We start from the raw sequence: 54,515 nt of genomic DNA, 5'->3' as shown, positions 1-54,515 counted from the left end.
GCGTGGTCTCCAAGATCGTCGCGTAATCTGCTAGACTCTGCGCCCCGATGTTGCCTGGGTAGGGCATCGGGGCGTACCAAAACGGGAAAAGAGGCGCAGGACGCACCTCGTGTTCCCCAGACCAGGAAGGGTCGCGCCATTCAGGCAGTGTCAACAGGACCCCTGTTGACCGCCGCCTTGCATGCGCGCTATACTTTTTGTCTGGGCAGATCGGGAGACCGGTCTGCCTCGATTTTTGAGGTCTATGGAAAGATCTTGTCGCCGCGCAGGAATGCGCGGCGTCCGCATTCAGGATATTCATGGGACAAGGCAACCCAGAGGCCTTGTCCGTCGCTCTTTTAACGAAGGAACCCACCGTCATGGCGGACCAAAAGATCCGGATTCGGTTGAAGGCGTTCGATCATCGTTTGATCGACCGTTCGGCCAGCGAGATCGTAGAAACGGCAAAGCGGACCGGCGCGCAAGTGCGTGGCCCGATCCCGCTGCCGACCAAGATCGAGCGTTACACCATTCTCGTTTCCCCGCACGTCGACAAGGACGCGCGTGACCAGTACGAGACCCGCACGCACAAGCGCGTGCTCGACATCGTCGACCCCAACGACAAGACCGTGGACGCGCTGATGAAGCTCGAACTGGCTGCCGGCGTCGACGTTCAGATCAAGCTGACCTGAGGACTACGACCATGACGAAGAAATATTCGTTGGGCTTCGTGGGCCGCAAGGCTGGCATGAGCCGCGTGTTCACCGAAGATGGCCGCGCCATCCCGGTGACCCTGATTGAAGCAACCCCGAACCGCATCGCGCAGATCAAGACCGTCGAAGCCGACGGCTACAGCGCCGTGCAGGTGACCGTCGGCGCGCGTCGCGCTGCCCTGGTCAACAAGCCGGAAGCCGGCCACTTCGCCAAGGCGAAGGTGGAAGCCGGTCGTGGCCTGTGGGAATTCCGCGTTGAAGACGCGCAGCTCGGCGATTTCGCCGTTGGCGGCGAAGTCAAGGCGGACATCTTCGAAGTTGGCCAGAAGGTCGACGTCCAGGGTGTCACCAAGGGTAAGGGCTTCCAGGGCACCATCAAGCGCTACAACTTCCGTATGGGCGATGCAACCCACGGTAACTCGCTGTCGCATCGCGCGCCGGGTTCGCTGGGTCAGCGCCAGACCCCGGGTCGCGTTTTCCCGGGCAAGAAGATGTCGGGCCACATGGGTGCCGTGCAGCAGAGCACGCAGAACCTGGAAGTGGTCAAGGTCGACGTCGAGCGCGGTCTGATCGCGATTCGTGGCGCCGTGCCTGGCGCTGCGGGTGGTGACGTGATCGTGCGTCCGGCTAGCAAGGCATAAGGAGAGATGACGATGGAACTCGTTATCACGGGTAGCAACAACAAGGTCTCGGTCTCCGATGCCGTGTTCGGTCGCGATTTCAGCGAAGATCTGGTCCACCAGGTCGTCGTCGCCTATCGCAACGCCGGTCGCGCCGGCACCAAGGCACAGAAGACTCGCTCTGAAGTGGCTGGTACCACCAAGAAGTCGAAGAAGCAGAAGGGCGGCGGTGCGCGTCATGGCGCGCTGACGGCTCCGATCTTCGTCGGCGGCGGTGTCACCTTCGCGGCCAAGCCGCGCAGCTTCGAGCAGAAGGTCAACCGCAAGCAGTACCGTGCCGCCATGTGCGCGATCCTGTCCGAGCTGAACCGTCAGGGCCGCCTGACCATCGTGGAGTCCTTCGACGTCGAAGCGACCAGCACGAAGGGTCTGATCGCCAAGCTGGCCGGCCTGGAAGTGGGCAAGCGCCCGCTGATCGTCACCGAGGAAGCCTCCGAGCACCTGTACCTGTCCGCACGCAACGTTCCCTACGTGGAAGTGCGTGACGTCCAGGGCCTGGACCCGGTGTCGCTGGTCGGTGCCGACACGGTCGTCATCACCGCTGATGCGGTCAAGAAGGTCGAGGAGTGGCTGGCATGAACAGCAACGAAAAAATCTTCAGCGTGCTGCGTGCCCCGCGTGTCTCCGAAAAGACCGCGCGCCTGCAGGAACATTCCAACCAGTATGTCTTCGAGATCTCGAACGAAGCCACCAAGGCCGATGTAAAGGCCGCGGTCGAGCAGCTGTTCGACGTCAAGGTCGAAGCGGTCAACGTGCTGAACGTGAAGGGCAAGAACAAGTCCTTCCGTAACCGCAACGGCCGTCGCGGCGATTGGCGCAAGGCATACGTGCGTCTCGCCGATGGCCAGTCCATCGATGTAACGGCCAAGGCCTGAGGTACATCCCATGCCATTGATGAAATTCAAGCCCACTTCCCCCGGCCGCCGTTCGGCCGTGCGCGTGGTTACGCCCGATCTGCACAAGGGCGCACCGCACGCAGCGTTGCTGGAGCCGAAGAGCAATTCCGGTGGTCGTAACCACCACGGTCGCATCACCACCCGTCACGTGGGCGGTGGTCACAAGCAGCACTACCGTCTGATCGACTTCAAGCGCAACAAGGAAGGCATTCCGGCGCGCGTGGAACGCATCGAATACGATCCGAACCGCACCGCCCATATCGCCCTGCTGTGCTACGTCGACGGCGAACGCCGCTACATCATCGCACCGAAGGGCCTGAAGGCCGGTGACCAGGTGATCGCGGGTTCGGATGCGCCGATCAAGGCCGGTAACACCCTGCCGCTGCGCAACATCCCGGTCGGTACCACTGTCCACGGCATCGAACTGAAGCCGGGCAAGGGTGCACAGATCGCGCGTGCCGCCGGCGCTGCCGTGCAGCTCGTCGCTCGTGAAGGCGTCTTCGCCACCCTGCGCCTGCGCTCGGGTGAAATGCGCAAGGTGCCGGTCGAGTGCCGCGCCACCATCGGTGAAGTCGGTAACGACGAACACAACCTGGAAAAGCTGGGCAAGGCTGGCGCGAAGCGCTGGCGCGGTGTCCGCCCGACCGTTCGTGGTGCTGCCATGAACCCGGTCGACCACCCGCACGGTGGTGGTGAGGCGAAGGCCGGCCAGGGTAACCCGCATCCGGTCACCCCGTGGGGTGTCCCGACCAAGGGCTACAAGACGCGCAAGAACAAGCGCACCCAGCAATTCATCGTCCGCGATCGTAGGGGCTAATCGACCATGGCACGTTCACTCAAGAAGGGCCCGTTCGTCGATCACCACCTCGTCAAGAAGGTGGAGTCCGCTGCGGGTAGCAAGAAGCCGATCAAGACCTGGTCGCGCCGTTCGATGATCCTGCCGGAAATGGTAGGCATCACCATCGCCGTTCATAACGGTAAGAACCACGTTCCGGTGCTCGTCAACGAGAACATGGTCGGCCACAAGCTCGGCGAATTTGCCATCACCCGGACCTTCAAGGGTCACGGTGGTGACAAGAAGTCGGGCAAGTAAGGAGAGATGACAATGGAAGCGAAAGCAATCCTGCGCTCCGCGCGCATCTCTGCGCAGAAAGCCCGCCTGGTCGCTGACCAGGTGCGCGGCCTGCCGGCCGAGCGTGCGGTCAACCTGCTGAAGTTCTCGGACAAGAAGGCTGCCCACCTGATCAAGAAGGTGGTGGAGTCGGCTATTGCCAATGCCGAGAACAACCAGGGCGCCGACGTCGACGAGCTGAAGGTTCAGACCATCATGGTTGATGAAGGTCCGACCCTGAAGCGTTTCATGGCGCGGGCGAAAGGCCGCGGCACCCGCATCCTCAAGCGCACCAGCCACATCACTGTGGTTGTGGGCGCCGGCAAGTAAGCGGAAAGGAAAACACCATGGGTCATAAAGTTCATCCGATTGGTATCCGCCTCGGCATTTCCAAGGACTGGAACTCCAAGTGGTACGCCAACAAGGCCGAGTTCGCTGGTTATCTGGCGGCCGACCTGAAGGTGCGGGACATGCTGCGCAAGAAGCTCGCGCAGGCCGGCATCAGCAAGATCCTCATCGAGCGTCCGGCGAAGACCGCCCGCGTGACGATCCACACCGCCCGTCCGGGCGTAGTGATCGGCAAGCGTGGCGAGGACATCGAAAAGCTGCGCAAGGAAGTGAGCGAAATGATGGGCGTCCCGGCGCACATCAACGTCACCGAAGTGCGCAAGCCCGAGCTGGACGCACAGCTGGTTGCCGAGTCGATCGCGCAGCAGCTGGAGCGTCGCATCATGTTCCGCCGCGCCATGAAGCGCTCGGTCGGCAACGCGATGCGCCTGGGTGCCCTGGGCATCAAGGTCAACGTCGGTGGCCGCTTGAACGGTGCTGAAATCGCCCGTTCGGAGTGGTACCGCGAAGGCCGCGTGCCGCTGCACACGCTGCGTGCCGACATCGACTATGGCTTCGCTGAAGCCAAGACGACCTACGGCATCATCGGCATCAAGGTCTGGATCTACAAGGGCGAGGTTTTCGATTTCTCCCAGGTTGGCCAGGAAAAGCAGGACGACACCCCGTCGCGCAACGATCGTAACGATCGCGGCGACCGCGGTGACCGTCAGCGCCCGGCCCGTGAAGCGAGGTAACGACAATGTTGCAACCCAAGCGAACCAAGTACCGCAAGGTACACAAGGGCCGTAACGATGGCCTGAGCTGGAGCGCCAACGCTGTCAGCTTCGGCGAGTACGGCCTGAAGGCAACCGCCCACGGTCAGCTGACCGCGCGCCAGATCGAAGCGGCCCGCCGCTCGATCAGCCGCTACGTCAAGCGCGGTGGCAAGATGTGGATCCGAGTGTTCCCGGACAAGCCGATCACCAAGAAGCCCATCGAAGTCCGAATGGGTTCTGGTAAGGGCAACGTGGAATACTGGGTAGCCCAGATCCAGCCCGGCCGCATGATCTATGAAATTGAAGGTGTTGCAGAAGACGTGGCACGCGAGGCGTTCCGCCTGGCCGCTGCCAAGCTCTCCGTGACCACCACCTTCGTGACCCGGACGGTGATGTAATGGATATCAAACAACTTCGCGAAAAGTCGGCTGACGACCTGAAGTCCCATTTGGTTGACCTGCGTAAGGAGCAGTTCGCACTGCGCATGCAGCAGGTCACCGGGCAGCTGCCGAAGACTCACGAAACCCGCCGGGTGCGCCGCGAGATTGCTCGCGTCAAGACCCTGCTCGGCAGCACCAAGTAAGGATGGCCGCGATGAGCGACAATACTGAAAACAAGGCGCTGCGCACGGTCGAAGGCCGTGTCGTCAGCAACAAGATGGACAAGACGGTCACCGTGCTGGTGGAACGCCTGGTCAAGCACGCCCTGTACGGCAAGTACATCAAGCGTTCGACCAAGCTGCACGCCCACGATGCCGACAACACCTGCAACGAAGGTGATGTCGTGCGCGTGACCGAGATTGCTCCGATGTCCAAGACCAAGAACTGGCGCGTGGTGGAAGTCATCACGCGTGCGGCTCAATAAGGAGATCTGAATCATGATCCAGATGCAGAGCTACCTTGACGTCGCGGACAACTCGGGTGCCAAGCAGGTGATGTGCTTCAAGGTGCTGGGTGGTTCCAAGCGCCGTTACGCCGGCATCGGCGACATCATCAAGGTCACCGTGAAGGATGCGATCCCGCGCGGCAAGGTCAAGAAGGGTGAAGTGTATGACGCCGTCGTGGTGCGTACCCGCAAGGGTGTGCGTCGCGCCGATGGCTCGCTGATCCGTTTCGACGGCAACGCCGCGGTCCTGCTCAACAACAAGCAAGAGCCGATCGGCACCCGCATCTTCGGGCCGGTGACCCGTGAACTTCGTTCGGAGAAGTTCATGAAGATCGTCTCGCTCGCTCCCGAAGTGCTGTGAGCGACAGGAGATAATCATGGCTAACCGTATCAAGAAGGGCGACCAGGTCGTCGTCAACACCGGCAAGGACAAGGGCAAGCAGGGCGAAGTCGTCCGCGTCGACGGCGATCGTGTGATCGTCGCCAACGTGAACATCGTCAAGCGCCACACCAAGCCGAACCCGCAGGCAGGCGTTGCCGGCGGCGTGGTCGAGCGTGAAGCGTCGATCCATATCTCCAACGTGAACGTGCTCAACCCGGCTTCGGGCAAGGGCGAACGCGTTGGCTTCAAGGTGCTGGAGGATGGACGCAAACTGCGTGTGTTCCGCTCCAGCGGTGAGGCGCTCGACGCCTGAGGAATGTGAAGATGAGTTCCCGTCTCGAAAAGTTCTACCAGGACGAAGTGGTGCCGGCGCTGATGAAGCAGTTCGGCTACTCCAATCCGATGCAGGTTCCGAAGCTGGTCAAGATCACCCTGAACATGGGTGTGGGCGAAGCCGCGACCAACAAGAAGATCCTGGAAAACGCCGTGGCCGACATGGCCAAGGTCTCCGGCCAGAAGCCGATCGTGACCAAGTCCCGCGTGTCGGTGGCTTCGTTCAAGATCCGCGATGGCTGGCCGATCGGCTGCAAGACCACGCTGCGTCGTGCCAAGATGTATGAGTTCCTGGACCGCCTGATCAACATCTCGCTGCCGCGCGTGCGCGACTTCCGTGGTGTCTCGGGTCGTTCCTTCGACGGTCGCGGCAACTTCAACATGGGTGTGAAGGAGCAGATCATCTTCCCGGAAATCGACTTCGACGCTGTCGACGCGATCCGCGGCATGGATATCGCCATCACCACCACCGCCAAGACCGACGCGGAAGCGAAGGCGCTGCTCGCAGCGTTCAAGTTCCCGTTCCGTAACTGATACGTCGAGGATACCGAAATGGCAAAGACCTCCATGGTCAACCGCGACCTGAAGCGTGCGAAGCTGGCCCAGAAGTATGCCGGCAAGCGTGAAGAGCTGAAGAAGATCATCTCCAGCACGACCGCGACGTACGAAGAGAAGGAACAGGCCGTGATCAAGTTGCAGAAGCTGCCGCGCGATTCGTCGCCGAGCCGCCACCGCAACCGTTGCGAACTGTCGGGCCGTCCGCGTGGCGTGTACAGCAAGTTCGGCCTCGGCCGCAACAAGCTGCGCGAAGCCACCATGCGCGGCGACGTGCCGGGCCTGCGCAAGGCAAGCTGGTAAGGGATCACTCCCTGGAAGAGGGTGAACCCGTTCAGGTTCATCCTCTCTCGAAAGAGCCCGACGCAAGTCGGGCTCTTTTTGTCGTATACTCCCGGTCTTGCCTCGTCAGGGGCAGGGGGTAGAGCGGGGCTCTGCCCCGCTGAAGCAGGGGGCTCCGCCCGCTGGTTCATGTTCCAAGGGTCCTGGCCCATCCCAGATTTTCAAAAACAGCTAGATTTTCGCGAAAGCGGATATCGGTGCACTCAAAGGTATCGACTATGAGCATGACTGATCCCATCGCCGACCTGCTGGTACGCATCAAGAATGCGGCCGCGGTGGGCAAGCAGACGGTGAAGGCGCCGTCCTCCAAGATCAAGGTTGCAATCGCAGAAGTGTTGAAGGCCGAAGGCTACATCACCGACCTGCGCGTGACCAAGACCGAGAACAACAAGGCCGAGCTTGAAATCGTCCTGAAGTATTTCGAGGGCAAGCCGGTCATCGAGACCCTGAAGCGCTTCTCGCGTTCGGGTCTGCGCCAGTACCGTGGCAAGTCCGAGCTGCCGAAGGTCCTGAACGGCCTGGGCATTTCCATCATTTCCACCTCCAAGGGCATCATGACTGATGCGCAGGCGCGCCAGTTGGGCGTCGGCGGCGAAGTCCTGTGCTTCGTGGCCTAAGGCGAGAAGGAGAAACATATGTCCCGCGTAGCCAAGAAGCCGGTCAACCTGCCCAAGGGCGTTGAACTGAACATCCAGCCGGAATCCGTCAGCGTGAAGGGCCCGAAGGGCACCCTGTCGCTGCCGAAGGTTGCTGGCGTTGAAATCACCGTGGAAGACGGCGTTGCCACCCTGGCCGCCAACGACGCGAACCTGGTCCCGCTGACCGGTACCGTGCGCGCCATCCTGGCCAACATGGTCAAGGGCGTCACCGAAGGTTTCGAGCGCAAGCTCGAGCTGGTCGGCGTGGGTTACCGTGCTGCCATGCAGGGCAAGGACCTGAGCCTGTCGCTCGGTTTCTCGCACCCGGTCGTGTACGTGGCGCCGGAAGGCATCACCATCACCACCCCGACCCAGACCGAGATCCTGGTCCAGGGCGCGGACAAGCAGCTGGTGGGCGAAGTTGCCGCCAAGATCCGTGCGTACCGCAAGCCGGAGCCGTACAAGGGCAAGGGCGTGAAGTACTCCGACGAAGTCATCATCCGTAAGGAAGCCAAGAAGGCGTAAGGGCGAGTCCCTCTCTTCGAGGGAAGCATCCTGTCTTCAGCTTTCAAGGAACATACACATGAACAAGAACATCGCTCGCCTGCGTCGCGCCAAGTCCACCCGCGCGCACATCCGCATCCTCGGCGTGCCGCGCCTGTCGGTGCTGCGCACCGGTCAGCACCTGTACGCACAGGTCTTCACCGCCGACGGCTCCAAGGTGCTGGCTGCTGCCAACACCACCCAGGCCGACGTCAAGGAAGGCCTGAAGAACGGCAAGAACAGCGACGCCGCCGCCAAGGTCGGCAAGCTGGTCGCCGAGCGCGCCAAGGCTGCGGGCATCGAGAAGGTCGCGTTCGACCGCTCGGGCTACCGCTACCACGGTCGCATCAAGGCACTGGCCGATGCAGCCCGCGAAGGCGGCCTGCAGTTCTAAGGGATAAGGAAGCGGGGCAGGTCCCCGCTTCCGCCTGCCTGCCGGCACGGGCTGTGCCGGGCGACGTCCTTCTTCTGCAGGGGCGCTCGATCCACCGCTTCAACTCACAGCTATAAGCGGCCTCGAGCCGTACATACCCAATCAATCAAGGAATCAACATGGCAGAAGAACGTCAGCAGCGGGGTCGCGATCGCGACCGTAACCGCGAAGAGAAAGTCGACGACGGCATGATCGAAAAGCTGGTCGCGGTCAACCGCGTCAGCAAGACCGTCAAGGGTGGCCGCCAGTTCACCTTCACCGCACTGACCGTGGTCGGTGACGGCGCAGGCAAGGTCGGTTTCGGTTATGGCAAGGCGCGCGAAGTGCCGGTCGCCATCCAGAAGTCGATGGAGCAGGCCCGCAAGAACCTGGCCGACGTCGACCTGAACAACGGCACCCTGTGGCACCCGGTGAAGTCCGGCCACGGCGCAGCCCGCGTGTTCATGATGCCGGCCTCGGAAGGTACCGGTGTGATCGCCGGTGGTGCCATGCGCGCCGTCCTGGAAGCCGTTGGCGTCAAGAACGTGCTGGCCAAGGCCGTCGGTTCGCGTAACCCGATCAACCTGGTCCGTGCCACGCTGAAGGGCCTGACTGAAATGCAGTCGCCGGCCCGCATCGCGGCCAAGCGCGGCAAGAAGGTGGAGGATCTCAACCATGGCTAATGACAAGACTGTCAAGGTCCGCCTGGTGCGTGGCCTGCGTGGCTCCCAGTCGCGTCACCGCCTGTCGGTGCGTGCCCTGGGCCTGAACAAGCTCAACGATGTGCGTGAACTGAAGGACAGCCCGCAGGTTCGCGGTCTGATCAACAAGGTCCACTACCTCGTCAAGGTTGAGGAATAATCCAATGACCATGCGTCTCAATGAACTGAGCCCGGCACCGGGCGCCCGCACCGAACGCACCCGCGTCGGCCGCGGTATCGGCTCTGGCCTGGGCAAGACTGCCGGCCGCGGTCACAAGGGCTCGTTCGCCCGTAAGGGTGGCGGCAAGATCAAGGCGGGCTTCGAAGGCGGCCAGACCCCGATGCAGCGTCGTCTGCCGAAGATCGGCTTCCGTTCCAAGATGGCCAAGGACACCGCTGAAGTGCTGTCCTACCAGCTGGATCGCCTGGAAGCCGGTGAGATCGATTTCGCCGCGCTGCGCGCTGCGAAGCTGGTCCCGAGCACGGCCAAGAAGGCCAAGATCGTCATGAAGGGCGGCCTGACCAAGGCCTTCACCCTGAAGGGCGTCGCAGCAACGGCCGGTGCCAAGGCCGCGATCGAAGCTGCCGGCGGCAGCGTACAGGAGTAAGACATGGCGCAAGCTGGCATTGGTAACCTGGGCGGCGGGCTCGGCAAGTTCACGGAACTTCGCCAGCGTCTGCTGTTCGTCGTCGGGGCTTTGATCGTCTACCGCATCGGCTGTTATGTGCCGGTGCCGGGCGTCAATCCCGATGCCATGCTTGCGCTCATGGAGGCGCAGGGCGGCGGTATCGTGGACATGTTCAACATGTTCTCGGGCGGCGCCCTGCACCGTTTCAGCATTTTTGCGCTGAACGTGATGCCGTACATTTCGGCGTCCATCGTGATGCAGCTGGCGGTCCACATCTTCCCGGCGCTCAAGGCGCTGCAGAAGGAAGGTGAATCCGGCCGTCGCAAGATCACCCAATATTCACGCATCGGCGCCGTGTTGCTGGCGGTGGTGCAGGGCGGCAGCATCGCGCTGGCGCTGCAGAACCAGCTGTCCCCGACCGGTGCGCCGGTGGTGTACGCGCCGGGCATGGGCTTCGTGCTCACCGCCGTGGTCGCGCTGACCGCAGGCACCATCTTCCTGATGTGGGTCGGCGAGCAGGTCACCGAGCGTGGCATCGGCAACGGCGTGTCGCTGATCATCTTCGCCGGCATCGTGGCCGGCCTGCCGGGCGCGGTCATCCACACCTTCGACGCGTTCCGCGAAGGCAACCTGCAGTTCATCCAGCTGCTGCTGATCGCGCTGGTGGTGCTGGCCTTCACCTTCTTCGTGGTGTTCGTCGAACGCGGCCAGCGCCGCATCACGGTGAACTACGCACGTCGCCAGGGCGGCCGCAACGCGTACATGAACCAGACCTCGTTCCTGCCGCTGAAGCTGAACATGGCGGGCGTGATCCCGGCCATCTTCGCTTCCAGCATCCTGGCGTTCCCGACCACCCTGGCCATGTGGTCCGGCCAGGCCAGCTCGGCCACCTGGCTGCAGAAGGTCGCCAACGCTCTGGGTCCGGGTGAACCGCTGCACATGATCGTGTTCGCGGCGCTGATCACCGGTTTCGCGTTCTTCTATACCGCGCTGGTGTTCAACTCGCAGGAAACCGCCGACAACCTGAAGAAGTCGGGCGCGCTGATTCCGGGCATCCGTCCGGGCAAGGCCACCGCCGACTACATCGATGGGGTGCTGACCCGCCTGACCGCGGCCGGCTCGGCCTACCTGGTGATCGTCTGCCTGCTGCCGGAAATCATGCGCACGCAGCTGAACGCCTCGTTCTACTTCGGCGGCACCTCGCTGCTGATCGTGGTGGTGGTGGTGATGGACTTCATTGCGCAGATCCAGGCGCACCTGATGTCGCACCAGTACGAGAGCCTTCTGAAGAAGGCCAACCTGAAGGGCGGCAACCGCGGCGGTTTTGCCCGCGGCTGACAAGCCTGTTACACTTTCGTCTTCCTGACGTGATGGTCCTCCGCTTCGCGGACCTGGCCACACAAACGAAGGGCGGCCCCCGCAGCGGTTCCGGGTGGGGGTGAGATCGGGTGGTTCCGCGCTGGAGTAGCGCGGGCGGCACCGGCGGAAGGGCTCGCAAGGGTCCTTCCATCGAGGTCAACCTGGTCCGGCGCCGGAGCCTGGGCACACTCCCTGGGCCGGGTCCATGAAACCTTTCAGGTTTCACGGGCTTCCAAGCACACCGGAACCTTGTTAGTATTGCTGGTTCAATTTTTGATCCATCCCGCCGGAACCGCGCGCCTCCAAGGTGCGCTGTCGGCCATCACTCAGCTGGAGAACCGCGTCATGGCGCGTATTGCAGGCGTCAACCTGCCAGCCCAGAAGCATGTCTGGGTCGGGTTGCAAAGCATTTACGGCATCGGCCGTACCCGTTCGAAGAAGGTCTGCGACGCTGCAGGCGTGACCTCGACCACCAAGATCCGCGATCTGTCGGAGCCGGAAATCGAGCGTCTGCGCTCGGAAGTGGCCAAGTACATCGTGGAAGGCGATCTGCGCCGTGAAATCGGTATCGCGATCAAGCGCCTGATGGACCTGGGCTGCTACCGCGGTCTGCGTCACCGTCGCGGCCTGCCGCTGCGTGGTCAGCGCACCCGTACCAACGCCCGCACCCGCAAGGGCCCGCGCAAGGCGATCAGGAAGTAAGGGACCTAAGAAATGGCTAAGCCCGTCGCTAAGACCAAGAAGAAGATCAAGCGCGTCGTCACTGACGGCGTTGCCCACGTCCACGCTTCGTTCAACAACACCATCGTGACCATCACCGACCGCCAGGGCAACGCTCTGTCGTGGGCGACGTCCGGTGGCGCTGGCTTCCGCGGTTCGCGTAAGTCCACCCCGTTCGCTGCCCAGGTGGCTGCCGAGAAGGCCGGCCGTGCCGCGCTCGACTACGGCGTCAAGTCCCTGGAAGTCCGCATCAAGGGCCCGGGTCCGGGTCGTGAGTCGGCCGTGCGCTCGCTGAACAACGTGGGCTACAAGATCACCAACATCATCGACGTGACGCCAATCCCGCACAACGGGTGCCGTCCGCCGAAGAAGCGTCGCGTCTAAAGGAGCGATAAGAAATGGCTCGTTATATCGGTCCTACCTGTAAGCTCGCCCGCCGCGAAGGCGCCGACCTTTCCCTCAAGAGCCCGGCCCGTGCGCTGGACTCCAAGTGCAAGCTGGAGCAGAAGCCCGGCCAGCACGGCGCGACCGCCCGCAAGGGCAAGCTGTCCGACTACGCCACCCAGCTGCGTGAAAAGCAGAAGGTCAAGCGTATCTACGGTCTGCTGGAGCGTCAGTTCCGCAACTACTACAAGAAGGCTTCGACCAAGAAGGGCAACACCGGCGAGAACCTCCTGCAGCTGCTGGAAACCCGCCTGGACAACGTTGTCTACCGCATGGGCTTCGCTGTGACCCGTCCGGCTGCCCGTCAGCTGGTCTCGCACCGCGGTGTCACCGTGAACGGCAAGTCGGTCAACCTGGCTTCGTACCAGGTCAAGGCTGGCGACGCTGTTGCCCTGTCCGAGAAGGCTGCCAAGCAGCTGCGCGTGCAGGAAGCCCTGACTGTGTCCAGCACGCATGACCTGCGTCCGTCGTGGATCGAAGTCGATGCAGGCAAGTTCGCCGGCATCTTCAAGGCCGTGCCGGATCGTTCGGACCTGCCTGCGGATATCAACGAAGCGCTGATCGTCGAGTTGTATTCGAAGTAATTCACATTGGAGAGCCCCCGGCGACGGCCGGGGGTTCACTAGGAGAACCCGCAACATGACGGTTACCGCCAACCAGGTTCTGCGTCCTCGCGGTCCGCAGATCGAACGCCTTACCGACACCCGCGCCAAGGTCGTTATCGAACCCTTGGAGCGTGGTTACGGGCATACGCTGGGCAACGCCCTGCGTCGCGTGCTGCTGTCGTCCATCCCGGGCTTCGCCATCACGGAAGTCGAGATCGACGGCGTCCTGCACGAGTACACCACCCTCGAAGGCCTGCAGGAGGACGTGCTTGAAGTCCTGCTCAACCTGAAGGACGTGGCGATCCGTATGCACACCGGCGACAGCGCTACTCTGTCGCTGTCCAAGCAGGGTCCGGGTGTCGTGACCGCTGCCGATATCAAGGTCGACCACAACGTCGAGATCCTCAACACGGATCATGTCATCTGCCACCTGACCAAGGACACGGCAGTCAACATGCGCCTGAAGATCGAGCGTGGTTTCGGCTACCAGCCGGCCGCCGCGCGTCGTCGTCCGGACGAAGAAACCCGTGCCATCGGTCGTCTGGTCCTGGACGCCTCGTTCTCGCCGGTCCGTCGCGTCGCCTATTCGGTGGAAGCGGCCCGCGTCGAACAGCGTACCGACCTGGACAAGCTGGTGCTGGACATCGAAACCAACGGCACGATCGATGCCGAGGAAGCCGTGCGCACCGCCGCCGACATCCTCAGCGATCAGCTGTCGGTGTTCGGTGACTTCACCCACCGCGACCGCGGTGCGGCCAAGCCGGCCAACAACGGCGTGGATCCGGTGCTGCTGCGCCCGATCGACGACCTGGAACTGACCGTGCGTTCGGCGAACTGCCTGAAGGCCGAGAGCATCTACTACATCGGCGATCTGATCCAGAAGACCGAAGTGGAGCTGCTCAAGACCCCGAACCTCGGCAAGAAGTCGCTGACCGAGATCAAGGAAGTCCTCGCGCAGCGTGGTCTTTCGCTCGGCATGAAGCTGGAGAACTGGCCGCCGGCCGGTGTCGCCCAGCACGGCATGCTCGGCTGATCGAGTGTCACACGTTTTACCCCGCACCTTCGGGTGCGGGGGCTTTACCCGCAGCATCTCGCACCGACAGGCACCAGCCTGCGGTGACGGTCGGCCAGGAGGGCCGGCACCGGACCATCCGCAGTCCAAGCAGCAACGCCGGGAAGGCGACAGCGAAACCCAACCGATCCAACATTCTTTGAAGGAATACCCGTCATGCGTCACATGAAATCCGGCCGCAAGTTCAGCCGTACCAGCGCCCACCGCGAAGCAATGTTCAAGAACATGGCCGCGTCGCTGTTCAAGCACGAGCTGATCAAGACCACCCTGCCGAAGGCCAAGGAACTGCGCCGCGTCGCCGAGCCGCTGATCACCCTGGCCAAGGTCGACTCCGTCGCCAACCGCCGTCTGGCCTTCGCCCGTCTGCGCGACAACGAAGCCGTGGGCAACCTGTTCACCACCCTGGGCCCGCGCTACGCGAACCGTCCGGGCGGCTACCTGCGCCTGCTGAAGTGCGGTTTCCGCGCCGGCGACAACGCGCCGATGGCCTACGTGGAACTGGTTGACCGCCCGGCCGTTGCCGAAGCCGTCGAAGAATAATCTTCGACTGGCGGTACCCCAAGAATTATCTAGAAACCCGGCCTTGTGCCGGGTTTTTTGTTGACTGCTGTTTGGTGCGTGCTGCTGATTGCTGCGTAGAGCCGGGCTCTGCCCGGCTCGCTGTTGGATCCGTGCGAACAGCTGCACACGGATGATTGCGTCGGTCCGGGCGCCGCCCGGTATGGGCCTGCGGGGTCGCCGCAAGTACGTCCATGTAGGCTGCGTCGCCGCATCCATGCGGCTCAGCCCCCCGCAAACCCACACCGGGCGGCGCCCCCACGGTGTGTCGGTGCGCATGGGGCCCATCGGCCGGGCGTGGGAGGTCGCGAACTCTCGGATGCCGGGCTGTGCCCGGCGCCTCTCCGCCAGGCTGCCGGGCAGGGCCCGGCTGCTCTTCCCCAACGAAGTAGGGCCGGGCGTGCCCGGCGTGCGTCAGGTCGCGACCTCCCACGCCCAGCCATTGGGCCCCATGCGCACCGACGCAACTACGGGGCCACGTCGGGGATGGGTTTGAGGGGGGCTGAGCGGCATGGATGCCGCGACGCAGCCTACACGGACGTACTTGCGGCGTCCCCCGCAAACCCATCCCCGGCGTGGCCGGGCAGTGGAGCCCGCAGACATGCAGCTGTTCGCCCAGATACAAACAGAACAGTGCAGTCGGCAAGTGAAGCCGACATACGGCGATACGCCACAGGCCAAGCCATTCACCACCCTGTTAATCTTGGCACCTGGACATTTCACGAGTGTTGGCAATGAATCCATTGCGCTGGAATTACCGCGCCCAGTTCCTGCTGGGGTTCCTGGTCTGCGCCGCCCTGCTGGGTTACGCGATCTGGCTGCAGTTGAAGATGGGCCTCGAGCCGTGCCCGCTCTGCATCTTCCAGCGCATCGCGTTCGCCGCGCTGGGCCTGTTGTTCCTGATCGGCGCACTGCATGGCCCGCGCGACCGGCCTGGGCGGATCACCTATGGCGTGCTGGCCTTCATTGCCGCAGCCGTGGGTATCGGCATTGCCGGGCGCCACGTGTACGTGCAGATGCTGCCGCAGGACATGGGCTCCAGCTGTGGCCCGCCGCTGTCGTTCCTGAGCGAAACGATGGGGCCGTTCGAAGTGTTCCGCACCGTTCTTACCGGTACTGGCAACTGCGGCAACATCGATTGGACCTTCCTTGGCCTGACCATGCCCATGTGGAGCCTGGTCTGGTTCAGCCTGCTGGCATTGTGGGCGCTGCTGGTCAGCTTCCGCCGCGTTGCCCGCCGCCACTGATTTTCTGTTGACCCCCTCGATTGACTGGATACTGCGATGACTGCCTCCGACCGCGCCACCCCCTACGCTTCCGTGCCGACCGACTGGTCGCCCGAGAGCTGGCGCGGCCGGCCCGCGCTGCAGATGCCGACCTATCCCGATCCGGTCGCGCTTGACGCCTCGCTGCATGAACTCAAGCGCCTGCCCCCGCTGGTGACCTCGTGGGAGATCCTCGCGCTCAAGCAGCAGCTCGCCGACGCCCAGGAAGGCAAACGGTTCCTCCTGCAGGGCGGCGACTGCGCCGAGAACTTCAGTGACTGCGAATCCACCACCATCTCCAACCGGCTCAAGGTCCTGCTGCAGATGAGCCTGGTGCTGGTGCACGGCATGCGCAAGCCGGTCATCCGCGTCGGCCGCTTCGCCGGCCAGTACGCCAAGCCGCGCTCGGCCGACACCGAGACCCGCGATGGCGTCACCCTGCCGAGCTACCGCGGCGACGTCATCAACGCACCGGAGTTCACCGAAGCCGCGCGCCTGCCCGACCCGCGCCGCATGCTGCAGGCCCACGCGCACTCGGCCATGACCATGAACTTCGTGCGCGCCCTGATCGATGGCGGCTTCGCCGACCTGCACCATCCCGAGTACTGGAACCTCGACTGGGTACGGCACTCGCCGCTGGCCACCGACTACCAGAAGATGGTCTCCTCGATCGGCGACGCCGTGCATTTCATGGAGACCCTCTCCGGTGCGCAGGTCTACAACCTCAACCGGATCGACTTCTACACCTCGCACGAAGCCCTGCTGCTGCCCTACGAACAGGCGCTGACCCGCCAGGTGCCGCGCCAGCACGGCTGGTTGAACCTGAGCACCCACTACCCGTGGATCGGCATGCGCACCGCCGCACTCGATGGCGCGCACGTCGAATACCTGCGTGGCGTGCGTAATCCAATTGCGATCAAGGTCGGTCCGTCCGTGCAGCCCGACCAGCTGCTGCGCCTGATCGACGTGCTCAACCCCGACGACGAACCCGGCCGCCTCAGCTTCATCCATCGCATGGGTGCGGCGCAGATCGCCGAAAAGCTGCCGCCGCTGCTGGACGCCGTCAAGCGCGATGGCCGTCGCGTGCTGTGGGTGTGCGATGCCATGCACGGCAATACCGAAAGCACCAGCAACGGCTTCAAGACCCGTCGCTTCGACAACGTGCGCAGCGAAGTCGAACTGTCCTTCGACCTGCATGCCGCAGCGGGCACCCGCCTCGGTGGCGTACACCTCGAGCTGACCGGCGAGGATGTCACCGAGTGCACCGGTGGCGCGCGCGAACTGACCGAGCGGGACCTCGAGCGTGCCTATCGTTCTTCGGTGGATCCGCGCCTGAATTACGAACAGTCGCTGGAGATTGCGATGGCGATCGTGCGCAAGCAGGGGGGCGCGACGGCGTAAATGCCGCCGCGTGGCTGAAGTTCCGGGTTGCCCCATGGACACGCGTGGCGTGTCCCTACATGACGATCATCCCGGTTCTGGCAACGTGGTTCCCGTATTTGAATCAATGCGGGAGCACGCATGCGAGTGGACTGGCAGATGGCCTCGGCGTACCTGTGGCCGATCGGAATCGCGTTGGCGGTGGGCATCACCGGCTGGTGGCTGTTGATGCTGCTGACCCGTCGGCTCAAGGGCCGCGACTACCGGCGTGCGCGCATCGCACGCGTGATCAGCCGGCCGCTCGCCTTCGCGCTGCCGATGCTGGTGCTGATTCCCGCATTGGAAGCCACCCCGCTGGACGGGCGCTGGCTCGACCAGTCCCTGCGCCTGCTGCACATCGGCCTCACCGCCTGCTTCATCTGGCTGCTGGTGCGCGCCGTGTCCGCCGGCGAACAGGCGATCCTGCGCGACAACCCCATGGAGGTCGCCGACAACCTGGAAGCGCGTCGCATCCAGACCCAGACCCGCGTGCTCAGCCGCGTGCTGATGGGCGCGATCATCCTGGTCGGCGCATCCATGGTGCTGCTCACCTTCCCGATGGTGCGCCAGATCGGCACCGCACTGCTGGCCTCGGCCGGCATCATCGGCCTGGTCGCCGGCATCGCGGCCAAGCCGGTGTTCGGCAACCTCATCGCCGGCCTGCAGATCGCGCTCACCCAGCCGATCCGGCTGGATGACGTGGTGATCGTCGAAGGCGAGTGGGGACGGGTCGAAGAGATCGGCAGCAGCTACGTGGTCGTCCGCATCTGGGATGAGCGGCGCATGGTGGTGCCACTGACCTGGTTCATCGAAAACCCGTTCCAGAACTGGACCCGGCGCAGCGCCGACCTGCTCGGCACCGCCTTCCTGTGGTTGGACTACCGCGCACCGATCGTGGCGATCCGCGCCGAGCTCGAGCGCATCTGCAAGGGCGAGCCGCTCTGGGATGGCCGCGTCTGCGTCACCCAGGTCACCGAAACCAGCGAGCACACCCTGCAGGTCCGCCTGCTGGTCAGTGCGCGCAACTCCGGCGACGCCTTCGACCTGCGCTGCATCGTGCGCGAACGCATGCTCGATTTCCTCGCACGCGAACACCCGCAGGCGCTGCCGCGCACCCGCGCCGAGCTGCTCGAACGCCCCGATCCGCCCGCCCGCACCCCGCGTTCGCAACCGGCCGACGACGCACGCTCCCCGGGCGCCGAAGACGGGCCACCGGCGGTGGTGCCGGTGGATGAAACCGTGGGGTGACGGTTACCGCGGGGTATCGTTGCCGAAGGTTGGCGGCTTCCGCGCCCGCGTGCGCTGCTCGTAGTCGTACGCCAGCTCGATCAGCTTCGGCTCGCTCCACGCGGTGCCCGTGAACAGCAGCCCCAGCGGCAGCCCGTTCACGTGCGCCATCGGCACGCTCAGGCTGGGATAGCCCGCCACGGCGGCGGCACTGTAGTTGCCACCGGGGAACGCGTCTGTCTCGCCGGTGCGGATCGGCCAGGCCGTGCCCGTGGTCGGTGCCACCAGCGCGTCCAGCTGGTCGGCCTTGAGCACCGCGTCGATCCCCTCGGGGCCGGCCAGGCGGCGCGCCTGGGTGCGCGCGGCGATGTAGGCGGGGCTGCCCAGCCCGTCGGCCTGCGCGGCGCTCTCCATCAGGTCCTGGCCGAACAGCACCAGTTCCTTGTCGGCGTGCTCGCGGTTGTAGGCGATGATCCCGTCCAGGTCGCGTACCGGCGCCTGGTGGCGGGTCAGGTAGCGCTGCATGCCCGCCTTGAACTCGTGCAGCAGCACCACCTGTTCGGCCTCTTCCCACTGGCCCTGGGTCGGCAGCTGCACCGGCACCACCACCGCGCCGGCGTCGCGCAGCACGCCCACCGCATGCTGCAGGGCCGGGGCCACCCCGGGCAGCTGGTCCAGCGGGCCATGCAGCACCCCGATACGCGCGCCGCGCAGGCCGTCCGGGGTCAGGCGCGCGGTGTAGTCGTACACCGCCCGGCCGGGCATGGTGGCGGTCGCCGGGTCGGCGTCGTCGCGGCCGGCCATCGCGGTCAGCAGGGCGGCCGCGTCGGCCACGCTGCGGGTGATCGGGCCGGCGGTGTCCTGGCTGAAGGAAATCGGCACGATCCCGTCGCGACTGACCAGCCCGACCGTCGGCTTGAGCCCGACCACCCCGTTCATCGCCGCCGGGCAGACGATGCTGCCGTCGGTTTCGGTGCCCACCGCGGCGGCGGCCAGGTTGGCCGAGACCGCCACCGCGCTGCCACTGCTGGAACCGCAGGGCGTGTAGCCGGGCCGGTACGGGTTGCGGGTCTGGCCGCCGCGCGCGCTCCAGCCGGAAATCGACGCGCTGGCGCGGAAGTTGGCCCACTCACTGAGGTTGGTCTTGCCCAGGATCAGCGCACCGGCCGCGCGCAGCCGGGTGACCAGGAAGGCGTCGTCCGGGCGGAACCCGGTCAGCGCCAGCGAGCCGGCGCTGGTGGCCATCGGGCGTGCGCCGATGTTGTCCTTGAGCAGCAGGGGAATGCCGTGCAGGGGCCCGCGCAGCTGTCCACGGCGGCGTTCGGCGTCCAGCGCGGCCGCTTCCTTCAGCGCATCGGGGTTGAGCTCCAGCACTGCATTGAGGCGCGGTCCGGAGCGGTCCAGCCGGGCGATCCGCTCCAGGTAGGCGCGGGTCAGGGTCACGCTGTCCAGCTCGCCGGCGGCCATCGCGGCCTGCAGCTGGGTGATGTCGGTTTCCGCGTAGGCGAACGGCGCGTCCGCCGGTGCGGCCGCATGCGCCTGGTTGAACAGGTGCGCAGGCGAGGGCGTGCAGCCCGCAGAGGCCAGGGCCAGGATCAAGGCAGTGAGTGGCAGGCGCATCCGTGTATCCCCGGTACCCGTGCTCAGGCTAACCAGCGCATGCCGCGCTTGGCAACTCTCAGGCCGGCGGGTGGGCCGGACCATGGCGCTTGCGGATGTCGCGGGCGAGCACGCCGACCACGATGAGGTTGATCACCAGCACCGTCCACGAGGCCCAGCCCGGGTGGCGGATGATCGCGAAGATGTCGAACGGCAGGTAGATGCCGGCGGTGACGCAGCCCAGCCAGGAGGCCCAGGCCTTGGCGCGCCAGAGGCCCCAGGCCTCGAAAAGATGCAGGACGCCGTAGGCGACCATGGCGGCTGCGGCCAGGTGCACGGCATCGGGGCTGATCATGTTGAGCAGCGAGGGCAGGGTGCCGTGATCCGGGTCCAGGCTGAAACGCCGGATCAGGGCATTGACCCCATCGCGCAGCGGCTGTGGGCCGAGGACTTCCAGCCCGGTGGCAGCCAGCAGCGCCAGGACCGCCTTGCTGGCTTCCAGCAAGGCGATCAGGTGAAGCCCCGGATGCTTGTGAGGATCCGGGTTGTAGACGGTGTCGGTCACGAGGGTCCGATCAGCCGCGCGAGGCCTTCTTGCGGTCGCTTTCGGTCAGGAACTTCTTGCGCAGGCGGATCTCCTTCGGGGTGATCTCGACCAGCTCGTCGTCCTCGATGAAGTCCAGGGCCTGTTCCAGCGAGTACTTGATCGCCGGCGACAGCTGGATCGCATCGTCCTTGCCCGAAGCGCGCATGTTGGTCAGCGGCTTGGTCTTGATCGCGTTGACGGTCAGGTCGTTGTCCTTGGAGTGGATACCGACCAGCTGGCCTTCATACACGTTGTCGCCTTCGGCAGCGAAGAGCTTGCCGCGTTCCTGCAGCGGGCCGAGCGAGTACGCCGGGGTGGCGCCCGGGGCATTGGCGATCATCACGCCGTTGATGCGCTTGGCGATCGCGCCCTGTTCCTTCGGACCGTAATGGTCGAACACGTGGAACAGCAGGCCCGAACCCTGGGTCAGGGTCTTGAATTCGTTCTGGAAACCGATCAGGCCACGGGCCGGGATCTGGTATTCCAGGCGCACGCGGCCCTTGCCGTCCGGCTCCATGTTCTTCAGCGCGCCCTTGCGGGTGCCCAGCTTCTCCATGACGCCGCCCTGGTGCTGCTCTTCGATGTCCACCACCAGCTGTTCGATCGGCTCCATGGCCTGGCCGTCGATCTGCTTGATGATCACTTCCGGGCGCGACACGGCCAGTTCATAGCCTTCGCGACGCATGTTCTCGATCAGCACCGACAGGTGCAGTTCGCCACGGCCGGAGACCAGGAACTTGTCGGCGTCTTCCAGCTGTTCCACCTTCAGGGCCACGTTGTGGACCTGTTCGCGGTCCAGGCGGTCCTTGATCTGGCGGCTGGTCAGGAACTTGCCACCGGACAGGTCCTTGTTGCCGGCGAACGGCGAGTTGTTGACCTGGAAGGTCATCGAGATGGTCGGCTCGTCGACGGTCAGCGCCGGCAGCGCTTCCGGGGTTTCCGGGTGGCACAGGGTGTCGGAGATGGTCAGCTCCGGAATACCGGAGATGGCGACGATGTCACCGGCTTCGGCGGTGTCCTGCTCGATGCGCTCCAGGCCCAGGAAGCCCAGCACCTGCGCGACCTTGCCGTTGCGCTTCTTGCCTTCACGGTCGATCACCGCGACCTGCATGTTCTTCTTCAGGGTGCCGCGCTGGATGCGGCCGATGCCGATCACGCCCACGAAGTTGTTGTAGTCCAGCTGGCTGATGCGCATCTGGAACGGACCTTCCGGGTCCACTTCCGGCTTCGGCGCGTGCTGCATGATCGCTTCGTACAGCGGGGTCATGTCGCCGTCGCGCACGCTGTCTTCCAGGCCGGCGTAGCCGTTCAGGGCCGAGGCGTAGACGATCGGGAAGTCGAGCTGCTCATTGGTGGCGCCGAGCTTGTCGAACAGGTCGAAGACCTGGTCGATCACCCAGTCCGGACGCGAGCCCGGGCGGTCGACCTTGTTGACCACCACGATCGGCTTGAAGCCCATCGCGAAGGCCTTCTGGGTCACGAAGCGGGTCTGCGGCATCGGGCCGTCCATCGCGTCGACCAGGATCAGCACGGTGTCCACCATCGACAGCACGCGCTCCACTTCGCCGCCGAAGTCGGCGTGTCCGGGGGTGTCGACGATGTTGATGCGGTTCTTGATCCCGGTCCGCTTGTCTTCCCAGGTGATGGCCGTGTTTTTGGCAAGGATCGTGATGCCACGCTCCTTTTCCTGGTCATTGCTGTCCATCACGCGCTCGGCGAGCACGGTGCGCTCGGAGAGGGTGCCGGACTGCTTGAGCAGCTGGTCGACGAGGGTGGTCTTACCGTGGTCGACGTGGGCGACGATGGCGATGTTGCGAAGATTTTCGATAGACATGCGAAAGGGGGCCAGTCGGCGCCGGATTTGGAAAAAGAAGTCCATCATTATACGGCTTTCATGACAGAACGCGAAAAGGCCCGTCCGCGCATTCAGGTGGAGCCCCGGACGGCCGCCCGGCACCGCCCGTTCATCCATCGTCGGGGATGCCCGATCTGCTGCCGGGTGTAGAATCAGGGGGCTCAATACACCCCCGAATTCCCAAGGATCCACATGTCCCTTATCGCTACCTTCGACACCACCCAGGGCCCGATCAAGGTCGAGCTGTTCGCCGACAAGGCGCCGCTGACCGTGGCCAACTTCGTGAACCTGGTCAAGAAGGGCTTCTACGACGGCCTGATCTTCCACCGCGTGATCGCCGACTTCATGATCCAGGGCGGCTGCCCGCAGGGTCGTGGCACCGGCGGCCCGGGCTACAAGTTCGAAGATGAGAAGAACGGCGTGAAGCACCAGGTCGGTTCGCTGTCCATGGCCAACGCCGGCCCGAACACCAACGGCAGCCAGTTCTTCATCACCCACATCAAGACCGATTGGCTGGACGGCAAGCACACCGTGTTCGGCCAGGTCCTGGAAGGCCAGGCCATCGTCGATTCGGTCAAGCAGGGCGACGTGATCCATTCGATCACCCTGGAAGGCGACACCGACGCCGTGCTGGCCGCCCAGGCCGACCGCGTCGCGGAGTGGAACAAGATCCTCGCCGCCTGATCCACTCCCATACAGCTTTTTAGCAGAGGAAAATCCCCATGAAAGCACCTGTTCGTGTTGCCGTGACCGGCGCCGCCGGCCAGATCGGCTACGCCCTGCTGTTCCGCATCGCCTCCGGCGAAATGCTCGGCAAGGACCAGCCGGTCATCCTGCAGCTGCTCGAGCTGCCGGTCGACAAGGCCCAGGCCGCCCTGCGCGGCGTGATGATGGAACTGGAAGACTGCGCGTTCCCGCTGCTGGCCGGCATGGTCGGTACCGATGACGCCGAAGTGGCATTCAAGGATGCCGACATCGCCCTGCTGGTCGGCGCGCGTCCGCGCGGCCCGGGCATGGAGCGCAAGGACCTGCTGCTGGAAAACGCCAAGATCTTCACCGCGCAGGGCGCGGCGCTGAACAAGGTGGCCAGCCGCAACGTGAAGGTGCTGGTGGTCGGCAACCCGGCCAACACCAACGCCTACATCGCCATGAAGTCGGCGCCGGACCTGAACCCGCGCAACTTCACCGCCATGCTGCGCCTGGACCACAACCGTGCGCTGAGCCAGCTGTCGTCCAAGCTGGGCAAGCCGGTCGGTGGCATGGAGAAGCTGGTGGTGTGGGGCAACCACAGCTCGACCATGTACCCGGACTACCGCTTCGCCACCGCCCACGGCGCCTCGATCGCCGATGCGATCAACGACCAGGAATGGAACGCCAACACCTTCATTCCGACCGTGGGCAAGCGCGGCGCGGCGATCATCGAAGCGCGCGGTTCGTCCTCGGCTGCCTCGGCCGCCAACGCCGCCATCGATCACGTGCGCGACTGGGTGCTGGGCAGCAACGGCAAGTGGGTCACCATGGGCGTGCCGTCCGACGGTTCCTACGGCATTCCGGAAGGCGTGATCTTCGGCTTTGCGGTCACCACCGAGAACGGTGAATACACCCTGGTCAAGGACCTGCCGGTCGACGACTTCAGCCAGAAGTACATCGACAAGACCCTGGCCGAGCTGGAAGAAGAGCGCGCCGGCGTCGCCCACCTGCTGGGTTGATCGGTTCGCACTGCGAAAGATGGAACGGGGACGCTTCGGCGTCCCTTTTTCATATCCGGCATACCATGGCGGCATGATCCACCTGCATTACCTCGATGACGCCCTGCTGGTCGTGGAAAAACCCGCCGGCCTGCTCTCCGTGCCCGGCCGCCTGCCGGAAAACCAGGACTGCGTGATCGCGCGCCTGCAGGCGCTGTATCCCGACGCATTGACCGTGCACCGGCTCGACCAGGTCACCTCCGGGCTGCTGCTGCACGCACGCGGCAAGGCGATGGAAGCGGCGCTGTCGGTGCAGTTCCAGCAGCGCCAGGTCGGCAAGCGCTACCAGGCGGTGGTGGAAGGCGTGCTGGACCGCGATACCGGCGAGGTCGACCTGCCATTGATCGTCGACTGGCCGAACCGGCCGAAGCAGCGCGTGGACCATGAAACCGGCAAACCCGCACTGACCCGCTGGCAGGTGCTGGCCCGCGACCTCGAGGCAGGCCGCACCCGCGTCGAGCTCGAGCCGGTGACCGGACGCAGCCACCAGCTGCGGCTGCACATGGCCAGCCTCGGCCATCCCATCGTCGGCGACGTGCTGTACGGCGCCGCACCGGCGGCGCGCGTGTACCTGCACGCCTGCAGCCTGCAGTTCACCCATCCGCTGACCGGGCAGGCCATGCGCTTCGACTCGACCGTACCCTGGTAGTGCCGGCCGCCGGCCGGCAACCACGCACGCGTGCCGTACGACCAAGGTCGGACGGTCTGCCGGCTGCCATCGGACTATGCTCGATCCCATGGCTTTGTCTGGGAGGGCTGTCATGCGTTACGAAGATGTCTACCGCCGATCGGTCGAGGAACCTGAAGCCTTCTGGGCCGAGGAAGCGCACCGCATCTACTGGCACGTGCCGCCGCAACAGGTGCTGGACTACAGCAACCCGCCGTTCCGTCGCTGGTACGTCGGGGGCCAGACCAACCTCTGCTACAACGCGGTCGACCGTCACCTGGCCGAGCGCCCGGACCAGCTTGCGCTGGTGGCCATTTCCACCGAAACCAACGTCACCCGCGAAATCACCTATCGCGAGCTGTACCGCGAAGTGAACGCGTTTGCCGCGGTGCTGCAGCGCCTGGACGTGCAGCGCGGCGACCGCGTGGTCATCTATATGCCGAACATGGCCGAGGCGGTGTTCGCGATGCTCGCCTGCGCGCGCATCGGCGCGATCCACTCGGTGGTGTTCGGTGGTTTTGCCGCGCACAACCTGGCGCTGCGCATCGATGATGCCGCGCCCAAGCTGCTGATCGCCGCCGACGCCGGCAAGCGCGGTGGCAAGGTCATTCCGTACAAGGCCATGGTCGACGCGGCCTGTGCCGAAGCGCAGTCGCCGCCGCCGCATGTATTGATCGTGTCGCGTGGTCTGGACCCGGCCGAACCGAAGGTGCCCGGCCGCGACGTCGACTACGCCACCCTGCGCGACGAAGTGGGCGACCAGGACGTGCCGGTGGTGTGGCTGGAATCGAGCGAGCCCAGCTACCTGCTGTACACCTCCGGCACCACCGGCAAGCCCAAGGGCGTGCAGCGCGATGTGGGCGGCTATGCAGTGGCGATGGCGCAGTCGATGGAAACCGTGTTCGACTGCAAGCCGGGCCAGGTGATGTTCTCCACCTCGGACGTGGGCTGGGCCGTCGGCCATTCCTACAACGTGTACGGCCCGCTGATCGGCGGGTGCACCTCGCTGTTGTACGAAGGATTGCCGACGAATCCCGACCCGGGCATCTGGTGGGCGCTGTGCGAACAGTACGGCGTGCGCACGCTGTTCTCCTCACCCACCGCGATCCGCGTGCTGAAGAAGCACGACGCCGATTTCATCAAGCGCCACGACCTGGCCGCACTCAAGTATGTGTTCCTCGCCGGCGAGCCGCTCGACGAACCCACCGCGCACTGGATCAACGACGCGCTCGGCAAGCCGATCATCGACAATTACTGGCAGACCGAAACCGGCTGGCCGGCGTTGACCCTGCTGCCCGGCGTGGACCTCAAGCCGGTGCGTTTCGGATCGCCCGGTTTCCCCAATCTCGGTTACCGGATGAAGGTGATCGACGAGAACACCGGCGCCGAAGTGCAGCCGGGGCAGAAGGGCGTGCTGGTGATGGTGCCGCCACTGCCGCCGGGCTGCATGAGCACGGTCTGGAATGACGACGCGCGCTTCCTGCAGAGCTACTTCAGCCACTTCAAGGAGCTGTTGTACAGCTCGCTGGACTGGGCGATCCGAGACGAGGACGGCTACACCTTCATCCTCGGCCGCACCGACGATGTGATCAACGTGGCCGGGCACCGGCTCGGCACCCGGGAAATCGAAGAGTGCATTTCCGGGCATCCGCTGGTGGCCGAAGCCGCGGTGATCGGGGTCAAGGACGAACTGAAGGGCCAGGTGCCGCTGGTGTTCGTCACCCTCAAGCAGGCCGTGGGCGAGGAGGGCGCCGCAGTGGTCGCCGAAATGATGCAGCGGGTCACCCAGAGCCTGGGCGCGGTGGCGCGCCCGGCGCACATCCACCTGGTCAACGCCCTGCCCAAGACCCGCTCCGGCAAGCTGCTGCGCCGCTCGCTGCAGGCCCTGGCCGAACACCGCGACCCCGGCGACCTGTCGACCCTGGACGACCCGGGCGCGCTGGACGAGATCCGACGCGCGCTGGGGCGCTGACGCCACGGGGCCCGGGCATGCAATGCCCGGGTCACCGGCCCTTGATGCGTTGCACCAACCCAATGTATGAACGTCGGTTAAGCTTCGGGGGCAATGTGCCGAACCTGCCGATGGCAGCTGCTCGGGGGAGTAGGCGATCGCAAGGGGGCGTACCTCCGGGCTCAGATGTCCGGGAAGGGCGTGGCAGCAGAAGTGGGACAGGGGGAATACATGGCGTACATCCATGCCAAGACGGCCGCTGGCCGTCAGGAAATCGAAGATCGTGCGCGTCGGCTGCTGCCGGGGCTGCGCTCCATTCTGCTGATGGTCGATGGTCAGCGTGATGACAATGAACTGACGGCCATGTTGCCGGGGCTGCGCGCGCCGGATGACGCGCTGCTGCAGCTGGCAGAGATGGGGTTGATCGAAGTGGTCGGCGGCGCGCTGGCGCCGAGCGCGCCGCGCGCGCTCACCGCCGGTCGCGAGCAGGACCCGCTGCTGTACAAGCAGCTGTATGACTGGATGAGCGAGTCGGTGCGAAAGCACCTGGGCCTGAAGGGCTACTTCATGCAGCTCAAGATCGAACGCTGCACCGACGCGGCCGGACTGGAAAAGCTGTGGCCGGACATGGCAGCGGCGGTGTCGAAGGCGAAGAGCCCGGCGCTGGCCAACCGCTGGATGGAGGAGACCCGCGCGTTGCTGCAGAGCGACGCGCAACCGGCCTGAAACGAACGAAGCCTCGGCACACCGGGCTTCGTTCGCGGGGGCGCTTTATTGCAGGCCTTCGGCCTGCAGGACCGCCTTCACGCCCGCGTCGGCTTCCATGCGGGTCTTGAACGCGGCCAGGTTGTCCAGGCCGCTGAGGTCGATCTTGGCGGCGGCCGCCCAGCGCAGGGTGATGTAGAAGTACGGGTCGGCGTAGCTGCGGAAACCGGCCAGCCAGGGCTTGTCGGCGAGCTGGCGGTTGGCGGTTTCGAACAGGCCGCGCAGGCGCTTGCGGGCGGCGTCGCGGACCGCGTCGTACTGCGCTTCGTCGCCGATGAACTTGCCCGGCCCGAACAGCGGCGAGAACGCCGGGTGCACGTCCGAATTGACGAAGGCCAGCCAGCGGTTGGCTTCGGCACGCTGCTGCGGGCTGCCGTCGCCGGCCAGCCCGGCCTGCGGGTAGCTGTCGGCGATGTAGCCCATGATGGCCGAGTTCTGGGTCAGCACGAAGCTGCCGTCGACGATCGCCGGTACCGCGCCAGCCGGGTTGATCGCCAGGAACGCCGGGGCCTTCAGCGTGTCCTTGTCGAGCAGCTCCACCTCATAGGGCTGGCCGGTCCACTGCAGGGCGATATGGTCGGCGGTGGAGCAGGCTCCGGGCTTGCTGTACAGCTTCATGGGGAACTCCGTCGGATTGCGGGAAAGTTGAACGGCCCACTATTCCAGAGCCGCCTCCGCATCCTCAACGGTATGGCCGTAACAGACCGTTACGACGCGCGTGGCTTGAGTTTCTGCACGCGATAGAAGGTGTGGTCGCCGATGGTGGCCACCTGGTAGGCGTTGCGCCAGCTCGGGTTGGCGATCGACAGCGCCGCGAAGTGGCTGGCCCCGGGCACGATCTCCTTGCGCTCGCCGGCCGGCAGGGCCCAGTTGCGCTCGGCATCGAAGGCCACGGTCATGGCTTCTTCCCAGGCATCGCTGTTGGCCAGCTGGGTGCCGGGCGCGACGATGGTCGGGGCGAACTGCTTGCGCGCGGTCACCACCTTGCACATCGAGTCGCCCCACAGCCCGCTGTCCAAGCGGCGCAGTGCCACTTCCGCAACGGCTTGCTGGCCGCGCAGGGTCTGGTCACGCGCTTCGAGGTAGACGGTCGTGCTCAGGCACAACGAATCGGCGGCCGGCTGGGGCAACAATTGCGACAGCCAGAGTATCCAGGCCAGTTTCATGTATCTCCTTGCTCCGTATGGGCCGCACCTGGCTGTCCATCCGATCAACGGGACGGGGCGGGGGGTACGACTTGGCGTCATGGGGAGGCGGCCATCGGGGCCGCCCGTAAGCAGCTCCCGAAAGACGTGGGGGCCGCGCGCTCACTCGAACTGGGTGGTGAGCGGGAAAGTTGGCGCACGATAGGGGGGGATTTCGCAACGCATCCTGAACCGGAAAGCTTGACATTCAGGTTCAGGGGTGGGGTCATTTGAGCCGTAGTGCCGGCCGCCGGCCGGCTCCAGGCAGGTCCCACACCGCGCAGAGCCGGCCAGCGGCCGGCACTACGTCAAAGCTCGGCGGCCAACCGGCTGCCCTGGTTGATGGCGCGCTTGGCATCCAGTTCGGCGGCCACGTCCGCGCCGCCGATCAGGTGCGCGTCCACGCCCGCCGCCTGCAGTGCGGCGTGCAGGTCGCGGCGCGGTTCCTGGCCGGCGCAGATCACCACATGGCTCACCGGCAGGGTCTGTTCCTGGCCGTCGATGCGGATCCGCAGGCCGCCGTCGTCCACGCCCAGGTACTCCACGCCGCCGAGCATCTTCACGCCCTTGGCCTTGAGCGTGGCGCGGTGGATCCAGCCGGTGGTCTTGCCCAGCCGTGCGCCCGGCTTGCCGGGGCTGCGCTGCAGCAGCCAGACCTTGCGCGCCGGCGCTTCCGGTTGCGGCCGGGCCAGTGCGCCACGGGCCTCGAAACTCGGGTCCACCCCCCATTCGGCCATCCAGCGCGCCGGGTCCAGCGCCGGCGAAGGCCCTTCGTGGACCAGGAACTCGCCCACGTCGAAGCCGATCCCGCCGGCGCCGATGATCGCGGCCTCCGGGCCGACCTGCACCCGGCCCAGCAGCACGTCCAGGTACGTGACCACCTTGGGGTGGTTGGCGCCGGGGAAGTCGACCTCGCGCGGGCGGATGCCGGTGGCCACCACCACCGTGTCGAAGCCGGCCAGGGTGGCCACGTCGGCCTGTGTGTCGAGCTTCACGGTGACGCCGGTTTCCTCCAGCTTGTGCTGGAAGTAGCGCAGCGTTTCGTGGAATTCCTCCTTGCCCGGAATGCGCTTGGCCACGTTGAACTGGCCGCCGATCTCGCTGCCGGCATCGAACAGGGTGACCGCGTGGCCGCGCTCGGCGGCCACCGCGGCGCAGGCCAGCCCGGCCGGGCCGGCACCGACCACGGCGATCTTTTTCGGCGCGCTGGTCGGCCGGTACACCAGCTCGGTTTCATGCACGGCGCGCGGATTGACCAGGCAGCTGGCGGTCTTGTTCTCGAACACGTGGTCCAGGCAGGCCTGGTTGCACGCGATGCAGGTATTGATCGCCTGCGCACGGCCGGCGCGGGCCTTGTTGGCCCACTCCGGGTCGGCCAGCAGCGGGCGTGCCAGCGACACCATGTCGGCGCCGCCGCCGGCCAGGATGCGCTCGGCCACGTCGGGCATGTTGATCCGGTTGGTGGCGATCACCGGCAGCTGCACGTGCGGCTTGAGCTTGGCGGTGACCCCGGCGAACGCCGCGCGCGGCACCGACGTGGCGATGGTCGGTACCCGCGCTTCGTGCCAGCCGATGCCGGAGTTGATCAGGGTGGCGCCGGCCGCTTCGATGGCTTTCGCCTGCTGCACGATCTCGTCCCAGTTGCTGCCGTCCTCGACCAGGTCGACCAGCGACAACCGGTAGATGATGATGAAATCCGGGCCGCAGGCTTCGCGGATGCGGCGCACGATCTCCACCGCGAACTGCATGCGGCGGCCTGCATCGCCGCCCCAACGATCGCTGCGCAGGTTGGTGCGCGGCGCGATGAATTCGTTGATCAGATAGCCTTCCGAACCCATCACCTCGACGCCGTCGTAGCCGGCCTCGCGGGCCAGCCGCGCGCTGCGTGCGTAGTCGGCGATGTGCCGTTCCACCCCGCGCGAAGACAACGCACGCGGCGTGAACGGGTTGATCGGCGCCTTCTTCTTCGACGGCGCCACCGACAGGGGGTGGTAGGCATAGCGGCCGGCATGCAGCAGCTGCAGGCAGATCTTGCCGCCGTGGTCGTGCACCGCGCCGGTGAGCTGGCGGTGCGGGCCCACTTCCCATGGCCACGACAGCTTGCCGCCGAACGGCTTGAGCCAGCCGACCACGTTGGGCGCGTAGCCGCCGGTGACGATCAGCCCGACTCCGCCGGCCGCGCGTTCAGCGAAGTACGCCGCCAGTCTGGGGAAATCGCGTGCGCGGTCTTCCAGCCCGGTGTGCATGGAGCCCATCAGCACCCGGTTGCGCAGGGTGGTGAAGCCCAGGTCGAGGGGGGCGAAAAGATGCGGATAGGCGGTGGATTCGGCGGCTGGCGACATGTCGATACGCTTGCGTACGGAAGGCGGGCAGGGTGCCGCGAATGGCCCCCACGCGCAAGGGCCTTCGACATACCGGTAGCGCCGGCCGTTGGCCGGCCCTCGCATGACCTGGCGACCCCATGAGCCGACCAGCGGCCGGCACTACGGTGAAACCCGGATCACCAGCCCTCCAATACGATCTTCCCGGTCACCCCACCGCCCTCCAGCAACCGGTGCGCTTCGCGCAGGTTGGCCGCATTGATCGTGCCCAGCGAGGTATGCGCGGTGCTGCGCAGTTCCCCGGCGTCGACCAGGCTCGCCACGCGGCTGAGGATGCGATGCTGCTCGATCATGTCCGCGGTCTGGAACCGCGAGCGCGCGAACATGAATTCCCAGTGGATGCCGATGCACTTGGCCTTGTAGGGATCGCCGATCCGCAGCGGCCCGCGCGGTTCCACCACCAGTCCCACATGTCCCTGCGGAGCCAGCAGTTCGCCCAGCACTTCCCAATAATGGTCGGTGTCGGCCAGGTTCAGCGCCACCTCCACCTGCGCGATACCGAGCGCCTGCAGCTGCGCCGGCAAGGGCTGGCGATGGTCGACCACATGGTCGGCGCCCATCCGTCGGCACCATTCCGCCGAATCCTCGCGGGATGCGGTGGCGACCACGGTGAATCCCGCGTGGCGCGCCAGCTGGATCGCGATCGAACCCACGCCACCGGCGCCGCCGATCACCAGCAGCGTCTGCCCGACGTGGCGTCGATCATCGAAGTGCAGCGGCATGCGTTCGAACAGCAGCTCCCACGCGGTCAGCACGGTCAACGGCAACGCGGCCGATTCGGCGAAATCCAGCGTGGTCGGCTTGCGTCCGACGATCCGCTCATCCACCCACTGCAGCTGTGCGTTGCTGCCGGGGCGGGTGACATCGCCCGCGTAATACACCTCATCGCCCGGCGCGAAGGCAGTGACCTGCGCGCCGACCGCTAAAACAGTGCCGCAAGCGTCAAAACCGAGAATGCGCGGTGGCGACACCTCACCCGCACGCGGCGCACGCTGCTTGGTGTCCACCGGATTCACCGACACCGCGTGAACGCGCACGAGCAGGTCGTGCCCCTGCGGCGCTCCCGGTTCAGGAATGACGAGATCGCGCAGCGCGTCAGGGTCGTCGATGGGCAGGTAGCGGGTCAGTCCTACAGCGTTCATATCGGCTCCTGGAGAGGTGAAACACGTTCATCATAGGGACGCTTTCAAACCTGTTTTTGAGCTGAATCGCGACACACCGCCGAATTGCATCAAATACTGTAGCGAGTCGTTGAAATCTTTGGGAAAGTGCCCAAAACCCTTGTCATTGTTGGGCCTTGCGGAAATTCACCAACCTGTATAGGGTGCCTCCAGCTGGACCGGTGGAGGTCTGGCGGTCGATTTCACATGTTATGTGACCGTTAACATCGCCTTCACTCCCCTGAGCATAATGTTCGCGGCGGTGGCGTGCTGAATCGGCAGTCTTAACGACGCAGTAGTGCTGGCCCATGCCTCTACCGGTTTCATACCCCCGAAATAGGAGCTGTATTACATGAACAAGAAGATCCTCACTGCCGCGCTGCTGGGCGGCCTGGCGTTTGCCCAGGCAGCTTCGGCGCAGTCGTCCTTTGATGACCGCTGGTACCTGACCGGTTCGGCGGGCTTCAACTTCCAGGATAGCGACCGTCTGACCAACGATGCTCCGTTCGTGACCCTGGGCCTGGGTAAGTTCGTCAGCCCGAACTGGTCGCTCGATTTCGACCTGAACTACCAGAACCCGAACTTCGACGCCAACCAGGATCTGAACTGGAGCCAGTACGGCGCGTCGGTCGATGCCCGTTACCACTTCATCCAGGACGGCCGTGGCTGGAACCCGTACCTTCTGATGGGCCTGGGCTACCAGAAGTCGGAAGAAGAGTTCGACAACTTCCCGTCGCCGGACAGCCCGGGTGAGCGCAAGGACGGCAACTTCGCCGCCAAGGTCGGCGTCGGCCTGCAGACCACCTTCGAAAAGCGCGTTGCAGTCCGTGCCGAAGTGGCTTACCGCGGTGACTTCGACGACAAGAGCATCGCTGCTCCGGACGAAAGCTGGTTCGGCGACGTGCTGGCCTCGGTCGGCGTCGTGATCCCGCTGGGCCCGCCGCCGGCTGCCCCGGTTGTCGCTCCGCCGCCGGCTGCTCCGAGCTGCGCCGACCTGGATGACGACGGTGACGGCGTCAACAACTGCGACGACAAGTGCCCGGATTCGCAGCCGGGTCAGACCATCGGTCCGGACGGTTGCCCGGTGCCGGTCTCCATCGACCTGAAGGGCGTCAACTTCGACTTCGACAAGTCGAACCTGCGTCCGGACGCCGTGGCGATCCTGAGCGAAGCCACCCAGATCCTGGTGCGTTACCCGGACCTGCGCGTCGAAGTGGCTGGCCACACCGACCTGTGCGGCAAGGAAGACTACAACCAGAAGCTGTCCGAGCGTCGTGCGACCACCGTGTACAACTATCTGACCCAGAACGGCGTTGCTGCCAGCCGTCTGACCGGTCCGATCGGTTATGGCGAGAGCCGTCCGCTGGAGCAGACCCCGCAGACCTTCCCGGCCTGCAAGAGCGAGAAGAACCGTCGTACCGAGCTGAACGTCCAGAACTGATCGTTCGGGAACATCAGCCTCAGGACAGGGCCCGGCAATGCCGGGCCCTGTTTTTTTGCGTGCGTTCCAATAAATTGGAATTAAATTCAACAAGTTGCCGTATTCATTGAATGTGGGATCTTGAAAGCGGTTGTGGCGCTGTTAAACTCGGTGCGTCACCCTCTTTCCTGGATGCATCCCATGCTGCGTATCGCACTGGCCGCCGCCCTCGGCCTGGCCCTGGTTCCCACCGCTTACGCAGCCGTGGATTGCTCGGCCACGGCTACCGCCGTAGCGCCGCTGCCGCTGCCGGCCACCGCGATCGCACCGGTCGCCAACGAGCTGTACATCCGCAACGTGCAGCTGGGCATGCCGGCGGGCGTGCTGACCTCCAACTTCGACCAGCAGCAGTCGCTGGACCGCGTGCTGCAGCGCCTGCGCATCGACGGCTGCCAGAACATCGCCAAGGCGATGCCGGGCGCACCGGCGGTGAAGCCGAACGATCCGGCCGCCTACAAGCCGCAGACCGAATTCGACAACACGCCGTGGCGCTTCGACATGAGCCAGAACGGCAAGCGCATGACCGCCGAGGAATTCGACGCCTGGATGAAGGCCAAGGGTGTGCGCGTGGTCAAGGCGCGCCCGGCACCGGCAGCTGCCGCCGCTCCGGCCCCGGCTGCCCCGGCTGAAACCAAGCCGGAAGGCAAGAAGTAAGACCCGCGCGCTGCGACCGATGAGCACCCGTCGGCCACCCGCGGCGCCTCCTGATCGACCACGCCGCGACCCGCGGCGTGCGTCCACCCCGGCCAGAGCCGGCACCGCACGCGCCCCCGATGCACCGCGCCACGGGCTGGCGCGGGTACTGTCCAAGGCCGGGCTGTGCTCACGCACCGAGGCCGCGCGCTGGATCGCCGACGGCCGGGTCACGGTCGACGGCCGCACCATCAACAACCCGGAGTTCCCGATCGTCGACGGCCGCCATGTGGTCCGCGTCGACGGCCAGCCGCTGGGCAGCGCCCGGCGCATCCACATCATGCTCAACAAGCCGCGCGGACTGGTCACCACCGCGCAGGACGAGCGTGGCCGCGACACCGTCTACCGCTGCTTCGACGGTGCTGGCCTGCCGTGGCTGGCCCCGGTGGGGCGCCTGGACAAGGCCAGCGAGGGGCTGCTGCTGTTCAGCAACGATCCCGAGTGGGCGGCCCGCCTGACCGATCCGGAAACCGGGCCGGACAAGACCTATCACGTGCAGGTCGACGTCATTCCCGATGAGACCCAGCTGGCCGCGCTGCGCGCCGGGGTCGAGGACGACGGCGAGTTCCTGCGCGCACGCGCGGTGCGGTTGCTGCGCAGCGGGGAAAAGACCGCCTGGCTCGAAGTGGTGCTGGAAGAGGGCCGCAACCGGCACATCCGCCGCCTGCTGGCGGCCTTCCAGATCGGTGTTCTACGTTTGGTAAGGGTAGGGATCGGCCACTTGGCACTGGGGACGCTGGGCAAGGGCGCCTGGCGCGAGCTGCAGCCGCACGAACTGGAGTTGCTCCACACCACGGCCGGAAGTGCCGTGGTCGCATCGTAGTGCGTGGCCCGCTGGGGAGCGGGCGCACCACCGGGCAAGGGACGGCCTGTCGTTTACCGACTGACCACTACCGGGAGAAGTGTCATGCAAACCCTCGTCAATCGCCGCCCCGTGCTGGGCGGTGCATGCCTGTTGCTGCCAGCCTTGTTGCTGAGTGCCTGCAGCGGTCATAAACAGGCGGCCAGAACGACGCCGCCGGTCACCGACAAGGTGGTCGAGATCCAGTTGCCGGCCACTGAGCGCGATGGGCGCGGCGCCTACCGGTTCCACATGAGCAACGGCGAGAAGCGCATGACCGCCGAAGAGTTCGACGCGTGGATGAAGGCCAACGGGATTCGCGTGGCGAAGGGCAATCCGACCGCGACCACCCGGAACAAATGACGTAGAGCGGGGCTCTGCCCCGCTCCATGGTGCGCCGCCGTTACGCCTTGATCACACCCAGCTCCACGCCGATGCGGGTGAACGCATCGATCGCGCGGTCCAGGTGCGCGCGGGTGTGCGCGGCGCTGATCTGGGTGCGGATCCGCGCCTGGCCCTTGGGCACCACCGGGAAGAAGAAGCCGATCGCGTAGATGCCTTCTTCAAGCAGGCGCTGCGCGAACTTCTGTGCGAGCGGGGCGTCGTACAGCATCACCGGGCTGATCGGGTGCACGCCCGGCTTCACGTCGAACCCGGCTGCGGTCATCTTCTCGCGGAAGTACGCGGTGTTTTCCTGCAGGGTGGTGCGCAGGTCATCGGCGCTGGCCAGCATGTCGAAGGCCTTGATGCCGGCGGCGACCACGTGCGGCGGCAGCGAGTTGGAGAACAGGTACGGGCGCGAGCGCTGGCGCAGCAGCTCGATCACCTCGGCGCTGGCGGTGGTGAAGCCGCCCAGTGCACCGCCCATGGCCTTGCCCAGGGTGCCGGTGATGATGTCGATCCGGTCCAGCACGCCCTTGACCTCGGCCGAGCCGCGGCCGGTGGCGCCGAGGAAGCCGGTGGCGTGGCATTCGTCGATATGCACCAGTGCGTTGTACTTCTTCGCCAGCGCGGTGATCTCATCGAGCGGGGCGATGAAGCCGTCCATCGAGAACACGCCGTCGGTGGTGATCAGCTTGGTGCGGCAGCCGGCGGCGTCGGCGGCCTGCAGCTGCGCTTCCAGGTCGGCCATGTCGCAGTTGGCGTAGCGGAACCGCTTGGCCTTGCACAGGCGCACGCCGTCGATGATCGAGGCATGGTTGAGCGCATCGGAGATGATCGCGTCGTTCTCGCCCAGCAGCGGCTCGAACAGGCCGCCGTTGGCGTCGAAGCAGGCCGCGTACAGGATGGTGTCCTGCTTGCCGAAGAAGCCGGCGATCTGCTGTTCCAGCTGCTTGTGCAGGTCCTGGGTGCCGCAGATGAAGCGCACCGAGGCCATGCCGAAGCCGTGGCTGTCCAGCGCGTCCTTGGCCGCCTGGATCAGGTCGGGGTGGTCGGCCAGGCCCAGGTAGTTGTTGGCGCAGAAGTTCAGCACCTGGCGACCGTCGTCCAGGGTGATCTCGGCCGACTGCGGGCTGGTGATGACGCGCTCGGACTTGAACAGGCCCTGGGCGCGGATCGCCTCCAGTTCCTCAACATAGTGCTGGGTGAGCGGGGCGGTCTGGGCGTCGGTCATGGCAGGCGGTCATCGGCACGGGAAAGCCGGGATTTTACCTGCCCGGGCCGTTGCCCGGGGCGGTCAGTGGTGGGACCCGGGGCAGGGCGGGCGCGCATCGGTTGCGCATGCAATTGTTGCAACGCAATATCAATCGGGTTAAAAATCCGTAAACTCCCCACCCCTTCACCCCCCACCGTCTGGAGAGACCCGCATGAACCACGCCACGCGCCGTACCGCCGCCGCTGTGCTCTGCGCCGCCCTGTTTGCCCCGTTCATCGCCAGCGCCCAGGACGAGGCCGAATCGCCGTTCAGCTGGAACGTGACGGGTGTGTCCGACTACGTGTTCCGGGGTGTCTCGCAGACCGATGAAGACCCGACCCTGCAGGCTGGCTTCACCTATACCTCGCCGGTCGGCCTGTACGCCGGCATCTGGGGCTCGGGCGTGGACTTCGGCGACGGCGGCCCGGATGCCGAGGTCGACTACTTCATCGGCTACGGCGTGGACGTCACCGACAACGTCAACTTCGACGTCATGCTCAACCACTACAGCTACCCGGGTTCCAGCGAGCTGGCCTATACCGAGCTGATCACCAAGACCAGCTTCGCCGAGCATTACAACGTGACCGTGGCCTACACCAACGACGTCTGGAACACCGACACCGACGGCTGGTATTTCGCTGCCGGCACCGAATGGGCGCTGCCGCAGGAATTCAACCTGACCGCCAACGTCGGCCGCAACACCTTCAAGGACGAGATTGCCAAGGACTACACCGACTGGAACATCGGCGTGAACCGCACCTGGGGCCTGTTCACCCTGGGCCTGGGCTACTACGGCACCGACGGCAACGGCCGCGACAACAGCGGCAAGCTCGCCGACAACCGCGTCGTCTTCACCGTCGCCGTCGGGCAATAAGCGGCGCTCGCACTGAACAAAAAAAAAGGCACCCGATGGGTGCCTTTTTTAATCTCGCTCAGTTCCAGCTGAGAACCACCTTACCCGCCTTGCCCTGCTCCATCAGGTCGAACCCCTTCTGGAACTCGTCGATCGGCAACTGGTGGGTCATCACCTTGCCGAGCGGGAAGCCGGACAGCACCAGCTGGGTCATCTTGTACCAGGTCTCATACATCTTGCGGCCGTAGATGCCCTGCACGGTCAGGCCCTTGAAGATGATCTTGTCCCAGTCGCAGCCGGCGCCCTTCGGCATGATGCCGAGCATCGCGATCTTGCCGCCGTGGTACATGCAGTCGAGCATGTCGTTGAACGCGCGCGGGTTGCCGCTCATTTCCAGGCCCACGTCGAAGCCCTCCATGTGCAGTTCCTTCATCACGTCCTTGAGCGAGGTGTTGGCCACGTTGACCACGCGGGTGGCGCCCATGTCGGCGGCCAGCTTCAGGCGGAAGTCGTTGACGTCGGTCACCACCACGTTGCGCGCACCGATGTGCTTGCAGATGCCCGCGGCAATGATGCCGATCGGGCCAGCGCCGGTGATCAGCACGTCTTCGCCGATCACGTCGAATTCCAGCGCGCAGTGCGCGGCGTTGCCGTACGGGTCGAAGAAGGCGGCCAGTTCCGAGGGGATCTGGTCGGGGATCGGCCACAGGTTGCTGGCCGGCATCACCATGTATTCGGCGAAGGCGCCATTGACGTTCACGCCGATCCCGACCGTGTTCGGGCACAGGTGCGGACGGCCGCCACGGCAGTTGCGGCAGTGGCCACACACGATGTGGCCTTCGGCCGAGACCCGCTGGCCGAGCTCGTAGCCGGTCACGCCCGGGCCGATTTCAGCGATGCGGCCGACGAATTCGTGGCCGATGGTCAGGCCCGGCTTGATCGTGCGCTGGCTCCATTCGTCCCACAGGTAGATGTGCAGGTCGGTACCGCAGATGGCGGTCTTCTCCAGCTTGATCAGGACCTCGTTCGGGCCCGGCACCGGCACCGGCACGTCTTCGAGCCAGATGCCCTTGGCGGCTTCGCGCTTGACCAGGGCCTTCATTGTTTGCTGCGCCATCGGGGTGGAGCTCATCTGGGGGAAAGGCGGAATTATAGGGGGTGTGGGGGCCGGGGCATGTTGCGGTGCGTCCATGACGTTCGGCCGACGGGCCGTGTGGCGGACCCGGCTACAATCGGCGGTTCTTTCACCCAAGGGCCGCTCATGCGCTCGAATCTGCTTGCGTTTTCCGTCGTTGCCAGCCTTGGGCTGGTCCAGGCCGCCGCTGCCGCCGAGGGCATGTGGGTGCCGCAACAGCTGCCGGAGATTGCCGGGCCGCTGAAGCAGGCCGGCCTGAAGCTGTCGCCGGAACAGATTTCCGACCTGACCGGCGACCCGATGGGCGCGGTGGTCGCGCTGGGCGGCTGCACCGCCAGCTTCGTCTCGCCGCAGGGCCTGGTGGTCACCAACCACCACTGCGCCTATGGCGCGATCCAGCTCAACTCGACCGCCGAGAAGAACCTGATCAAGGACGGCTTCAATGCGCCGACCCTGAAGGACGAACTCAGCGCCGGTCCGAACGCGCGCGTATTCGTGCTCGACCAGATCACCGACGTCACCGACCAGGCCAAGGCCGCCATCGCCGCCGCCGGCAAGGACCCGCTGGCCCGCACCCGCGCGCTGGAAGCGTTCGACAAGGCGCAGACCGCCGCCTGCGAGGCCGACGCCGGTTTCCGCTGCCGCCTGTACAGCTTCGCTGGCGGCAACACCTACCGCCTGTTCCGCAACATGGAAATCAAGGACGTGCGCCTGGTCTACGCGCCGCCCGGCAGCGTCGGCAAGTTCGGCGGCGACGTCGACAACTGGATGTGGCCGCGCCACACCGGCGACTTCTCGTTCTACCGCGCCTATGTCGGCAAGGACGGCAAGCCGGCCGCATTCTCGGCCGACAACGTGCCGTACCAGCCGAAGCACTTCCTGAAGTTCGCCGACCAGCCACTGGGCGCCGACGACTTCGTGATGGTGGCCGGTTACCCGGGCCGCACCAACCGCTACGCGCTGGCCGGCGAGTTCAATGAAACCGCCGACTGGACCTACCCGACCATCGCCCGCCACTACAACGCGGTGCTGGACCTGATCGACAAGGCCGGCAAGGCCGATCCGGACGTGAAGGTGAAGTACGCCGCCACCGCCGCCAGCATGAACAACGTGGCCAAGAACTACAAAGGCCAGCTGGAAGGCTTCAAGCGCATCGACGCCGCCGGCCAGAAGCAGGCCGAGGAAGCGGCGGTGCTGGCCTGGCTGAAGAAGCAGGGCGCGGCGGGCAAGCCCGCACTGGCCGCGCACGCGCAGCTGGTCAAGCACCTGGACACCAGCCGCACCACCCGCGAGCGCGACCTGTTCGTCAGCCAGTTCAACAACACGTCTGCGGTCGGCGCCGCGCTGTCGCTGTATCGCCTGTCGATCGAGCGCGCCAAGCCGGACGCCGAGCGCGAAACCGGCTACCAGGAACGCGACCTGCCGACCCTGGAAGGCACCCTGCGCCAGATGGATCGCCGCTACGTGGCGAAGATGGACCAGCAGCTGCAGCAGTACTGGCTGAACCAGTACGCGGCCCTGCCGGCGGCACAGCGCAGCAACGAGGTGCTGAACCAGTGGCTGGCCGGCAGCGATGCCGCCGCCGTCGACGGCCTGGTCCGCAAGCTGTCGGGCACGAAGCTGGGCAGCCTGGACGAGCGCCTGACCTGGTTCAAGGCCGACCGCGCCGCCTTCGAAGCCAGCACCGACCCGGCCATCCAGTACGCGGTGGCAGCGATGCCGGCGCTGCTGAAGCAGGAAGAGCAGAAGAAGACCCGCGAAGGCGAATCGCTGCTGGCCCGCCCGACCTACCTGCAGGCCGTGGCCGACTACAAGAAGAGCCAGGGCGGCTTCGTCTATCCCGACGCCAACCTGTCGCTGCGCATCACCTTCGGCAATGTCATGGGCTACGGCAAGGACGGCGTGAACTACACCCCGTTCACCACGCTGGAAGGCGTGGCCGCCAAGGAAACCGGCGAAGATCCGTTCGACTCGCCCAAGGCGCTGCTGGACGCGGTCAAGGCCAAGCGTTACGGCGGGCTGGAAGACAAGCGGATCGGCTCGGTCCCGGTCAACTTCCTCTCCAACCTGGACATCACCGGCGGCAATTCCGGTTCGCCGGTGCTCGACGCGCACGGCAAGCTGGTCGGCCTGGCCTTCGACGGCAACTGGGAATCGGTCAGCTCCAACTGGGTGTTCGACCCGGTGATGACCCGCATGATTGCGGTGGACAGCCGCTACATGCAGTGGATCATGCAGGAGGTGGCGCCCGCGCCGCAGCTGCTGAAAGAGCTGAACCTGACCCACTGATTCACCGAAGACCCCGCGGCCAAAACCGCGGGGTTTTTTCTTCGGTATCATGCGGTTCCCCCCAAGATCGTTCACGCAATGTGAACGATTGCGACTGCCAAGGATCTCAAGTTCGCATGCGCATCCTGCTTGCCCGTCACGGTGAAACCCCGTGGAATGCCGAAGGCCGTTACCAGGGCCAGATCGATATCCCGCTGTCGCCGATCGGCGAAGCCCAGGCCCAGGCGCTGGGCGAACGCCTGAAGTCGGTGGACATCACCCGCGCCGTCGCATCGCCGCTGTCGCGCGCGCAGCGCACCGCGCAGCTGGCGCTGGGCGCCGAACGGGCGCCGGTGCTGCTGACCGAACCGGACCTGCAGGAGATCGCCCACGGTGAGTGGGAAGGCCTGCTCGCCAGCGAAATCCATGAGAAAGACCCGTCGCGCCTGCAGGCCTGGCGCGAAGAGCCGGACACCGTGCTGATGCCCGGCGGCGAATCGCTGCGCCTGGTGCTGGACCGCAGCTGGCGTGGCCTCGCCCGCGCCGCCGAAGGGTTGGGCGAGCAAGACACCCTGCTGGTGGTGGCCCATGACGCGGTCAACCGGGTGATCCTGTGCCGGATCCTGGGCCTGCCGCTGTCGCGCCTGTGGACCTTCCGCCAGGCCCCGACCACGCTCAACCTGCTCGAAGGCGCCGACCTGGACAGCCTGGAAGTGGTGCGCCTGAACGACTGCGCACACCACACGCCGTTCTTCGGTGAAGCCAAGCACCGCGCGCTGTAACTCCGACCCACACGATCCATCGCCATGAATACCGCCCGCCCGCAGACGCTCGCCGATTGGCTTGCTTACATCGAACAGCAGCACCCGGCCACCATCGACATGGGGCTGGAGCGCGTACGCACGGTCGCCACCGCCATGGGCCTGGGCCAGCCGGCGCCGCACACCATCGTGGTCGGCGGTACCAACGGCAAGGGCTCCACCGTGTCCTTCGTCGAGGCCATCGCGCGGGCGGCCGGCTGGAAGGTGGGCGCGTACACCTCGCCGCACCTGCTGCAGTACAACGAGCGTGTCCGCATCGATGGCGAGGACGCCTCAGACGCGGCCCTGGTCGCGGCCTTCAACGCGATCGAAGACGCCCGCGGCGATACCACGCTGACCTATTTCGAGTACGGCACGCTGGCTGCGCTGCACCTGTTCGCAGGCGCCGGGCTGGACCTGGCGGTGCTGGAAGTGGGGCTGGGTGGGCGCCTGGACGCAGTCAACATCGTCGACGCCGACGTCGCGATCATCACCACGGTGGACATCGACCACGCCGACTGGCTGGGCGAGGACCGCGAGGCCATCGGCGTGGAGAAGGCCGGCATCATCCGCGGCTGGAAGCCGGTGATCCTGGGCGAGACCGATCCGCCGTCGAGCGTGCTGGCGCGCGCCTATCTGCTGGGCGCCAATGCGATCCGCGGTGGCAGCGATTTCTTCGCCGACGTGATCGATGCGCAGGCATGGCGCTGGCGCGATGTCGGTTTCCGTATCGAGCTGCCGATGCCCTCGCTGCGCGGCCCGATCCAGCTGCGCAACGCAGCGTCGGCCATCGCCGCACTGCGCGCGCTGGACAAGCCGCTGTCGCGCGCGGCGATCATCGACGGCGTGGCGCAGGCGCGCATCCGTGGCCGCCTGCAGGCGTTCGAGCGCGACGGGGTGGAGGTGCTGGTCGATGTCGGGCACAACCCTCAGGCCGCACGCGAACTGGCAACGTCGTTGAAGGTGGCGCCGCGAAGCGGACGCACGCTGGCTGTGTTCGCCGCGCTGCAGGACAAGGACGCGGTGGGCGTGATCGAGGCCCTGGCCGACCGCGTCGATGCCTGGTACCTGGCCGGGCTCGACGGCGCGCGCGCGCAGAGCGCGACCGCATTGCAGTCACGCCTGGCCAATACCGCCGCTGCCGGCGCCTCCACGCACGCCAGCGTGGAGGTCGCGCTGCAGCAGGCGCTGGCAACTGCGAAGGCGGGCGACCGCGTGCTGGTGTTCGGTTCCTTCCATACCGCCGCACAGGCCCTGCAGTGGCTGGAACAGGCCCGCTGAGGCGGGCGGCCGGCCACCTCGTTCAGTTGTCTTCGACGCCGCACCCGCGCGCGCCCGTATAATCGCCGTGGCATTCCGCCGCGCCGCCTGCCTGCCTTCCGTGGATACTCCTCTGAAACAGCGTCTGATTGGTGCCATCGTCCTGGTGGCGCTGGCCGTGATTTTCCTGCCCATGCTGGTCAAGGGCCCAGCGCCCGACAGTGGCGTGGCCAATGTTCCGATCAGTGCTCCGGATGCTCCGGCCGACGGCCAGTTCCAGACCCGCGAACTGCCGCTGGTAGCGCCCACCGGCGGGGCCACTGGCCTGCAGGGTGCGGCCAGCACCACCGCGCCGTTGCAGGACGCTGCCGCGCCGGCCGAAGCGGCCGTTGCCGACACCTCGCCCGCCGTGGCTGCGGGCAACTATGCGGTCAGTTTCGGCGCCTACGGCAGCCAGGCCGACGCCAATGCGGTCATCGCCTTCCTGAAGAAGGCCCAGCTGCCGGGCTTCAGCGAAGCGGCGATGATCAACGGCCGCCCGGCCTGGCGGGTCCGGGTAGGACCGTACGCCGACCGCGCGCAGGCCGAAGCCGCGCGCCTTGAGGCAGTGAAAGTTCGCAATGACGTCAAGGCCGAAGTGGTGACCCTGGACGCCGGTGCGAACAGCGCGGTGGCCACCGCGCCGACTCCGACCACCACCCCGGCCAGTCCGGCGCCTGCTGCGGCCTCCAGTGCCAGCGCCGCCCCGGCCGCCGCGGCAGTCAAGACCGAAGCGCTGCCGCCGGAGCCGGTGGCCGCCGCCAAGCCGGCGCCGAAGCCGGAAGCACCCAAACCCGAACCGAAGCCTGCCCCGGCCAAGCCGGAAGCACCGATCGCGGCGACCAAGCCGGCCGTGGTGCCGGCGGCGCCGGCCGCCAGCAGCGTCGGCTTCGCCGTGCAGCTGGGCGCGTTCGGCCAGGCCAGCGACGCCAACGCGCTGCGCGACAAGGTCCGCGCCGCCGGTTTCAGCGCATTCGTGGAGCAGGTACGCACCGACAAGGGCACGCTCAACCGCGTGCGTGTCGGGCCGGTCGCCAACCGTGCCGAGGCGGAGAACCTCAAGGCCCAGGTTGCGTCGAAGGTCGGCGTGGCCGGCATGGTCCGGCCGCATCCCTGATGCGGCGGCGCCATGACCTGACCGGAGCGCGGCATGCTTGATGTCGTGCTGCTGGCGGTAATCGGCATTTCCACCCTGCTGGGGCTGATGAAAGGCTTCGTCAGCATCGTCATCAGCACCCTGTCATGGCTGCTCGGCGGCTGGGCTGCACTGATGTTCGGGCGCAGCGCGGCGGCCTGGTGGTCGGCCCCGGCGGCGCCGGGCAGCGGCCATTACGTGGCCGGGTACCTCACCGTGTTCCTGCTGGTCATGGTCTCGGTCTGGGCGATCGGGCTGGTGGTCCGCCAGGCGGTCCGTTCGACCAGCCTGAACGGCGCCGACCGCATGCTGGGCGGCGGCCTGGGCGTGGCGCGCGGCGGCCTGATCGCCTGCGTGCTGCTGCTGCTGGGCTCCTACACGCCGTTGACCCGTGAGCCGACCTGGCGGAATTCCTACCTGCGCGTCGCGCTGGACCCCGGCGTGGGCTGGATGCAGGCGCACATGCCGCGCATGCCGGACCTGCCGGCGCTGCCCGATCTGGACGCCATGCAGGGTCTGCAGGCCCTGCCTGCCGCGCTGCCGGAGGTGAACATGGCGCAACTGCCCGGCGTGGAGTTGGGCAAGCCGGGCGCGACAGGCGATAATGGCGTACTTGGCCAGTTGCTGGGTGGGCGCGGATGGCCGCGACCACTGGATGAGACCCCGCAGCAGGCGGTGGACCCCGCCGATGTGTGGGCCAACCAGGCACGACCAGGCTCCCCCCAGAACACCGATCCGGCGCTCGTGCGGCCGGACGACACCGGTCCGGCACGGAACGGTTCCCCCGGCCAGGCACGGCCACCTTCACAGTAGATGGGCCCAGCCCAGCGGAGATTCGCACCATGTGTGGCATCGTCGGTATTGTCGGCAACCAGAACGTCGCCGGGCAGTTGTATGACGGCCTGACCGTCCTCCAGCATCGCGGCCAGGACGCGGCGGGCATCGCCACCGCCGACGGCACCCGCCTGCGCGTGCAGAAGGCCAATGGCCTGGTCCGGGACGTGTTCGACGCCAAGACCATGTCGACCCTGGAAGGCCGGGTCGGCATCGCGCATGTGCGCTACCCGACCGCCGGTTCGGAAGGGATGGACGAGGCGCAGCCGTTCTACGTCAATTCGCCGTACGGCATCGCGCTGGCCCACAACGGCAACCTGATCAATACCGAAACGCTGCGCCAGCAGGTGTTCGAGCAGGACCGCCGCAACGTCAACACCGATTCGGACAGCGAAGTGCTGCTGAACGTGTTCGCGTTCGAGCTGGACGCCCAGCGCCAGCTGAGCCCGGAAGCGGCCATCCGTGCGGTGGCCGGCGTGCACCGTCGCTGCAAGGGCGGGTATGCGGTGATCAGCGTGGTATTGGGCCTGGGCCTGGTGGCGTTCCGCGACCCGCACGGGATCCGTCCGCTGGTGCTGGGCAAGCGCGCGCATGCCGAAGGCGATGAGTACATCGTGGCGTCGGAATCGTCGGCGCTGGACGTGCTGGGCTTCCAGCGCGTGCGCGACGTGCGCCCGGGCGAGGCGCTGGTGATCACCGCGCGCGGCGAGCTGTTCTCGGAGGTGTGCGCCGAGCCGGTCGAGCACAGTCCGTGCATCTTCGAGTACGTGTACTTCGCGCGTCCGGATTCGATGATCGACAACGTGTCGGTGCACAAGGCGCGCATGCGCATGGGCATCAAGCTGGGCGAAAAGATCCTGCGCCTGCGCCCGGACCACGACATCGATACGATCATTCCGATCCCGGATACCTCGCGCGACGCTGCGCTGGAAATCTCCAACGTGCTCGGGGTGAAGTACCGCGAAGGCTTCATCAAGAACCGTTACATCGGCCGCACCTTCATCATGCCGGGGCAGGGTGAGCGGGTGAAGTCGGTGCGCCGCAAGCTCAATCCGATCCACCTGGAGTTCCGCAACCGGGTGGTGCTGCTGGTGGACGATTCGATCGTGCGCGGCACGACCAGCCAGCAGATCGTGCAGATGGCGCGCGACGCGGGTGCGCGCAAGGTGTACCTGGCCAGCGCGGCGCCGCCGGTGCGTTACCCGAACATCTACGGCATCGACATGCCGGCGGCGGAGGAGCTGGTGGCGCACAACCGCAGCGTGGAGGAGATCGAGGCGCACCTGGGCTGCGACTGGCTGATCTACCAGGACATCGAGGACATGGAAGCGGCGGTGCGCGAGGGCAACCCGGAGCTGAAGTCGTTCGATTCGTCGTGCTTCAACGGCGTGTACCCGACCGGGATCGAGCCGGGCTACTTCGAGCGCATCCAGCAGTTGCGTTCGGACGACGCCAAGCACAAGCGCCGCGCCTGAGGGCGGGCGGTGAGTGCGAGCGTGCTGCAGGATGCGGCGGCCGGTGACCTGCTGCGCGCGGCGCAGCAGTGCATGGCGGAAGCCGATCCGCTGCGCAAGGTGGCGCTGACGCGGGAGTACGCCGGGCAGTATCGGGCGGGGCAGTTGAAGCTGGCGGCGGACGCACCGATGCCGGAGCCGATCCGGATGCCGGGTCGGCCAGCGCAGCTGCGGCTGGTGCATCCGCGCGAGGTACCGCGGCGTGGGTTGGGCAATGCGGAAGGGCGTGCGGCGTTCATCCACGCGATCGCGCACATCGAGCTCAATGCGATCGATCTGGCCTGGGATGCGGTGTACCGCTTCCGGGGGCTGCCGTCGTCGTTCCATGCGGACTGGGTGGGGGTGGCCGACGATGAGTCGCGCCATTTCCTGCTGCTGCGCGAGCGGTTGCAGGCGTACGGATTCGACTACGGCGATTTCGCGGCGCACAACGGGCTGTGGGAGATGTGCGAGAAAACGGCGCACGATGGCCTGGCGCGGATGGCGCTGGTGCCACGCGTGCTGGAGGCGCGCGGGCTGGACGTGACGCCGGGGATGATCACCAAGCTGCGCTCATCCAACGACCACGCGACCGCCGATGTGCTGGAGATCATCCTGCGCGAAGAGGTGGCGCATGTCGCGGCGGGGACGCGGTGGTACCGCTGGTACTGTGCGCGCGAAGGGGTGGAGCCTCGCGCTCGGTTCATCGCGCTGTTGAAGGAACACGCGGGCGGTTATCTCAATGGTCCGTTCAATCTGGAAGCACGTTTGCTGGCGGGGTTCGACGAAGAGGAAATGGCGGATCTGCTGGAGCAGGCGACCCGCCGGTAGAGCCACGCCCTGCGTGGCTGCATCCACCCTTCAAACGTTCCCCAGCACCACGCGTTTCCCATCGTCCGTTGGCCGGTTGATGTAAAACAATCCCGGCCCTGGCCGATACGGCAGTTCCCGCGTGGCCTCGTCCGCTGCATACAACAACGCGGTGTCGCCCAGCGCATCGAAATTCCAATGCGCGGACTGCATCAGGTAGCGCTGTCGCAACAACGTTTCCTGCGCGGCATCCAATGCCTGCCCGGCCACCAGGCGCGTGGCAATCGGCTGCAGTTCCATCGGCAACGCCAATGCCGGATCGGCATCCGGCGTGCGCGCCCACACCACGCCCGCCGCTGCGGCGCGTGCATGCACCAGGCGCAGTGCGATCAACTGGTAACGCCAGTCGATCTCGCGCCTGAGCACCACGGCGGCATGCGCGAACAGCACCCACTGCGGCAGCACGCTGTCGCTGCCGGCCATGCGCATCTGCTGCCAGCGGTGCCATACGTCGACCCAGATGCTGGCGTCATCCAGTCCGAGCGCGGCCTGCCAGCGTCGGCAGTCGGCCTGGACGCGCGCGTACACCTGGGTGGCCTGGAGTACGGTGAGTGGTGGGGCGGTGGTATCGGGCACGCCGTGATTGCGCAGGCGTTGTCCCTGCGGGCGGGTCAGCAGTTTCGGTCCTTCGATGCGCTGGTCGTAGCCGCCGCCGATGTTGGCGTGGACGCCGGGCAGGGCGATTTCTTCATGCGCCGGTGCGACGGTGGTGAGTGCGAAGTAGTGGCGGTGTTCGTCGCGGGCGACGACCTGCACGACCTTGTCGGCGCAGCCGGGGGCGAGCACCACGCGGGGGAGTTCGTCGCGCTGCCGGGCATCGATGGCGACCACGGTGTCGAACAGGTCGACGAAGCGCACCGGGCGGGCGGTTGCGGTGGCGGCGGCGGTCCAGCCGGTGCGTCGCAGTTGTTCCTGCAGCCAGCTGCGGCCGTCGGCGGCGTTGAGGCGGTTGACCGCGTCGCGGGCGGAGGCGGCGCCGCGCGAGAAACCGAACAGGTCCAGGCGTACGCGGCCGAGGAGATGCGTGGGCAGGGTCCGGGCGAGGGCGCGCAGGGCTTCGGGCAGGCGCACGTCGAGCGCCTGGTGGACCTTGGCCTTCACACCGGTGGCGCCGATGCCGAAGGCCAGGCCCATCAGGTCGTCGTCCTTGCCGGTGCGGGTGCCGGCGCCTTCGATGTAGATCGCCAGCGACAGCAGGCCGGGCGTGGACGCCGCGCCATTGCGGTGGTCGGGGTAGAGCGCATGCAGGCGCGCGATGTTGGTCAGGCCGTTGCTGAAACTGCTGGTCAGGCGGCTCTGGTAGGGTGAGGCGTCGTCGGCGAGCACGGCCGGCGCCGGTGCGAGCGGGGCGGGGGCGGTGCGGCCGGCGGGACGCGATGCGTGCCGCAGGTTGTCGGCGTTGTTGCGGGTGCCGTCGAAGAACAGGCCGATCTGCAGCGTGACCGGCACGGGAGTGGTCGGATCGGGATGCCCAGCCATGCCTCGGTGTCCCCTGTCGATGCAGGCCAAAGGTAGCGCGAAAACGACACGAGCGCGACGTAACTGAACCGCTTCGGGTCGGGGTCACAGTTCCGAGATGTGATCGAGGGCCTCTATTGAATTCACGCGACCCATTGGCGCCAGATGGTCACGCCTGCTGACAGGGGTGGCAGTGCGAACACGTTCCTTACTGAAGTTCACTCATAGAGAGGCGACATGATGTCCAGTCCGATGAGAAAGACCGCAGTTGCGATCACGCTGTTCCTGGCCACCGTCGGCACGGCGGCGGCCGCGCCCCTGTTCGCGCCGGTCACGGTGTTGAGCCGTGCCAGTGCGGCCAGCCAGCCGGCCGCGCAGGCGGTGCTGGCGGCACCGTCCACGGCGGCGGTGCAGGAAGTCCGGGTCGATGCAGGCGCGGTGGTGGCCGGCCAGCGCCAGCTGGAGTTCGAGCTGCTGGGCACGCCGGTGCAGGCACTGCAACAGCGGGTCGAGAATCTCCCCGATGGCGGCAGCATCTGGTACGGCAGCCTGCGGGATGCGGGATCGAAGCTGACCCGCCAGGCGGACGGCAATGACCCGGGCAATTCGGTGATCCTGGTGCAGTCCGGCGGGACGGTGACCGGATCGATCCGCAGGAACGGCACGTTGTACCGGTTGCGCCCGCTCAGCGATGGCCGCCACGTGCTGGTCCAGGTCGACGAGTCGCGGATGCCGGCTGAGCATCCGGCCGACTACAACACGCTGCCGAAGATCGAGATGCCGGCCAGCGACCGTGCCGGCATCGCGGCCGCGTCGTCGGGCAGCCCGGCCACCATCCGCGTGCTGGTGGCCGCCACCAATGCAGCGGTGAGTGCCTACGGCGGCAACATGCAGCAGCTGGTGCAGCTGGCGGTGGCCGAGTCCAACCAGGGCTACACCAACAGCAACGTGGGCATCACCATGCAGCTGGCCGGGTACCAGGCCGTGGCGTATACCGAGACCGGCAACTTCAGCACCGACCTGGCGCGCTTCCGCTCCACCAATGATGGCTACATGGATGCGATCCACACCACCCGCAACAGCACGGCGGCGGACGTGGCGGTGTTGATCCTCAACAACAGCAGCTACTGCGGGCTGGCGTCGGGAATCGGTTCGACCGCGTCCAGCGCGTTCGCGGCGGTGTACTGGGACTGCGCCACGGGCTACTACTCGTTCGCGCATGAGATCGGCCACCTGCAGAGCGCCCGGCACGATATCGCCACCGACTCCAGCACCACGCCGTATGCGTATGGCCACGGGTATCGCTACCAGCCGGCCAGCGGCGCGCGCTGGCGCACCATCATGGCCTACGACTGCACCTCGGGCTGCCCGCGCCTGAACTTCTGGTCCAACCCCAACATCAGCTACAACGGGGTGCCGATGGGCAGCGCCTCGAGCGCGGACAACCAGCGCGTGCTGGTCAACACCAAGGCGGCGGTCGCCGCGTTCCGGTAACGGACTCCCGGGCTGCGCGTCAGGCCAACGCGTCCAGGGTCCAGCCCTGTGGCGTGACGCGCAGTACCGAACCCTGTTCGTACCAGTCGCCGAGCACGATGCGCGTGCAGCTGCGGCCACCGGCCTGCAGGGTGTGGATGGCAGGGCGGTGGGTGTGGCCGTGGATCATGGTGTCCACGCCATGCCGCACGAAGGTGGCGGTGACCTCGTCCGGGGCGACGTCGGTGACGGTCTCGAAGGTGGCGCGGTCGCCCTGCTTCATTTCCGACTGGCGGGCCTGGCTGGCATCGCGCGCCTTCTGTGCGAAGGCGATGCGCGCGGCCAGCGGCTGCGCCAGGAACTGCGCCTGGAACACCGGGTCGCGGGTCTGCGCGCGGAACTGCTGGTAGGCCACGTCGTCGGTGCACAGCAGGTCGCCGTGCTGGAGCAGCACCGGCTGGCCGCACAGGTCGATCACGCTGGGGTCGGGCAGGATCCGGAATCCGGCGCGGCGCGCGTAGTCGTCGCCGACCAGGAAATCGCGGTTGCCCCGGATGAAGTACACCGGCACCCCGGCTGCAGACACCGCCTTGAGTGCGTCGGCCACCGCGTCGGCGGCGGGCGAGGGCGTGTCATCGCCGATCCAGGCCTCGAACAGGTCGCCGAGGATGTACAGGGCGTCGGCCTGCATCGCCTCGCGCTGCAGGAACGCCAGGAACAGCTCGGTGATGGCTGGACGGCTGGGGTCCAGGTGCAAATCGGAAATGAACAGCGTGGTCATGCCACGCATTGTATTCGGTTATCAAACCGGCAAAGGCAACCATTGCAGGCTCGCACCCGCCAAGGCCGTGGCTATGGCCGTCGCCGCCAGCACGTCACTGGGGTAGTGCAATCCCAACACCACCCGCGATACGCCGACCGCAGCCGTGAACGGCACCAGGAGCGGGGCCAGCCACGGGTAGTACGCCAGCGCCACGATGGTGAACGACACCGCGTGCAACGTATGCCCGGACGGGAAGCTGAACTCGTCCAGCGGCGCCACCCAGGCGCGGATCCGCAGGTCGGCCGCGTAGGGCCGCGGACGCCTCGTCCAGCGCTTCAGGCCCTTGTACAGCAGCAGCGCCATCAACCCGGTGGCCGCCATGTGCAGCGACGCGCGCAGGCCGTCGAAACCGTCGACCAGCACCAGCGCGCCCATCAGGGCATACCAGAACACCCCGTCGCCGAGCCGGCTGACCACCGCGAATGCACGGCGCACCCGACGGTGCCGGCAATAGTGGTTGGCGCGGCGGCAGAGGCGGGTTTCGCGCCCGCGCAGGGCCTCAAGCGGCGTGGTCCGCATGCGGCCTCCGGGCGTGGGCCAGTTCGGCAAGGAGGGCCTCGAACTCGGCCACCACCTGCTGCGGATGCAGTCGCTGCATCGCCACGGCGGCGTTGCGGCCCAGGCGTTCGCGCGCGGCATCATCGCCGGCCAGGCGCACGGCGGCGTCGACGAAGGCGGCATCGTCGTCAACCGCCACGCCGGTTTCATCGGTGCGCAGGTGCTCGCGCGCGGCACCGTAATCGAAGGCGACCGTGGTCACGCCGCTCGCCATTGCTTCCAGGGTGACATTGCCAAAGGTCTCGCTGCGGCTGGGGAACAGGAACAGGTCGCCACTGGCGAAGTGCCGGGCCAGCGCGTCGCCGCGCTGCACCCCGCAGAAGATGAAATCCGGGTTTTCATGCGCCAGCTTCCCGCGCGCCGGGCCGTCGCCAACCCACACGAAGCGCGCCTTGGGGCGCACCTGCTGCAGGCGGCGGAAGGCCTTCACCGCCAGCGCCAGGTTCTTTTCTGCGGCAATGCGGCCGACGTAGATCGCGGCAAAGCCGGTGCCGTCGATGCCCCATTCCTCGCGCAGCGCCGGGTCGCGCCGCGTCGGCTCGAACTGGCTGCTGTCCACCGCGCGCGCGAGCAGGCGGACCCGATCGAAGCCCTGGCCGGCCAGGAACTGCTGCAGCTCCTGGGTCGGCACCAGGGTCGCGTCGGCCTGGTTGTGGAAGCGGCGCATCCAGCGCAGTGCGGCGGCCTGCAGCCAGGCCACGCCGTAGTCGGGCAGGTACTCGTCGAAGCGGGTGTGGAAGCCGGTGGCCACCGGAATGCCCAGCCGCCGCGCGGTGCGCAGCGCCGACCAGCCCAGCGGGCCCTCGGTGGCGATGTAGATCGCATCGGGCCGCTGCTGTTGCCACTGCCGGGCCAGCCGCTTGGGGGCCGGCAGGCCGAAACGCAGCCCGGGGTAGCGCGGCAGGCCCGCGCCCTGTACCAGCAGCGCGCCGCCGGCGTCGGTCTCATCGCCCTGGCGCGGGCGGACCAGGTCCACCTCGTGCCCGGCCGCGCGCAGTCCCTGCTCCAGGCCCTGTACGGTCAGGGCGACGCCGTTGACTTCGGGGGGATACGTTTCGGTGACGATCGCGTAGCGCATGGGAACCTCCCGGTTTGGCGCATGCTCGCGGGCGGCGATGTAGCCGACATGACGCGGCCATGACCAGCAGATGACGCCGTGACCGGGCACAAAAAAACCACGGCCCCGAAGGGCCGTGGTCATGTTCCATCACCCGCGGGGGGGCGATCAGAAGCGCTGCTGGTACTTCATGTAGATCACGCGGCCGATGTCGTAGCCGCCGTAGTACGAGAAGGCCGAGTTCGGCTTGCTGTACATGATCGGGCCCAGACGGTCGAACACGTTGTTGGCGCCGACCGACACGGTGCCGTCCCACGGCAGGTTGTAGCGGAACTGCACGTCGTGGAAGGTGACCGAGCCGCGCTCGTTGTAGTTGCGCGACCCCTTGTACCACGGGGCGTACTGGTTCGGATCCGAGCACTCTTCCGGGTACAGGGCGATGTTGGCGCACTGTTCCTTCACCCCGGAGTAGTAACGCGCGGTCCAGCTCATGCCGAAGTCTTCGCGGTCCCAGCCCAGCACCAGGTTGGAACGGACGCGGAAGCCGCTGCCGATGCCGTTGGTGGTGGTCGGGACGACGCTGGCGTCGTTGGTCGAACGGTAGATGTTGCTGGACACGTAGGTGGTGGCCGAGTTCAGCGAGAACTTGCCGAACGCGGTATCCAGGCGGTAGCTCAGGTCCAGGTCGTAACCTTCGGTTTCCAGGAAACCGGCGTTGCGGTTGCCGAACTTCAGGTTGGTGACGATGCCGGTGACCGGGTCGCGATCGAAGCGGGTGCAGCGTGCGTCGATGCCCTGCTCATAGCAGTCGATCAGGATCTGGGAAGGCGTATCGGCAATGATGGTGTTGTCGATGCGGATCTTCCACCAGTCCAGCGAGGCGTTGAAGTTCTGGATGAAGCCGGGGCTCCAGACCAGGCCCAGCGTCTTGCTCTTGGAGGTTTCCGGGGTCAGGTCCGGGTTCGAGCCGCTGGTGAACGGCACCGGGGTGGCGTCGGTGGCCACGGTCACCGGCGTGCCGCCCTGGCGCAGCTGGCGGAACGTGGCGGCGTTGGCGATGTCACGCGAGCAGCGGGCGCGCACTTCGGCGCTGGTGCGCGAAGAACCGAACACGGTGTCGCACGGATCGCTGAACTGGGCGAAGGTTTCCGAACCGCCACCGAACAGGTCGTTGATGGTCGGGGCGCGGAAGCCCTCGGCCCAGGTGCCGCGCACCATCAGCGAATCGATCGGCTTCCACTTGAAGCCGAACTTGCTGTTGAGCGTGTTGCCGAAGGTGTCGTAGTCGGAGAAGCGGGTCGCGCCGTTGAAGGTCAGTTCCTTGGCGCCCGGCAGGTCGGCC

Annotated in this window: 62 protein-coding genes (1 of these 62 cut by a window edge); 48 read left to right on the top strand and 14 right to left on the bottom strand. The window is 66.2% G+C overall.

The window, feature by feature from the left end:
• Positions 1-359: 359 nt before the first annotated feature.
• The 30 genes from rpsJ to C2U58_RS01570 all read left to right on the top strand — a co-directional run bounded on the left by rpsJ (position 360) and on the right by C2U58_RS01570 (position 18,592).
• Positions 360-671, top strand: coding sequence for a 30S ribosomal protein S10 (gene rpsJ / locus C2U58_RS01715; RefSeq protein WP_010341589.1), 312 nt, complete (start codon positions 360-362; stop codon positions 669-671).
• Positions 672-682: 11 nt separating this feature from the next.
• The gene (gene rplC / locus C2U58_RS01710) at positions 683-1,333 is read left to right on the top strand and encodes a 50S ribosomal protein L3 (protein WP_102944250.1); all 651 of its coding nucleotides are present in this window, start codon (positions 683-685) and stop codon (positions 1,331-1,333) included.
• A 12-nt stretch (positions 1,334-1,345) separates the two neighbouring features.
• A complete protein-coding gene (gene rplD, locus C2U58_RS01705; RefSeq protein ID WP_102944279.1) occupies positions 1,346-1,951 on the top strand; it encodes a 50S ribosomal protein L4 in 606 nt (201 codons plus the stop codon).
• On the top strand, positions 1,948-2,247 hold the full coding sequence (rplW, locus tag C2U58_RS01700; protein WP_070209011.1) for a 50S ribosomal protein L23: 300 nt from the start codon (positions 1,948-1,950) through the stop codon (positions 2,245-2,247). Before rplD ends, rplW begins: the two co-directional genes overlap by 4 nt.
• A 10-nt stretch (positions 2,248-2,257) precedes the next feature.
• Complete coding sequence (gene rplB, locus C2U58_RS01695; protein ID WP_102944249.1) at positions 2,258-3,085, top strand: 50S ribosomal protein L2; 828 nt, start codon at positions 2,258-2,260, stop codon at positions 3,083-3,085.
• Positions 3,086-3,091: 6 nt separating this feature from the next.
• The gene (gene rpsS / locus C2U58_RS01690) at positions 3,092-3,361 is read left to right on the top strand and encodes a 30S ribosomal protein S19 (RefSeq protein WP_102944248.1); all 270 of its coding nucleotides are present in this window, start codon (positions 3,092-3,094) and stop codon (positions 3,359-3,361) included.
• A 12-nt stretch (positions 3,362-3,373) separates the two neighbouring features.
• Positions 3,374-3,709 (top strand): 50S ribosomal protein L22, encoded by a 336-nt coding sequence (gene rplV, locus C2U58_RS01685; RefSeq protein ID WP_017355410.1) that lies wholly within the window; start codon positions 3,374-3,376, stop codon positions 3,707-3,709.
• A 17-nt stretch (positions 3,710-3,726) separates the two neighbouring features.
• On the top strand, positions 3,727-4,461 hold the full coding sequence (rpsC, locus tag C2U58_RS01680) for a 30S ribosomal protein S3 (RefSeq protein WP_068849461.1): 735 nt from the start codon (positions 3,727-3,729) through the stop codon (positions 4,459-4,461).
• Between the two features lie 5 nt (positions 4,462-4,466).
• Positions 4,467-4,880 carry a 50S ribosomal protein L16 gene (gene rplP / locus C2U58_RS01675; RefSeq protein ID WP_070209008.1) on the top strand — a complete coding sequence of 138 codons (414 nt, stop codon included), beginning with the start codon at positions 4,467-4,469 and terminating at the stop codon, positions 4,878-4,880.
• Positions 4,880-5,065, top strand: coding sequence for a 50S ribosomal protein L29 (gene rpmC, locus C2U58_RS01670; RefSeq protein ID WP_070209007.1), 186 nt, complete (start codon positions 4,880-4,882; stop codon positions 5,063-5,065). The genes rplP and rpmC overlap by 1 nt, the downstream gene beginning before the upstream one ends.
• Positions 5,066-5,076: 11 nt before the next feature.
• On the top strand, positions 5,077-5,346 hold the full coding sequence (gene rpsQ, locus C2U58_RS01665; protein WP_102944278.1) for a 30S ribosomal protein S17: 270 nt from the start codon (positions 5,077-5,079) through the stop codon (positions 5,344-5,346).
• A 13-nt stretch (positions 5,347-5,359) separates the two neighbouring features.
• Positions 5,360-5,728, top strand: a complete 369-nt coding sequence (rplN, locus tag C2U58_RS01660; RefSeq protein ID WP_010483978.1) for a 50S ribosomal protein L14 — start codon at positions 5,360-5,362, stop codon at positions 5,726-5,728.
• A 16-nt stretch (positions 5,729-5,744) separates the two neighbouring features.
• Complete coding sequence (gene rplX / locus C2U58_RS01655) at positions 5,745-6,062, top strand: 50S ribosomal protein L24 (protein ID WP_017355416.1); 318 nt, start codon at positions 5,745-5,747, stop codon at positions 6,060-6,062.
• An 11-nt stretch (positions 6,063-6,073) separates the two neighbouring features.
• The gene (gene rplE / locus C2U58_RS01650) at positions 6,074-6,616 is read left to right on the top strand and encodes a 50S ribosomal protein L5 (RefSeq protein WP_102944277.1); all 543 of its coding nucleotides are present in this window, start codon (positions 6,074-6,076) and stop codon (positions 6,614-6,616) included.
• 18 nt (positions 6,617-6,634) lie between these two features.
• The gene (gene rpsN, locus C2U58_RS01645; RefSeq protein WP_102944247.1) at positions 6,635-6,940 is read left to right on the top strand and encodes a 30S ribosomal protein S14; all 306 of its coding nucleotides are present in this window, start codon (positions 6,635-6,637) and stop codon (positions 6,938-6,940) included.
• Positions 6,941-7,197: 257 nt separating this feature from the next.
• Positions 7,198-7,596 (top strand): 30S ribosomal protein S8, encoded by a 399-nt coding sequence (gene rpsH / locus C2U58_RS01640; RefSeq protein WP_017355419.1) that lies wholly within the window; start codon positions 7,198-7,200, stop codon positions 7,594-7,596.
• An 18-nt stretch (positions 7,597-7,614) separates the two neighbouring features.
• A complete protein-coding gene (gene rplF / locus C2U58_RS01635) occupies positions 7,615-8,142 on the top strand; it encodes a 50S ribosomal protein L6 (RefSeq protein WP_102944246.1) in 528 nt (175 codons plus the stop codon).
• Positions 8,143-8,194: 52 nt separating this feature from the next.
• Complete coding sequence (gene rplR, locus C2U58_RS01630) at positions 8,195-8,554, top strand: 50S ribosomal protein L18 (RefSeq protein ID WP_171966879.1); 360 nt, start codon at positions 8,195-8,197, stop codon at positions 8,552-8,554.
• A gap of 158 nt (positions 8,555-8,712) precedes the next feature.
• Positions 8,713-9,255 carry a 30S ribosomal protein S5 gene (gene rpsE / locus C2U58_RS01625; protein WP_102944245.1) on the top strand — a complete coding sequence of 181 codons (543 nt, stop codon included), beginning with the start codon at positions 8,713-8,715 and terminating at the stop codon, positions 9,253-9,255.
• Entirely contained in the window at positions 9,248-9,433 is a 186-nt protein-coding gene (rpmD, locus tag C2U58_RS01620; protein ID WP_102944244.1) for a 50S ribosomal protein L30, read from the top strand. The genes rpsE and rpmD overlap by 8 nt, the downstream gene beginning before the upstream one ends.
• A gap of 4 nt (positions 9,434-9,437) precedes the next feature.
• Positions 9,438-9,881 (top strand): 50S ribosomal protein L15, encoded by a 444-nt coding sequence (gene rplO, locus C2U58_RS01615; protein ID WP_102944243.1) that lies wholly within the window; start codon positions 9,438-9,440, stop codon positions 9,879-9,881.
• A gap of 3 nt (positions 9,882-9,884) precedes the next feature.
• Positions 9,885-11,240, top strand: coding sequence for a preprotein translocase subunit SecY (gene secY / locus C2U58_RS01610; RefSeq protein WP_102944242.1), 1,356 nt, complete (start codon positions 9,885-9,887; stop codon positions 11,238-11,240).
• A 366-nt stretch (positions 11,241-11,606) separates the two neighbouring features.
• Positions 11,607-11,963 (top strand): 30S ribosomal protein S13, encoded by a 357-nt coding sequence (gene rpsM, locus C2U58_RS01605; protein ID WP_017355426.1) that lies wholly within the window; start codon positions 11,607-11,609, stop codon positions 11,961-11,963.
• Positions 11,964-11,975: 12 nt separating this feature from the next.
• Positions 11,976-12,365 carry a 30S ribosomal protein S11 gene (rpsK, locus tag C2U58_RS01600; RefSeq protein ID WP_017355427.1) on the top strand — a complete coding sequence of 130 codons (390 nt, stop codon included), beginning with the start codon at positions 11,976-11,978 and terminating at the stop codon, positions 12,363-12,365.
• Positions 12,366-12,379: 14 nt separating this feature from the next.
• Positions 12,380-13,009: a 30S ribosomal protein S4 gene (rpsD, locus tag C2U58_RS01595; protein WP_070208999.1), complete on the top strand. Its 630-nt coding sequence runs from the start codon at positions 12,380-12,382 to the stop codon at positions 13,007-13,009.
• Between the two features lie 55 nt (positions 13,010-13,064).
• Complete coding sequence (rpoA, locus tag C2U58_RS01590) at positions 13,065-14,063, top strand: DNA-directed RNA polymerase subunit alpha (protein ID WP_068849481.1); 999 nt, start codon at positions 13,065-13,067, stop codon at positions 14,061-14,063.
• 195 nt (positions 14,064-14,258) lie between these two features.
• Positions 14,259-14,642 carry a 50S ribosomal protein L17 gene (rplQ, locus tag C2U58_RS01585; protein WP_070208998.1) on the top strand — a complete coding sequence of 128 codons (384 nt, stop codon included), beginning with the start codon at positions 14,259-14,261 and terminating at the stop codon, positions 14,640-14,642.
• A gap of 752 nt (positions 14,643-15,394) precedes the next feature.
• Complete coding sequence (locus C2U58_RS01580) at positions 15,395-15,907, top strand: disulfide bond formation protein B (protein WP_102944241.1); 513 nt, start codon at positions 15,395-15,397, stop codon at positions 15,905-15,907.
• Positions 15,908-15,943: 36 nt separating this feature from the next.
• Positions 15,944-17,326 carry a 3-deoxy-7-phosphoheptulonate synthase class II gene (locus tag C2U58_RS01575; RefSeq protein ID WP_102944240.1) on the top strand — a complete coding sequence of 461 codons (1,383 nt, stop codon included), beginning with the start codon at positions 15,944-15,946 and terminating at the stop codon, positions 17,324-17,326.
• 120 nt (positions 17,327-17,446) lie between these two features.
• Complete coding sequence (locus C2U58_RS01570) at positions 17,447-18,592, top strand: mechanosensitive ion channel domain-containing protein (RefSeq protein ID WP_172448039.1); 1,146 nt, start codon at positions 17,447-17,449, stop codon at positions 18,590-18,592.
• Between the two features lie 3 nt (positions 18,593-18,595).
• Here C2U58_RS01570 and C2U58_RS01565 read toward each other — a convergent pair whose 3' ends face one another.
• Genes C2U58_RS01565 through typA form a run of 3 tightly spaced genes read right to left on the bottom strand, consistent with a single transcriptional unit; the run spans position 18,596 to position 22,590 of the window.
• Positions 18,596-20,191 (bottom strand): amidase, encoded by a 1,596-nt coding sequence (locus C2U58_RS01565; protein WP_102944238.1) that lies wholly within the window; start codon positions 20,189-20,191, stop codon positions 18,596-18,598.
• 58 nt (positions 20,192-20,249) lie between these two features.
• Positions 20,250-20,735, bottom strand: coding sequence for a DUF2127 domain-containing protein (locus C2U58_RS01560; protein ID WP_102944237.1), 486 nt, complete (start codon positions 20,733-20,735; stop codon positions 20,250-20,252).
• A 10-nt stretch (positions 20,736-20,745) separates the two neighbouring features.
• On the bottom strand, positions 20,746-22,590 hold the full coding sequence (gene typA / locus C2U58_RS01555) for a translational GTPase TypA (protein ID WP_070207582.1): 1,845 nt from the start codon (positions 22,588-22,590) through the stop codon (positions 20,746-20,748).
• A 213-nt stretch (positions 22,591-22,803) separates the two neighbouring features.
• Between typA and C2U58_RS01550 the strand changes: the two genes are divergently transcribed.
• From C2U58_RS01550 to C2U58_RS01530, 5 genes are all read left to right on the top strand, one after another.
• Positions 22,804-23,295 (top strand): peptidylprolyl isomerase, encoded by a 492-nt coding sequence (locus tag C2U58_RS01550; protein WP_102944236.1) that lies wholly within the window; start codon positions 22,804-22,806, stop codon positions 23,293-23,295.
• Positions 23,296-23,333: 38 nt separating this feature from the next.
• Positions 23,334-24,320, top strand: a complete 987-nt coding sequence (locus C2U58_RS01545) for a malate dehydrogenase (protein ID WP_102944235.1) — start codon at positions 23,334-23,336, stop codon at positions 24,318-24,320.
• Positions 24,321-24,393: 73 nt separating this feature from the next.
• A complete protein-coding gene (locus tag C2U58_RS01540) occupies positions 24,394-25,008 on the top strand; it encodes an RluA family pseudouridine synthase (RefSeq protein ID WP_102944234.1) in 615 nt (204 codons plus the stop codon).
• Positions 25,009-25,120: 112 nt separating this feature from the next.
• The gene (gene prpE / locus C2U58_RS01535; RefSeq protein WP_102944233.1) at positions 25,121-26,998 is read left to right on the top strand and encodes a propionate--CoA ligase; all 1,878 of its coding nucleotides are present in this window, start codon (positions 25,121-25,123) and stop codon (positions 26,996-26,998) included.
• Between the two features lie 210 nt (positions 26,999-27,208).
• A complete protein-coding gene (locus C2U58_RS01530) occupies positions 27,209-27,703 on the top strand; it encodes a hypothetical protein (protein WP_102944276.1) in 495 nt (164 codons plus the stop codon).
• A gap of 45 nt (positions 27,704-27,748) precedes the next feature.
• Here the strand turns inward: C2U58_RS01530 and C2U58_RS01525 are convergent, their stop codons facing one another.
• From C2U58_RS01525 to C2U58_RS01510, 4 genes are all read right to left on the bottom strand, one after another.
• A complete protein-coding gene (locus C2U58_RS01525) occupies positions 27,749-28,360 on the bottom strand; it encodes a glutathione S-transferase N-terminal domain-containing protein (protein WP_102944232.1) in 612 nt (203 codons plus the stop codon).
• 89 nt (positions 28,361-28,449) lie between these two features.
• On the bottom strand, positions 28,450-28,908 hold the full coding sequence (locus C2U58_RS01520) for a cell wall hydrolase (protein WP_070207575.1): 459 nt from the start codon (positions 28,906-28,908) through the stop codon (positions 28,450-28,452).
• Between the two features lie 326 nt (positions 28,909-29,234).
• On the bottom strand, positions 29,235-31,268 hold the full coding sequence (locus tag C2U58_RS01515) for an NADPH-dependent 2,4-dienoyl-CoA reductase (RefSeq protein ID WP_102944231.1): 2,034 nt from the start codon (positions 31,266-31,268) through the stop codon (positions 29,235-29,237).
• Between the two features lie 158 nt (positions 31,269-31,426).
• The gene (locus C2U58_RS01510) at positions 31,427-32,449 is read right to left on the bottom strand and encodes a zinc-binding alcohol dehydrogenase family protein (protein ID WP_102944230.1); all 1,023 of its coding nucleotides are present in this window, start codon (positions 32,447-32,449) and stop codon (positions 31,427-31,429) included.
• A 370-nt stretch (positions 32,450-32,819) separates the two neighbouring features.
• On the opposite strand from C2U58_RS01510, the gene C2U58_RS01505 reads away from it, so the two are divergent.
• From C2U58_RS01505 to C2U58_RS01490, 4 genes are all read left to right on the top strand, one after another.
• Positions 32,820-33,908: an OmpA family protein gene (locus tag C2U58_RS01505; protein ID WP_102944229.1), complete on the top strand. Its 1,089-nt coding sequence runs from the start codon at positions 32,820-32,822 to the stop codon at positions 33,906-33,908.
• Positions 33,909-34,088: 180 nt separating this feature from the next.
• Positions 34,089-34,601, top strand: coding sequence for a hypothetical protein (locus C2U58_RS01500; protein WP_102944275.1), 513 nt, complete (start codon positions 34,089-34,091; stop codon positions 34,599-34,601).
• Positions 34,602-34,620: 19 nt separating this feature from the next.
• On the top strand, positions 34,621-35,463 hold the full coding sequence (locus C2U58_RS01495) for a pseudouridine synthase (protein ID WP_102944228.1): 843 nt from the start codon (positions 34,621-34,623) through the stop codon (positions 35,461-35,463).
• 84 nt (positions 35,464-35,547) lie between these two features.
• Entirely contained in the window at positions 35,548-35,844 is a 297-nt protein-coding gene (locus C2U58_RS01490; RefSeq protein WP_102944227.1) for a hypothetical protein, read from the top strand.
• Between the two features lie 40 nt (positions 35,845-35,884).
• Here C2U58_RS01490 and kbl read toward each other — a convergent pair whose 3' ends face one another.
• On the bottom strand, positions 35,885-37,096 hold the full coding sequence (kbl, locus tag C2U58_RS01485) for a glycine C-acetyltransferase (RefSeq protein ID WP_102944226.1): 1,212 nt from the start codon (positions 37,094-37,096) through the stop codon (positions 35,885-35,887).
• 193 nt (positions 37,097-37,289) lie between these two features.
• Between kbl and C2U58_RS01480 the strand changes: the two genes are divergently transcribed.
• Positions 37,290-37,991: a TorF family putative porin gene (locus C2U58_RS01480; protein ID WP_102944225.1), complete on the top strand. Its 702-nt coding sequence runs from the start codon at positions 37,290-37,292 to the stop codon at positions 37,989-37,991.
• Positions 37,992-38,049: 58 nt separating this feature from the next.
• Here C2U58_RS01480 and tdh read toward each other — a convergent pair whose 3' ends face one another.
• The gene (gene tdh, locus C2U58_RS01475) at positions 38,050-39,072 is read right to left on the bottom strand and encodes an L-threonine 3-dehydrogenase (protein WP_070207587.1); all 1,023 of its coding nucleotides are present in this window, start codon (positions 39,070-39,072) and stop codon (positions 38,050-38,052) included.
• 159 nt (positions 39,073-39,231) lie between these two features.
• On the opposite strand from tdh, the gene C2U58_RS01470 reads away from it, so the two are divergent.
• From C2U58_RS01470 to C2U58_RS01440, 7 genes are all read left to right on the top strand, one after another.
• On the top strand, positions 39,232-41,394 hold the full coding sequence (locus tag C2U58_RS01470) for a S46 family peptidase (protein ID WP_102944224.1): 2,163 nt from the start codon (positions 39,232-39,234) through the stop codon (positions 41,392-41,394).
• 116 nt (positions 41,395-41,510) lie between these two features.
• Complete coding sequence (locus C2U58_RS01465) at positions 41,511-42,155, top strand: histidine phosphatase family protein (RefSeq protein ID WP_102944223.1); 645 nt, start codon at positions 41,511-41,513, stop codon at positions 42,153-42,155.
• 24 nt (positions 42,156-42,179) lie between these two features.
• On the top strand, positions 42,180-43,454 hold the full coding sequence (folC, locus tag C2U58_RS01460) for a bifunctional tetrahydrofolate synthase/dihydrofolate synthase (RefSeq protein ID WP_102944222.1): 1,275 nt from the start codon (positions 42,180-42,182) through the stop codon (positions 43,452-43,454).
• A 100-nt stretch (positions 43,455-43,554) separates the two neighbouring features.
• Entirely contained in the window at positions 43,555-44,589 is a 1,035-nt protein-coding gene (locus C2U58_RS01455) for an SPOR domain-containing protein (RefSeq protein WP_102944221.1), read from the top strand.
• Positions 44,590-44,622: 33 nt separating this feature from the next.
• Positions 44,623-45,420, top strand: a complete 798-nt coding sequence (locus tag C2U58_RS01450) for a CvpA family protein (protein ID WP_102944220.1) — start codon at positions 44,623-44,625, stop codon at positions 45,418-45,420.
• Positions 45,421-45,449: 29 nt separating this feature from the next.
• Entirely contained in the window at positions 45,450-46,916 is a 1,467-nt protein-coding gene (gene purF, locus C2U58_RS01445) for an amidophosphoribosyltransferase (protein ID WP_070207561.1), read from the top strand.
• A gap of 72 nt (positions 46,917-46,988) precedes the next feature.
• Positions 46,989-47,765, top strand: coding sequence for a ferritin-like domain-containing protein (locus tag C2U58_RS01440; RefSeq protein ID WP_102944274.1), 777 nt, complete (start codon positions 46,989-46,991; stop codon positions 47,763-47,765).
• Positions 47,766-47,795: 30 nt separating this feature from the next.
• Here the strand turns inward: C2U58_RS01440 and C2U58_RS01435 are convergent, their stop codons facing one another.
• Positions 47,796-49,283, bottom strand: coding sequence for a DUF2235 domain-containing protein (locus C2U58_RS01435; RefSeq protein ID WP_102944219.1), 1,488 nt, complete (start codon positions 49,281-49,283; stop codon positions 47,796-47,798).
• 216 nt (positions 49,284-49,499) lie between these two features.
• Between C2U58_RS01435 and C2U58_RS01430 the strand changes: the two genes are divergently transcribed.
• Complete coding sequence (locus tag C2U58_RS01430; protein WP_102944218.1) at positions 49,500-50,756, top strand: zinc-dependent metalloprotease; 1,257 nt, start codon at positions 49,500-49,502, stop codon at positions 50,754-50,756.
• 19 nt (positions 50,757-50,775) lie between these two features.
• Here the strand turns inward: C2U58_RS01430 and lpxH are convergent, their stop codons facing one another.
• The 4 genes from lpxH to C2U58_RS01410 form a co-directional block, all read right to left on the bottom strand.
• Entirely contained in the window at positions 50,776-51,516 is a 741-nt protein-coding gene (gene lpxH / locus C2U58_RS01425) for a UDP-2,3-diacylglucosamine diphosphatase (RefSeq protein ID WP_102944217.1), read from the bottom strand.
• 21 nt (positions 51,517-51,537) lie between these two features.
• On the bottom strand, positions 51,538-52,077 hold the full coding sequence (locus tag C2U58_RS01420) for a phosphatase PAP2 family protein (protein WP_102944216.1): 540 nt from the start codon (positions 52,075-52,077) through the stop codon (positions 51,538-51,540).
• Positions 52,058-53,194 carry a glycosyltransferase family 1 protein gene (locus C2U58_RS01415; protein WP_102944215.1) on the bottom strand — a complete coding sequence of 379 codons (1,137 nt, stop codon included), beginning with the start codon at positions 53,192-53,194 and terminating at the stop codon, positions 52,058-52,060. Before C2U58_RS01415 ends, C2U58_RS01420 begins: the two co-directional genes overlap by 20 nt.
• 147 nt (positions 53,195-53,341) lie before the next feature.
• A protein-coding gene (locus C2U58_RS01410) for a TonB-dependent receptor (protein ID WP_102944214.1) crosses the window boundary here: on the bottom strand, positions 53,342-54,515 show its final stretch. The gene runs 1,748 nt beyond the window's last position; 1,174 of the gene's 2,922 nt are visible here — the last part of the coding sequence; the start codon falls outside the window, past its right edge; its stop codon occupies positions 53,342-53,344.

The organism is Stenotrophomonas sp. VV52, from assembly GCF_002893095.1.
GTDB lineage: Bacteria > Pseudomonadota > Gammaproteobacteria > Xanthomonadales > Xanthomonadaceae > Stenotrophomonas > Stenotrophomonas aracearum.
This window is presented reverse-complemented; position numbering and strand designations above follow the sequence as displayed.

Excerpts from the sequence above, each read along its gene's own strand:
- rpsJ (WP_010341589.1), top strand. The coding sequence starts at position 360 with ATGGCGGACCAAAAGATCCGGATTCGGTTGAAGGCGTTCGATCATCGT.
- rplX (WP_017355416.1), top strand. The coding sequence starts at position 5,745 with ATGGCTAACCGTATCAAGAAGGGCGACCAGGTCGTCGTCAACACCGGC.
- C2U58_RS01525 (WP_102944232.1), bottom strand. The coding sequence starts at position 28,360 with ATGAAGCTGTACAGCAAGCCCGGAGCCTGCTCCACCGCCGACCATATC.
- rpsQ (WP_102944278.1), top strand. The coding sequence starts at position 5,077 with ATGAGCGACAATACTGAAAACAAGGCGCTGCGCACGGTCGAAGGCCGT.
- rpoA (WP_068849481.1), top strand. The coding sequence starts at position 13,065 with ATGACGGTTACCGCCAACCAGGTTCTGCGTCCTCGCGGTCCGCAGATC.
- C2U58_RS01480 (WP_102944225.1), top strand. The coding sequence starts at position 37,290 with ATGAACCACGCCACGCGCCGTACCGCCGCCGCTGTGCTCTGCGCCGCC.
- C2U58_RS01500 (WP_102944275.1), top strand. The coding sequence starts at position 34,089 with ATGCTGCGTATCGCACTGGCCGCCGCCCTCGGCCTGGCCCTGGTTCCC.
- rpmD (WP_102944244.1), top strand. The coding sequence starts at position 9,248 with ATGGCTAATGACAAGACTGTCAAGGTCCGCCTGGTGCGTGGCCTGCGT.
- C2U58_RS01430 (WP_102944218.1), top strand. The coding sequence starts at position 49,500 with ATGATGTCCAGTCCGATGAGAAAGACCGCAGTTGCGATCACGCTGTTC.
- prpE (WP_102944233.1), top strand. The coding sequence starts at position 25,121 with ATGCGTTACGAAGATGTCTACCGCCGATCGGTCGAGGAACCTGAAGCC.
- C2U58_RS01545 (WP_102944235.1), top strand. The coding sequence starts at position 23,334 with ATGAAAGCACCTGTTCGTGTTGCCGTGACCGGCGCCGCCGGCCAGATC.
- C2U58_RS01470 (WP_102944224.1), top strand. The coding sequence starts at position 39,232 with ATGCGCTCGAATCTGCTTGCGTTTTCCGTCGTTGCCAGCCTTGGGCTG.
- C2U58_RS01530 (WP_102944276.1), top strand. The coding sequence starts at position 27,209 with ATGGCGTACATCCATGCCAAGACGGCCGCTGGCCGTCAGGAAATCGAA.
- tdh (WP_070207587.1), bottom strand. The coding sequence starts at position 39,072 with ATGAAGGCCCTGGTCAAGCGCGAAGCCGCCAAGGGCATCTGGCTCGAA.
- C2U58_RS01540 (WP_102944234.1), top strand. The coding sequence starts at position 24,394 with ATGATCCACCTGCATTACCTCGATGACGCCCTGCTGGTCGTGGAAAAA.
- rplW (WP_070209011.1), top strand. The coding sequence starts at position 1,948 with ATGAACAGCAACGAAAAAATCTTCAGCGTGCTGCGTGCCCCGCGTGTC.
- rpsC (WP_068849461.1), top strand. The coding sequence starts at position 3,727 with ATGGGTCATAAAGTTCATCCGATTGGTATCCGCCTCGGCATTTCCAAG.
- C2U58_RS01550 (WP_102944236.1), top strand. The coding sequence starts at position 22,804 with ATGTCCCTTATCGCTACCTTCGACACCACCCAGGGCCCGATCAAGGTC.
- rplN (WP_010483978.1), top strand. The coding sequence starts at position 5,360 with ATGATCCAGATGCAGAGCTACCTTGACGTCGCGGACAACTCGGGTGCC.
- rpmC (WP_070209007.1), top strand. The coding sequence starts at position 4,880 with ATGGATATCAAACAACTTCGCGAAAAGTCGGCTGACGACCTGAAGTCC.
- C2U58_RS01510 (WP_102944230.1), bottom strand. The coding sequence starts at position 32,449 with ATGAACGCTGTAGGACTGACCCGCTACCTGCCCATCGACGACCCTGAC.
- secY (WP_102944242.1), top strand. The coding sequence starts at position 9,885 with ATGGCGCAAGCTGGCATTGGTAACCTGGGCGGCGGGCTCGGCAAGTTC.
- C2U58_RS01570 (WP_172448039.1), top strand. The coding sequence starts at position 17,447 with ATGCGAGTGGACTGGCAGATGGCCTCGGCGTACCTGTGGCCGATCGGA.
- C2U58_RS01420 (WP_102944216.1), bottom strand. The coding sequence starts at position 52,077 with ATGCGGACCACGCCGCTTGAGGCCCTGCGCGGGCGCGAAACCCGCCTC.
- C2U58_RS01565 (WP_102944238.1), bottom strand. The coding sequence starts at position 20,191 with ATGCGCCTGCCACTCACTGCCTTGATCCTGGCCCTGGCCTCTGCGGGC.
- C2U58_RS01415 (WP_102944215.1), bottom strand. The coding sequence starts at position 53,194 with ATGCGCTACGCGATCGTCACCGAAACGTATCCCCCCGAAGTCAACGGC.
- kbl (WP_102944226.1), bottom strand. The coding sequence starts at position 37,096 with ATGACCGACGCCCAGACCGCCCCGCTCACCCAGCACTATGTTGAGGAA.
- rplO (WP_102944243.1), top strand. The coding sequence starts at position 9,438 with ATGACCATGCGTCTCAATGAACTGAGCCCGGCACCGGGCGCCCGCACC.
- rplC (WP_102944250.1), top strand. The coding sequence starts at position 683 with ATGACGAAGAAATATTCGTTGGGCTTCGTGGGCCGCAAGGCTGGCATG.
- C2U58_RS01435 (WP_102944219.1), bottom strand. The coding sequence starts at position 49,283 with ATGGCTGGGCATCCCGATCCGACCACTCCCGTGCCGGTCACGCTGCAG.
- rplB (WP_102944249.1), top strand. The coding sequence starts at position 2,258 with ATGCCATTGATGAAATTCAAGCCCACTTCCCCCGGCCGCCGTTCGGCC.
- folC (WP_102944222.1), top strand. The coding sequence starts at position 42,180 with ATGAATACCGCCCGCCCGCAGACGCTCGCCGATTGGCTTGCTTACATC.
- lpxH (WP_102944217.1), bottom strand. The coding sequence starts at position 51,516 with ATGACCACGCTGTTCATTTCCGATTTGCACCTGGACCCCAGCCGTCCA.
- rplE (WP_102944277.1), top strand. The coding sequence starts at position 6,074 with ATGAGTTCCCGTCTCGAAAAGTTCTACCAGGACGAAGTGGTGCCGGCG.
- C2U58_RS01450 (WP_102944220.1), top strand. The coding sequence starts at position 44,623 with ATGCTTGATGTCGTGCTGCTGGCGGTAATCGGCATTTCCACCCTGCTG.
- C2U58_RS01575 (WP_102944240.1), top strand. The coding sequence starts at position 15,944 with ATGACTGCCTCCGACCGCGCCACCCCCTACGCTTCCGTGCCGACCGAC.
- C2U58_RS01495 (WP_102944228.1), top strand. The coding sequence starts at position 34,621 with ATGAGCACCCGTCGGCCACCCGCGGCGCCTCCTGATCGACCACGCCGC.
- rplF (WP_102944246.1), top strand. The coding sequence starts at position 7,615 with ATGTCCCGCGTAGCCAAGAAGCCGGTCAACCTGCCCAAGGGCGTTGAA.
- rpsN (WP_102944247.1), top strand. The coding sequence starts at position 6,635 with ATGGCAAAGACCTCCATGGTCAACCGCGACCTGAAGCGTGCGAAGCTG.
- C2U58_RS01490 (WP_102944227.1), top strand. The coding sequence starts at position 35,548 with ATGCAAACCCTCGTCAATCGCCGCCCCGTGCTGGGCGGTGCATGCCTG.
- rplD (WP_102944279.1), top strand. The coding sequence starts at position 1,346 with ATGGAACTCGTTATCACGGGTAGCAACAACAAGGTCTCGGTCTCCGAT.
- typA (WP_070207582.1), bottom strand. The coding sequence starts at position 22,590 with ATGTCTATCGAAAATCTTCGCAACATCGCCATCGTCGCCCACGTCGAC.
- rplP (WP_070209008.1), top strand. The coding sequence starts at position 4,467 with ATGTTGCAACCCAAGCGAACCAAGTACCGCAAGGTACACAAGGGCCGT.
- C2U58_RS01580 (WP_102944241.1), top strand. The coding sequence starts at position 15,395 with ATGAATCCATTGCGCTGGAATTACCGCGCCCAGTTCCTGCTGGGGTTC.
- purF (WP_070207561.1), top strand. The coding sequence starts at position 45,450 with ATGTGTGGCATCGTCGGTATTGTCGGCAACCAGAACGTCGCCGGGCAG.
- rpsH (WP_017355419.1), top strand. The coding sequence starts at position 7,198 with ATGAGCATGACTGATCCCATCGCCGACCTGCTGGTACGCATCAAGAAT.
- C2U58_RS01440 (WP_102944274.1), top strand. The coding sequence starts at position 46,989 with ATGGCGGAAGCCGATCCGCTGCGCAAGGTGGCGCTGACGCGGGAGTAC.
- rpsD (WP_070208999.1), top strand. The coding sequence starts at position 12,380 with ATGGCTCGTTATATCGGTCCTACCTGTAAGCTCGCCCGCCGCGAAGGC.
- rpsM (WP_017355426.1), top strand. The coding sequence starts at position 11,607 with ATGGCGCGTATTGCAGGCGTCAACCTGCCAGCCCAGAAGCATGTCTGG.
- C2U58_RS01515 (WP_102944231.1), bottom strand. The coding sequence starts at position 31,268 with ATGTCGCCAGCCGCCGAATCCACCGCCTATCCGCATCTTTTCGCCCCC.
- rpsS (WP_102944248.1), top strand. The coding sequence starts at position 3,092 with ATGGCACGTTCACTCAAGAAGGGCCCGTTCGTCGATCACCACCTCGTC.
- rplQ (WP_070208998.1), top strand. The coding sequence starts at position 14,259 with ATGCGTCACATGAAATCCGGCCGCAAGTTCAGCCGTACCAGCGCCCAC.
- rpsK (WP_017355427.1), top strand. The coding sequence starts at position 11,976 with ATGGCTAAGCCCGTCGCTAAGACCAAGAAGAAGATCAAGCGCGTCGTC.
- C2U58_RS01465 (WP_102944223.1), top strand. The coding sequence starts at position 41,511 with ATGCGCATCCTGCTTGCCCGTCACGGTGAAACCCCGTGGAATGCCGAA.
- C2U58_RS01520 (WP_070207575.1), bottom strand. The coding sequence starts at position 28,908 with ATGAAACTGGCCTGGATACTCTGGCTGTCGCAATTGTTGCCCCAGCCG.
- rplV (WP_017355410.1), top strand. The coding sequence starts at position 3,374 with ATGGAAGCGAAAGCAATCCTGCGCTCCGCGCGCATCTCTGCGCAGAAA.
- C2U58_RS01505 (WP_102944229.1), top strand. The coding sequence starts at position 32,820 with ATGAACAAGAAGATCCTCACTGCCGCGCTGCTGGGCGGCCTGGCGTTT.
- rpsE (WP_102944245.1), top strand. The coding sequence starts at position 8,713 with ATGGCAGAAGAACGTCAGCAGCGGGGTCGCGATCGCGACCGTAACCGC.